Here is a 57,671-nt window from a genome sequence, read left to right on the forward strand (position 1 = left end):
GCCTGCGCCACCAGGGGATCGCGCGAATAAATCGTCGCGACCGCGGCCGCAGCCGCATTGCCCATATCGTTTTCCCGGAAATCATCCGTGATCACGAAACGGCTGCCGTCATGCACGGTCAGATAACGTCCGAGCTTTGTGCAGACCATGAAATGATCCGCCAGATCAAGGTGCGCAGGTCCGTGTGTGGCTTCGGCTTGCAAAATGCACGTCTCCAATATTCGCAAAAATCATAACCGAGCCCCCCGGGGGAAGCGAGTCTTCAGGTGAAACCGCCAGCCAGCCTGATAAAAAGCGGTATTTGAAGGCCATAGGCATGCGCATAAGTGAACAACCGCGATTCTCCCGCCATCACGGCAAATGCGCTCACCAAACCGTGTACGGGCGTGATTCGTCATCAGACGGGGACCGGCGCATATTGAATTCAAGCGATGGATATCCTCGCGACCGGGTCCCCCTCCCGGTCTCGCGCTCGAACAGGGCGCGATCTCACCCCTGGTTACGGGGCACGGCTCAAACAGCTGTGCCCCGTTTCTTTTGCGGTTCAGGCCGAGCGTTTGAGTATTTTAAAGGGATTGGGCAATCGTCCGAGACCTTTCGTGAGACGTGCCTGATAGCCCGGAATTTTCATCACATCGTCGATACGACGCTCAAGATATCCCCATGTATCGGCACCGTCCTTCGACGAATCCGCATGCCAGTAAAGCATCGTCGTGGTGTAGACCGGGAACAAAAGGCCGCGTTTGGTGTAATAGTTGAAATCCGTGGCATCGTCACCGGCGGCATACCAGATTCGGTTACAGGTCTCCCATGCCAGCCGCGCCGCCAACGCCTTGTGGGTCGGCAACGCCAGGTAAGCCAGCAGACGCCGATGCGCTTCCTTGTAGGGCATGCATGCTTCAACGCGCGCACGAACACCTGCCGCGACCCGTTCGCGGATTTTCATGGACGAAAGATCAAGAGCGGCGAGTTTCTCCAGCATGCGGCGATCGAAATAGTCGGCGGCGTGTGCCGCCATATCCACCATACCGCCCGGGAAAGCACGGTACGCGGCCCCTTCGCCAAGGCCAGAGGCGTCTTCACCAGACAACAACGCACGCTCGGTCCAGCCATCGAAGGGAACATGGGGCAATGTCGCTTCAAGCATGCGATCGCGCAGTTCAAGGTTCGCCGCCTGGGCATCGTCGTAAACGTCGTGTTGTTTTTTGCCGGACATACTGCCTCCTGAACCAGATACGAAAGCCATTCTAGCTTATTCCGCCGGTTTCGTCATTTCCTCGACATAACCGAAACTGGCAAGATCCGTCATCCGCATCGGATACAGAATACCGTCCAGATGGTCGCATTCGTGCTGCACGACACGTGCGTGGAAGCCTTCGGCTTCGTAATCGAGCCTGTTGCCGTCCAGATCCAGTGCCTGGACACGGATATGCCGGGGACGGGCGACACGGCCCGACATCCCCGGCAGGGACAGGCAGCCCTCGACCCCGGATTCCGCCGTTTCATCCAGAACCGTGATTTCAGGATTGATGAGCACCGTCAATGGATGCCCCGCGTCGTCCTCTGTGCGGTCTTGCGGGACCATGTAGATGACAAGGCGGAGCGGCACATGCACCTGCGGCGCCGCAAGGCCGATTCCCGGCGCATCGTGCATGGTTTCGACCATATCGGCGACAAGACGCCTGATTTCCGCGGCGATTTCCGGGTCCTTCGGGTCGGGAATCTCTTTCGCCACCCCCATCAGCACCGGGTGTCCCATGCGCGCAATCTTCAAAACCGCCACTTTTCAACCCCTTACCGTTTTCAGAACAATTTTCGCAGAACTAAAAAATAACGCAATTCGCCCTTCACAGGGCCCGAAACGTTTGATATAAGGCGCCTCACTCGCGGGGATGGCTCCGCGGACAAGGCTCTTGTGCCCTAACGTACAGATAGTTGGAAAGAGATAGACACCCGTGCAAGTCACCGTTCGTGATAACAATGTCGATCAGGCCCTCAAAGCGCTCAAGAAGAAAATGCAGCGTGAGGGTATCTTCCGTGAAATGAAACTGCGCCGTTCGTACGAAAAGCCGTCCGAACGCCGTGCGCGCGAAAAGGCTGAAGCCGTTCGCCGCGCCCGTAAGCTCGAGCGGAAACGCATCGAGCGCGAAGGTTTCTAACACCGCCTGACGACCTTCCCTTCTGGGTTGCCGGAATAGACGAACCGCCCGAGATGTCTCCCGGGCGGTTTTTCTCGCGTTTAGGGGACATGCATTCATCCTGGTGAATACCTAAATAGAATACACCGTCCTTCTCGCCTCTCACGCCGGCTTCGGAAAGACCAGCACATGAAACGCGAACATCCCCCTCTGGCGTTTCCCGAATTCGTTAGCCTCGTCGCGCTGATGATCTCCATGGTCGCAATGTCGACCGATATCATGCTGCCGGCACTTGGCATCATCGGCCAGGATCTGGGTGTCACGGACCCGAATGACACGCAGCTGATCGTCTCGTCCCTGTTTGGCGGGTTTTGTATCGGACAGCTGCTCGCCGGGCCAATCTCGGACAGTATCGGGCGCAAAAAGACGATTTATGCCGGATACACCATTTTCATCATCGGCTGTCTGCTATCACTTTCCGCACAATCGCTTGAGACTATGCTGATCGGCCGCGTGCTGCAGGGGCTCGGCGCCGCACCGTCACGCATCATCACCATCGCCATTGTCCGAGACAGCTATGAAGGCCGCCCCATGGCCAGGATCATGTCCATCGCCATGGCGATCTTCATCATCGTCCCCGCCATTGCGCCCAGTATTGGTCAGGGGTTGATCCTCGTCGCGAACTGGCAGGCAACTTATGTCTTCCTGTTGGTGATTGCACTGATCTGCTTCATCTGGCTCGCTCTGCGCCAGCCGGAAACCCTGCGCCCGGACACGCATCGGCCGTTTTCGCTCAAAAGTATTGCCAAGGGCATCAGGGAAGCATGCAGCTACAGACCGACGGTCGGCTACACGCTCAGCGCCGGGATCGTATTCGGGGCATTCCTAGGGTATCTCAGCTCGGCGCAGCAGATATTCCAGACCACCTACGGGCTAGGCGAGTTATTCCCGTTATTTTTCGGCATGGCCGCCCTGGCTATCGGCTCGGCCTCGATCTGCAATTCCAGGCTGGTCATGCGGCACGGCATGCGTCTGCTCAGTCATCGCGCACTGATGACGCTCTGCGCGCTGTCGATCATGTTTCTGGCCCTCAATATCGCGATCTGGGACGGCGTACCGCCGCTTTGGCTGTTCATGGGCTGGCTGCTCGGTACGTTCTTCTGTGTCGGCATGCTGTTCGGCAATTTCAATGCGCTTGCGATGGAGCCCCTCGGCCACATGGCGGGCCTTGGCGCGGCTCTGGTCGGTTCCGTATCGACGTTCATCTCGCTGCCGCTCGGTTGGGGAATCGGTCATTCATATGACGGCAGCGTCTTGCCGTTGGTCGGGGGTTTCGCGCTGCTCGGCTGCCTGTCGCTGGCGATGATGACATGGACTGAGCGCTCGACGGAAAAAGCATAAAAAAGCCGCCCGGAATTGCGCCCGGGCGGCTTTTGCTGTCTTCGGTGACGGCTTATTCCAGGCCGCCGACGATATCTTCGGTCATTGCCTTCGCATCGCCGAACAACATCATCGTGTTGTCGGCATAGAACAACGGGTTATCGACACCCGCATAACCCGGGCTGAGCGAACGCTTCACGAACAGTACCGTACCGGCCTTTTCGACATCGAGGATCGGCATCCCGGCGATCGGCGATGTCGGGTCCGTCTTTGCGACCGGGTTGGTAACATCGTTGGCGCCGATCACGTATGCGACATCGGCGGTGGCGAACTCGTGGTTGATCTCTTCCAGTTCGAACACCTCGTCATACGGCACGTTGGCTTCGGCCAGCAAAACGTTCATGTGCCCCGGCATACGGCCGGCGACCGGATGGATAGCGTATTTGACCTCGACCCCTTCGGCTTTCAGCTTATCGGCCATTTCACGCACGGCGTGCTGTGCCTGCGCCACCGCCATGCCGTACCCCGGCACGATGATGACCTTGGATGCGTTGCCCATGATGAACGCCGCATCCGCTGCCGCACCGGCTTTTGCCTGACGGTCGGGATCGCTGGTTGCGCCCGGACCGGCGGCACTGTCGCCGCCGAAACCGCCCAGAAGCACATTGATGATCGAGCGGTTCATGCCTTTGCACATGATGTAGCTGAGGATCGCGCCCGAGGAGCCGACCAGCGCCCCGGTGATGATCAGCGCCGGGTTAGCAAGCGTGAAGCCGATACCGGCAGCCGCCCAGCCAGAGTACGAGTTCAGCATCGAGACGACGACCGGCATGTCGGCGCCGCCGATCGGCACGATGATCAGGAAGCCGATGACGAACGACAGGATCAGCAGCAGCCAGAACGCCCCATAGCTCTCGGTACGGCAGAAATAGACCAGCAGCGCCAGCATCGACAGCGCAATAATCAGATTCAGCAGGTGCTGGCCCTTAAAGGTGATCGGGTTGCCCGACATGATACCGCGCAACTTGGCGAAGGCGATGACCGACCCCGAGAAGGTAATGGCACCGATGGTCATGCCGAGGCCCATTTCGATCAGCGAGCCCGCAGGCAGCGACCCCTTGGAGCCGATTTCATAGGCTTCGGGGTGGTACAACGCCGCCAACGCCACGAATACGGCCGCCAGACCGACCAGCGAGTGGAAGGCTGCGACCAGTTCCGGCAAGGCCGTCATTTCAATCTTCTTGGCAACGACCGTCCCGATGCCGCCACCGATGAGGACGGCGACCGCGATCCAGCCATACGACACAACGTCCGGATGGGCGATCGTCGTGACGATGGCGATAGCCATCCCAATGATACCGAACGTATTGCCGCGGCGCGCGGTCTCAGGACTGGAAAGCCCCTTCAGCGCAAGGATGAAGAGGACGGCAGAGATAAGGTAAAAATATCCAACGAGTGTTCCGCTCATGATCCGGCTCCCTTATTTCTGCTTCTTTTTGAACATGGCGAGCATGCGTTGCGTCACGATGAAACCGCCGAAGATATTGATCGACGCCAGCAGCACCGCAAAGAAACCCATGACCTTGGAAAAGTCCATCAGCGCGGGACCGACAGCCAGCAGGCCGCCGACGATAATCACCGATGAAATGGCGTTGGTTACACCCATCAGCGGCGAATGCAGCGCCGGGGTCACGTTCCAGACAACGTGATAACCGACGAAACAGGCCATGACGAAAATCGTGAACATGGACAGGAAATCGGCACCGCCGTGGGTCAACGCGACGTCACCAGTGGCAACCACGACCTGGGTCGCCGAATGCGCCAGATCGCCCGCCTGCTGGGACAGTTTTTCGAGGCCGGTTGCAAGTTCGGCCGCTTTATCCGCAAGGGTCGCTTTATCCATGATCAGGCCCCTTTCTCATCTTCGGTTTTGGTTTCATCCTTCTTCGCCGGGGCCTTCCTGGCCGGTGGCTTTTTAGCCCCGCCCTTGGCGCTCAGCACATCGCTGACACGCTCGGAAACGATCTTGCCGTCCTTGCAGACCATCGTGCCTTCGACAGTGGCATCTTCCGCGTCGAATTTAAATGCGCCCTTTTCCTTGTCGAAATGCGGCGAAACGAAGTTGAACAGATTCTTGGCGAACAGCGCCGATGCCGTTTCGGCCAGGCGGCTCGGCAGGTTCAAGCGCCCATCGATGATGACGCCGTTCTTCGTCGTCGTGACCTCGCCCGGCTTGGTCAATTCGCAGTTGCCGCCCGCTTCCGCCGCCATATCGACGATCACGGCGCCGGATTTCATGCTTTCGACCATGTCCTTGGTGATCAGCTTCGGCGCCGGGCGACCCGGGATCAGCGCCGTGGTCACGACGATGTCCTGTTTCGGCAGGTGTTCGCGCACCTTCTGTTTCTGCTTTTCGAAATACTCCGGCGGCATTTCCTTGGCGTACCCGCCTTCGGTTTCCGCCTCTTTTTCCATTTCCGGATCGACTTCAAGGAACTTACCGCCCAGTGAAGCAACTTGTTCCTTGGTGGCAGGACGGACGTCGGTCGCGCTGACCGCCGCGCCCAGACGTTTTGCCGTGGCAATCGCCTGCAGGCCGGCGACACCAACGCCCATGATAAAGGCACGAGCCGGCGGTACGGTACCAGCGGCCGTCATCATCATCGGCATCGCCCGGCCGTAAAGTTCGGTCGCGTTCAGGACAGCCTTGTAACCGGCAAGGTTCGCTTGCGACGATAGGATGTCCATGGATTGCGCCCGCGAGATGCGCGGCATCAGTTCCATTGCGAAACCGGTCGCGCCGGATTTTGCCAGCGTTTCGATCCCCTCTGGTTCCGTGAGCGCTGCAAGATGCGCGCACACGACCTGCCCCTTGGAAAGTTTCGAGCTCTCGGTCTTGGTCGGCGCCGAGATCTTCCAGACCATGCCCGCATCCTTGACCGTCGCGGCAAAGTCCTTGGCGATCGATGCACCGGCAGCCTTGAAAGTCTCATCCGAGATCGATGCGCCGTCACCGGCGCCCTGTTCGACGACGACGTCGCACCCGAGACCGGTCAGTTTTCCGATGACCTCGACGGACGCAGCAACGCGGTCTTCGCCCGGCGCACGTTCCTTGGGTATCGCAATTTTCATGACATCCTCACTCAAAACAATTCGTTCTTATTCATTCAACAAAAGATACCAGTGCCCATCGGCAACGGTGACTGGTTGTTATGCCGTTTGTCGGATACATGCGCAAGTGGCACTCACCCCCCTGACTTTCAAGTCGCGCCCGTTATTATTAAGCGCTCCCAACTATTATATTCAAAAAAACGCATATGTATACCCATCTGGTATACCAGATTAGGTATACCAGTTTTCATTTCTCCAATTCAATGACCTTCCATCGATTTCAGAAGCATTGCCAGCGCACCGTCTCGTCCATAAAAATACAGGATCACTAGGAGACTCACATGGACGGATTAAAGAACATCATCACCATTCGTAACGGTGAACAAGCCGAACACACGTTTCCGCCCGAAGAGTTCGAGCGCAGGCTGGCCCTGCTCCGCGCCCATATGGCCGCCGAAAACATCGAGACGGCGCTGTTCACCTCCTACCAGAACATCAATTATTACGCCGATTTTCTGTTTTGTCATTTCGGCAGGTTCTACGCGTTGGTGGTCGATCACGAGAATCAGACAACCTTGAGCGCCAATATCGACGGCGGACAGCCATGGCGACGGACACACGGCGACAACCTGATTTATACCGACTGGGCGCGGGACAACTACTTCAGGGGATTGCAACAGCTGGTCGGTAAAAGCCGTCGCGTCGGGATCGAGTTCGATCACATGACGCTGCAGAACATGGAAAAGTTGAAAGCCGCCTTCCCGGGTACGGAATTCGTCGATATCGCGAACGCCTGCATGTACATGCGGATGATCAAATCGGATGTCGAGATTGCCCTGATCAAACATGGCGCAAATGTCGCAGACATCGGCGGCGCCGCCTGCGTCAGTGCCATTGCACCCGGCGTTGCCGAGCATGAGGTCGCCATTGCGTCGACCGAGGCCATGGTCCGCGAGATCGCCAGACGTTTTCCGCATTCGGAATTGCGCGACACCTGGACCTGGTTCCAGAGCGGCATTAACACTGACGGTGCACACAATCCGGTCACCACACGCAAGATTGAACGCGGCGATATCCTGTCGCTCAACTGTTTCCCGATGATCGCCGGTTATTACACTGCGCTGGAACGCACGCTCTTCTGCGGGGACGTTGCCGACGCCCACCTGAAGTACTGGCAGATCAACGTCGATGTGCACGAACGTGGTCTGGAACTGATCAAACCCGGCGCCAGGTGCTGCGACATCGCTAACGAACTGAACGAAATTTACCGCGCGCATGGGTGCCTGGAGCGGCGCACCTTCGGCTATGGGCATTCATTCGGCGTGCTGTCGCACTATTACGGGCGCGAGGCGGGCCTGGAACTGCGCGAGGATATCGATACCGTGCTGGAGCCGAACATGGTCGTTTCCATGGAACCGATGATCATGATCCCGGAAGGCGAACCCGGCGCTGGTGGCTACCGTGAGCACGATATCCTTGTCGTCACCGAAACGGGCGCCGAGAACATCACCGGCTTTCCGTACGGGCCGGAACACAACGTGGTGGGAGGATAGTCGCTCATCCCGGCCGTTTGGCGACCATATCAATCTCGACCAACGCGCCCTTGGCCAGCCCGGTAACACCGACACAGGTGCGCGCCGGTAGCCGATCGGGCGGGAAATAACTTTTGTAGGCATTGTTCATTTCCTCGTAATCACGCTCGAACTCGGTAATGAACACCCGCGCCGACAAGACATGCTCAAGCCCAAGGCCGAGCCCTTCCAGAACGATGATCAGATTATCCATGACACGCCGGGTCTGCGCGGCGACGCCGTCCGCAAGCGGGGCCGTGTCGTCATCGGGGTCGGTCGGCATCTGGCCGGTAAGCTGAATCCAGCCGTCGCATTCGACGGCGTGTGAAAACGGCGCGACGTGAGTCGGCGCGGCTGAAAAGTTGTGAAAAATAGGTCCCGACATGCGTTTTCCCCGGTTCTGTTCTCTGTCATGGTAACAGCGGTTCTATAAACCCATTAGACGAGGCAGGCCGCAACCTGTCCAGCCGGAGAAACATCGATGAGCGACGCCGTCCGCACAATGGGTCAGCGCGAAGGTATGATGCTGGCGTTCATTGCCGCCACATCGCTGGCTTTTGTTACGACCTGCGCACGGTTGATGTATGCCGCCGGCTCGACCCCGTTGACGCTGATAACCCTCAGAGGCGGCCTGGGCGTCCTCGTGCTTTTTGTGATCGCCTATTTGATAACCAAGCGCATCGCCCTGCCCCGCGCGGCATGGCGGGACACGGCAGTGGCCGGGATCGGCCTGACGATGATCACGTTCGGCTATATGAGCAGCGTCGCCTATATCCCGGTCGGGCTGGCGGCACTGATATTCTATACCTTCCCGCTGGTCGTGCTGGTCTATGAAGCGATCCGCGCGCGGCGCCTGCCCGGTCCGCGCAGGCTGGCCACATTCGCCGCCGCCTTCGCCGGGCTCGGTCTCGCCATCGGCCCCAGTTTCGATACCCTCAATCCCATTGGCATGGTGCTCGCGTTCATCGGCGGCCTGGGCACGGTGGTGCTGTTTCTGTCCGGTGCCAGGGCATCGCAACACACCGAACCATTGCTGGTCGCCAGCTATGCCAATCTGTTCCTGTTTCCGGTTGCGCTTGTCTGCATGTTCGTGCTGGATGCCTACGCACCGCCTGAAACCGATATCGGCTGGCTGGCGCTGGCCGGAGCAGGCCTTGCTTATCTGATCGGCGTCACGGCGCAGATCATGGCCGTCAAGCTGGCCAATGCAGGCGATGTCTCGCTGGTTCACAATATCGAACCGGTGGTTTCGATCGCCGTTGCCTGGATCGTGCTGAACGAGACCCTGAGCGGCATTCAGTTAACGGGGGTGGCGCTGGTGATCGCCGCCATTTTCGCCGGCACCCGGCTTTCAAAAGAGATTTGAAACGCTCGGTTCTATTTCTCGCGTACGACATCCGTGTCGCGCAGGACGTTGTTACGCTTGTCAGGATGTGATTTGAAATCTTCTCGAAGTTCCTCGATCAGTTTGTCGATCTGTTCCAGCTTGGCGAGGCCCGCCTGATTGATCTCGTTTTCATCAAGGCGCGTCAGATACAATCTGAAGCCCTGAATATGAAACTGGATCGCGTTCATGTAATCGGTCAGCGAGCGGGCACGTCGCATATAAGCCTGATGCACGCTGCGCAGACTGTTGACGAGGATTTTTATAATCGCCTTCAGGAACGGATCGGATTTTGCGATCCGGGCTTCCAGTGCGGCCGCCGGAATCTCGATGACCACTGTTTCTTCCTTGGCAACGGCGTGCGCCATGCGCTTGGAACCGTCGATAATCGCCATTTCGCCGAACAACTCACCGGGGTTCAGCGTTGCCAGTTCGACTTCCTCGCCCTCGACGAGCTTGTAGATGCCGATCAGGCCGCTATCGACGATAAATGCGGAATCCCCAGGGTCGCCGTCACGAAAAAGCGTTTCCCCAATTTGCAGGAATTTTTTCTTGGTACCGCCACCCTCGATGAACATGACCTATCCTTGTGCTCTGTAATCGGGCAAGTCTAATCACACACACAGGGGCCAACAAGCGCCCCGGATCAGTTCGGATTGTCGAGGGCGACACCCTTCAGGGCCGATGCCTGTCGCTTGGCAAGCGCACCGACATCAAAGCCTTCGATCAATTCATGAAACATCCTGTGCCAGTTGATCTCGGCGCCCAGATGCGTGAACACACTGCCAAGACCGATGGCGGCACGGTCCATCAGAACGAACTCGCGCGGCGGCGTGACACCGCCTACTTCCTTTAGCTGCGCATGAACCTTGGCGGCTACACCCGCCCCGTACTGCACGCCGCTTTTTTCCTGGATCGTCTGCACCTTGTCTTCAAGCAGCGGCGCATACAGGAAGTGCGCCCACTGGTTCAGGATGGCGATGACCTTCTTGTCGAGATTTTTAAAACCCCATGTTTCATAGGCTTTAACAGCCAAATCCTCATCGTGGTGCAGCAGCGCGAAATAGAGATCGATCACCGCACCGACAAAGCTTGCCGGGAAAATCCGGATGCACCCGTAATCGAGCAGGTTGATCGCACCATCGGCGCACGTGCTGTAATTGCCGAGATGCGGGTCGCCATGGATGACACCGTACTTGTAAAACGGCACGTACCATGCCCGGAACATGCTGAGCGCCAGTTTGTTGCGCATTTCGATGGGGGCGTCACGGCTATCCAGAAGCGGCTTGCCGTCCAGCCAGGTCATCGACAGTAAGCGTTTCGTCGATACGTCGCTGAGCGGTTCGGGCACATGCACGCAGTCCTCACCCGACAGCATGTGCCTATACAGCAGCATGTTCTGCGCTTCACGTTCGTAATCCAGTTCTTCACGGAGCCGTTCCGAAAGTTCCAGATGAATTTCACTGGGATCGATGGAATTGTCATAGCGGCGGTAAATGGAAAAAACGAACTTGAGCTGCTTCAAGTCCGCTTCAACCGCCGAGGCCATATCCGGATACTGGATCTTGCAGGCAAGTTCGCGGCCGTCGAGCGACCTGGCCCTGTGCACCTGTCCCAGCGACGCCGCCTTGCAGGCTTCATGCTCGAACGTCTCGAAACGTTTTTGCCAGCCTGCGCCCAACTCCGCCGTCATGCGCCGCTTGACGAACGCCCATCCCATTGGCGGTGCGTTGGTCTGCAGCTTGATCAGTTCCTTGGTGTATTCCTCGGGCAGAACATCGGGAATGGTCGAGAGTATCTGTGCGACCTTCATCAGCGGCCCCTTGAGGCCGCCCAGCGCCAACTGGATTTCCCGCGCATGTTCGGCCTTGTCGAGCTTGATACCGAATACCCGACCGCCGACCGCCTTGACGGCAACACCGCTGACGGCGCCACCAACCTTGGCATAGCGCCGCACCCGGCCGCCGAAACTGTTATTCTCGCTCATTGGCTGTCGTGCACTCCATCAACAGAAGGTCTGCAAGGTACGCCGGATTAGCCAAAGCCCTGATCGGACAACCACTTGGCGATGTCTTCCGCGACACGCCGCCAGCCGGTTTCCAGCATCATGCCATGTCCCATGCCCTGATAGATATGGGCACTGCGGCCGCAAATGGAACCCGTCCAATGCACGTGCGCCGGCGGTATCAATGGATCGCTGCCCGCACCCAGAACCATGATCGGCGTTCCCAATACGGCCATGACGTTCGGCATTTGCGGCGTGTAAAGACCGCTGACGGCCAACCTGCTCTCGCTCTGAAATCGGTTGATATAGCGTTCCGCAATTTCGACCGGCACGGCGTCGGAAAACAACGTCGCATGCAATGTGTCGATACTGGCCATTTCCCCGGCATGGACCGCCGCCACATCCATGGCCAGCGACGGGTTCGACATCAGAAGCTGCATCGCTGGTGCGCCAAGTCCAGTCGGCGGCACCGGTGCCATCATCACCAGCGCGGAAATATTTTTCGCCTCGGCCGCCCGCCATGCCAGATATCCGCCCATGGAATGTCCGACAAGGACCGGCGGTGTATCGAAGGCATCGACCGTCGCAAATACCGCATCTTCGTAATCACTGAGCGTGAATTCCTGCAGTTGCGCATAGTCCGGCCGCCCGCGCCGACCTGGCAGATCGATAGCCGATACGTCATATCCGGCATCGCAGAACCAGGGCATGAAGAATTCGTCCCAACACCACGCACCGGCGAACGCACCGTGAATGAACAGAATTGGCGGAGCGCCGTTTGGATTACTCGGTTTTCTCGAGACGATGTGAACGTCCATTTCGCGGCCGCTCACGCGGGCAGGTCCTGTTCGAGCTCGTCGATAAACCCGGAGATCACATTCAAGCCCAGATTCCAGAACGCCGGGTCGGACGCATCCAGACCGAACGGCGCCAGCAGTTCCCTGTGCCTGAGCGTGCCGCCTGCCTGCAGCATCTCGAAATATTTTTCCTGAAAGCGCGGATGACCGTCCTGATAGAGACCGTACAGCGCATTCACCAAGCTATCGCCGAAGGCGTAGGCATAGACATAAAACGGCGTGTGCACGAAATGCGGTATATAGGCCCACAGGGTGCGGTAATCATCGTCCAGCCGAATGGCCTTGCCGAGGCTTTCCGCCTGCGTTTCCATCCATATCTCGCCGAGCCGTGCCGCCGTCAGCTCGCCGGAGCGGCGTTCGTCGTGAACCCGCGTTTCGAAACAGTGGAAAGCAATCTGGCGCACGACCGTATTCAACATATCCTCGACCTTGCCGGCCAGCAGCACGCGGCGCTTTGCGGCATCTTTCTCGGCATCGAGGATAGCGCGGAACGTCAGCATCTCGCCGAACACGGAAGCCGTCTCGGCAAGCGTTAATGGTGTGTTCGACAGCAGCATGCCCTGTGGCGCGGCCAGCACCTGATGCACACCATGGCCCAACTCGTGTGCCAGCGTCATGACATCGCGCGGCTTGCCGTAAAAATTCATTAGAACATACGGATGTGCGGACGGCACCACCGGGTGCGCGAATGCGCCCGAGTTCTTACCTGCCCGCGGCTCGGCATCGATCCAGCCCTTGTTGAAGAACATCGATGCCGTTTCCGCCATTTCCGGGGCGAACCCCGCATAGGCACCAAGCACGGTATCCTTTGCCTGATCCCAGCTGAAAGACCGCTCCTCGGTTTTTGGAAACGGCGCATTGCGGTCCCACCAGTTCAATTGTTCGACACCGAACCAACGTGCCTTGAGGGCATAATAGCGATGGCTCAGGCGGTCGTAATTCGACGTCACGGCCCCGTCCAGTGCGTCTACCACCTCGTCCTCAACCTGGTTGGCGAGATTGCGGCTGCTCATGGGTTTCGGGAAATCGCGCTTGGTATCCTCGATTTCCTTGTCCTTGGCGATGGTATTGGTGACCAGTGAAAACAAACGGATTCGCGAGGCAAGTCCCGCCGACAGGCTGTGAGCTGCACTTTTACGGATCGCCGGGTCGCTATCTGTGAGGCGGTTAAGGACTTCCCCGAGGGTCAGTTGTTCAGCATCGAAATCGAAGCGTAGTTCGGCCATGGTTTCGTCAAAAAGACGGGCCCAGGCCGAGCGCCCGGTGACGGATTTGTCGTGCAGAAGCTGTTCGAGATCGTCCGCCAGCTGATAGGGCCGCATCAGGCGTTCCGCCTCGGCCCAAGGGCGAAAGCGCCCCAGCACGGGATCCTTGAAGCGATCTTCCATATCCGCATCGTCGATGCGGTTCAGTTCCAGCGTGAAAAACAGCATCGCGCCGGTGATGTTGTTAACCCGCTCCTGACAGGATTGATAAAATCGCGCAATATCCTGGTCCGCCGTATCGGCGGCATGCAGTAGCTGCGCATAACTGATGACCTTGAAAGCGCGCTCAAGAATAGCCTCGTATTGCTCAACCGCAGCGCCGAGTTTTGCGCCGTCGAGCGACGACAACTTTCCCGCGAAGGTGTTCTGGAATGCATGCGCTTCGGCCTCGGAAGCTGCCAGATCAGCCTCAATATTCGGGTCATCGGGGCCTTGAAACAGGTCATCCAGGCGCCATGTCGGGGTTTGGGCCGAGGATTTAGAGGGTGTTCCGGCAGCGGTCGCTTGTGTCATCGTGTTTGGATACCTGTCTCAAAGAATTTATAAAGTCTTGCGGGTACGTTCCGTCAACGTCACGAAACACGTAAGTCGGCTCGACCGCAAGGGAGGACAAGTAAAAAATGAATATCGACCAGTGGCCGAATCTGGCAACCATGTTTTTCGAACAGGTCGCAACGTATCGCGAACAGCCTTTCCTTTGGAAAAAGCGTGATGGCATCTACGAAAGCCTGACATGGTCGGATGCCAACGCCCGCGTCATTGCCCTGGCACGAGGACTTGTTTCGCTTGGCGTCGAAGCCGGCGACAGGATCGTTCTGGTTTCGGAAAATCGGCCGGCGTGGCCGATTGCGGATATCGCCATCATGGCGACCGGGGCGATCACGACACCCGCTTATACGACCAACACGGCCAACGATCACCGGCATATCCTGAGCGACAGCGAGGCCAAGGGGGCTATCGTCTCAACCGCGAAACTGGCCGAAAAGGTTCTGGCCGGCGCCAGAGGCCTTGAGCATGTCGAGTTCGTCATCGTTATGGAAGACATGGCATCCCCTGCCGGCGGCCCTCAGGTCCTGCAAATGTCCGACGTGCTGGAAACCGGACAGGCACGCAACGAAAACATCACCAAAATGGCGGAGAAGCTCGGCCGTGAGGATACCGCCTGCATCATCTACACATCCGGCACCGGCGGCACGCCGAAAGGCGTGATGCTGCATCACGGTGCGATCCTACATAACTGCATGGGTGCGTATGATGCCCTGCTGGACATGGGACTGGAGCGTGAGGTTTTCCTGTCCTTCCTGCCGCTCAGCCATTCCTATGAACATACCGCAGGGCAATTCTTCCCGATCGCCATCGGCGCCGAGATCTATTATGCGGAAGGCGTCGAAAGCCTTTCCGCCAACATGGCCGAAGTGCATCCGACGATCATGACAGCCGTGCCCAGACTTTATGAAGTCCTGCACCAGAAGATAACGACCGGCGTTACCAAGGCGGGCGGGCTGAAACAGGCGATGTTTGAAAATACACTGGCGCTTGGCCGCAAGCGCTACGAACAAGGCCGCCTCGGTCCGATAGACTGTCTGCTCGACCGTATCCTCGACAAACTTGTCCGCAACAAGGTCCGCGAGCGGTTCGGCGGCCGCCTGAAAGCGCTGGTTTCGGGCGGTGCACCGCTTAACCCTGAAATCGGCATCTTCTTCACAGCGCTTGGACTGCGCATCCTGCAAGGTTACGGCCAGACCGAATCCGCACCGGTAATTTCCGTCAACCGTGCGCCCGATACCCGGCTGCATACCGTCGGCCGCCCGGTTTTTGAGACCGAGGTAAAGATCGCCGATGACGGTGAAATTCTGGTGCGCGGCGAACTCGTCATGCAGGGCTACTGGAAAAACGAGGAAGCCACGCGCGATACAATCCGCGATGGCTGGTTGCATACCGGCGATATCGGCATGTTCGATGAAAACGGCCACCTGATGATTACCGACCGCAAGAAAGACATCATCGTCAATTCCGGTGGCGACAACATTGCGCCGCAGCGGGTCGAAGGCATCCTGATCGCCGAACCGGAATTTACGCAAGTCATGGTATTCGGCGACAAGCGGCCGCACCTTGTCGCCGTCGTCGTTCCCGATGCCGACTGGCTGACGGAATGGAAACGCGCCAACAATAAACACGGCGAACTTGCCCAACTCGCCGACGACAAGGACCTGCATACGGCGTTGGCGCCAGCTTTTGGACGCGTCAACAAAACGCTCAGCAATATTGAAAAAGTACGGCGCTTCATCATTGCCACGGAACCCTTCACCGTCGACAACGAACAAATGACACCGACCATGAAGGTGCGGCGCCACATCGTCCGCGACGTTTATGGCAAACAACTGGAAGCACTCTACGTGTGATGATCATTTCCGGGGAAACGCCGCATGGATGATATGCCGTCCATTCTGCTGATGGGGCTGGTCGGCAGCTTCCTGGCAGGCCTCTGCACGTCGATCGGGGCAATTCCTGCTTTGGTGTACGGACGCCCGGGCGAGCGCACCGAAACCCTGATGCTGGGTTTCGCCGCAGGCGTGATGCTGGCGGCGAGTGTATTTTCGCTGATTTTGCCAGGCCTCGACGCCGCAACCGCCGTGTTTGAGACCGAAAACGCCAGGGCGCTTCTGGCCGTCTGCGGCATTCTGATGGGCGGCGGCGCACTATGGATGATACACCGCTTTTCCCCGCACGAACATTTCATCAGCGGCCCGGAAGGCGCTGATCCAAAAGACCTCGCCCGGATATGGCTGTTTGTCATCGCTATCACGCTGCACAACTTTCCCGAAGGCATGGCCGTCGGTGTCGGCTTCGGCGGCGGCGACATGGACAACGGCCGGGCGCTCGCCATCGGCATCGGTATTCAGAACATACCAGAAGGTCTCGCCGTGGCCGCCGCGCTGCTGACACAGGGATATAGCCGTGTTCGGGCGTTCATGGTTGCATCCCTGACCGGTCTGGTCGAGCCAATCGGCGGTGTTATCGGTGCCGGTGTCGTCAGTTTCTCGGAATATCTGCTGCCATGGGGACTGACATTCGCCGCCGGTGCCATGATCTGGGTGATATCGGATGAAATCATTCCGGAAACCCACCGCCGCGGCGTCGCCACCTATGGAACGGTCGGTATCATGATCGGCTTCGTGGCCATGATGTTTCTCGACATCACCCTCGGCTGACGGTTATGGCGCAGCGGCGGCACGAAGCGCCTGCTTGCGTTTGCGTTCTCGAACCGAGATGTAGACCCCCATCAGGATGATCACGGCAATCCCGGCCCATGTCAGCGTGTCCGGCAAGTCGCCGAACCACAGATATCCAAGTGTCACAGTTGCAATCATTTCAAAATATCCGAACGGCGCCAGAAGCGATGCCGGCGCACGTTCATATGCCTTGACCAGAAGCCAGTGGCCGACAATCGCGGCAAAGATCATGATCCCCATCAGTTTCATCGCCGCCACATCGGGTGTCTGCCAATGCGTGATCATGAACGGGGTCAGGACGACCGCGCCGACGATGGACTGATAGAAGACCGTCAGCCAGGGATCAACTTGGCCCGTCAGCCGCCGTGTCAGAAGATTGAACAGGGCAAAACACACGCTCGCGCCGAGGACGTAATAAACACCGACCGGGACTTCCTGAAACCCCGGGCGGACGATCAGCAACGAGCCTGAAAAACCGATCAGCACGGCAAACAGGCGCCGCAGCCCGACGGTTTCGCCCAGCACGAACGGCGCCAGCAACGTGATCAGAAACGGATAAACGAAATACACCGCCAGCGCATCGGCCATCGGCATGGTGACGAGCGCCGAGAAAAACAGCACCGTCGCCATGGCCAGCATGACGGCACGAATAACCTGCATACCCGCACCGGGGCCAGCCATCTGCTTCAACCTGCCCCGCTTCAGCAGCACCGGCGCCAGCACAACCGCCGACAGGGTGAACCGTCCCCAGGCGGTAAAGACCGGTGCATATCCCTGCCCGCCCAGATCCTTCGCCACGGCATCCATCAACGGAATGATCATAAATCCCGCGATCAGAAATGCCGCGCCACGCAGCAGATCGGAATCCGTTTCCTGCGAAGACACCTAGCCGTTTCCGTTCAGAAATTTATTGGCCCAGCGGATGACATCTTGCGGTGCCTCCTCGGGAATGAAATGACCGCTGTCGGCAAGCCCCTCGCCACTGACATCGCCAATGCCCCATTTGCGCCAGATATCCAACGGACTTTTTGACTTCGGCCCGCCCTTGGCCCGCGCTTCTCCCCACAGGCAAACAATCGGACATTGCAGCTTGCGCCCGGCATTGAAGTCCAGAGCATCGTCTTCATCGTCGCATGTCGCCCCGGCGCGATAATCCTCGCAGGTACCGCGAATGACATCCGGATTGCGATAGGCGCGCTTGTATTCGGCCATGGCATCTGCATCGAAGACAAAACCGGGCGCCGCCCATGACACACACAGCCACTCAAGCCAAGCATCCGGGTCATGCGCGATCATCGCCTCGGGCCTGGGCGCAGGCTGCGCCAGAAACTGCCAGTGAAAGCCGCCCAGAGCGCTGTCCTTGTTGATCGCCATCCACATCTCGTGGGTCGGCACCACATCCAGCGACATGTAATGGGTTACCCGGTCCGGATGATCGAGCGCCAGCCGTGATCCGACCCGCGCGCCCCGGTCGTGGCTGATAACGGCAAACTGATCGTGGCCCAGGGCATGCATCAGTGCGACCACATCGTTTGCCATCGTCCGTTTCGCATAGTTCCGGTGTTCCGGGTCTGATGGCGGACAATCGCTGTCGCCATAGCCGCGCATATCCGGCACTACGACAGTCCGGTATTCGGCAAGTGCGGGCGCAATGTCTCGCCAGATGATATGCGTTTGCGGATAGCCGTGCAGCAGCACCACGGCCGGGCCTGAACCGCCATACCGTAAATTCAGGCCAACACCGTCGACACTGATGCGGCTTTGTGTAAATCCTTCGAACATCTTGCCCTCCCCCTTCGACGCCAGCCCAGACCGGGAAGCATTCATAACCGAGATTCCCCCCTGATGTCAGGGCAATTTCAGGAAATCCTGGCTTATCCGCGCTGACGGCGATTGGCGATAAAAATGCCCAGCAAGATCAATCCAAGCGCCATGATGGCCTGCAGACTGACTTCCTCGCCCAGCAAAAGCGCACCCCAGAAAACACCGAACACCGGCACCAGATAATTCTGAAAGGCCACGAATGAGGCTTCCCTTTCGCTCAGCAGCTTGAACAGGATCAGCGTCGCCAATGCGGTTGAAAACAGACCCAGATAGAGCGGCGGCCAAAGACTGTTAAACGTAAGGGCGGGCATTTGCCAACCGGAGAGCCAGAACGCCACTGGCGCGGTTTGCAGCGCGGCAAAGACAAGCGTTAGTGCGGCACGCCCCATCATCGGCGCCGGTGGCATACGCTGCACGATGATAACCGAAATCGCATAACAGATCGCCCCCGAAGCCGTCGCCAACTGGTGCAGAATACTTCCGCCCAACCCCATGACGGCCGCCGGGCCGACGAGAACGACAATCCCGGCAAAACCGAGCGTGACACCGAAGAGCTTATGACTGCGCAGTCTGTCGCCTTCTGAAAAGAAATGCGCCAGCACCATCGTCGCCAGCGGCATCACCGCCATCAGGATCGCGGCTCGTCCGCTGGCAATGCCGCCGACACCCCAACTGATCAGAAAGAACGGCAGACTGTTGCCGAAGAATGCCAATGTGAAGCAGAAGGCCCATGCCAGCCATCCTCGCGGATAGCGTTTGTGCAGGAACATGGCCGCCATCACCATGACGATCGCCGCCACAATCAGGCGAACCGCGGTCAGCGGCAAGGCAGGCATATGCTGCACGCCGATTTTCATGACCAAAAACGATGTGCCCCAGATCATCGCCAGCGAAATCAGAAGGAATATATGGCGTGGCAGAACAGGGCCAAATGGAACTCTTGTGGTTTTGCTGTCCACAGAATTAGCCGCTGCGGTTTCCGTGATATTGGCGGTACCAGTCCACGAAACTGGGAATTCCTTCACTGATCGCCGTCTTCGGTTCAAACCCGAGATCGCGCCGGCTGGCTTCGATATCGGCGAAGGTCTCCTTGACGTCGCCAAGTTGCATCGGCTTCAGAATGACCTCGGCCTTCTTGCCGAGTGCATCTTCCAGTAAGGAAATGAAATCGGTCAGTTTCTCCGAGCGATGGTTGCCGAGGTTATAGACCCGCTCAGGCACGTCGGCATCGGGGATATGATCGAGCACCGCCATCACCCCCTGAATAATGTCGTCGATATAGGTAAAATCACGGCGCATATCACCATGGTTGAATACCTCAATCGGTTCACCGGCAAGAATCTTGCTGGCGAAAATCCACGCCGCCATATCCGGTCGGCCCCAGGGGCCATAGACGGTGAAAAACCGAAGCCCTGTGGCCGGTATGCCGTACAGTCTGGCATAGCAGTGCGACATCAGCTCACCCGCGCGTTTGGTCGCGGCATAAAGCGATACAGGCTGATCGACTCGTTCTTCGACTGAAAACGGCAGTTCCTTGTTGGCGCCATAAACCGATGACGAAGACGCATAGACGAAATGCCGGAAATTCTTGAGGTTTCGCGCCATTTCCAGCATCACCAGATGCCCTTCGACATTGGAACGGGTATAGGCGAACGGGTTAATCAGCGAATAGCGCACCCCTGCCTGCGCAGCGAGATTGATGATATGCGAGATGTCTGGGTGTGCGGCAGCAACGGCCTGCATCGCTTCCAGATCCGCAATGTCCGCTTCGACAAAGGTAATGCCGTCTAGTTTCTGCAACTCGGACAGACGCGCCCGTTTCAAAAGCGGATCGTAATAATCGTTGAGATTGTCAACGGCGATGATCCGTTTGCCGCGAGACGCCAGGGCCCTGCAGGTGTGAAAACCGATAAATCCGGCGGCACCGGTAACAAGCACTGTCATGAATCGTAATCTCTTATTCCGTCAGGTTGGCACCGGTATAGCCTTTGGCGGCCATGAAATCACCCGGAATTATGTTCCGTAAACAATTCCTTCGCGTGAAAGTTTTGCGGCAATTCCCTGTGGACGGCAGCACGAATATTTCTTTTTTAGGTCAGCAACAATGACCTATTGTCCCGGACGCGCAGGCGCACTACCTTCAGAACATCGGGAGGATGGGTAAAGACATGTCACTGATACGTGCGACCCTGGACGACAAATACACACTGGAAACCGGGCGCGTCTATTTGACCGGCACGCAGGCACTGGTCCGCCTGACGCTCATGCAGAAGGCACTCGACAGGGCACATGGCCGCAACACGGCCGGTTATGTGACCGGGTATCGCGGATCGCCATTGGGTGCGCTCGATCAGGAATTCGGCCAGGCCCGTCATCTGCTCGAAGCCGGTGACATCAAGTTCCAGCCCGCCGTGAACGAAGACCTTGCTGCGACCGCGCTTTGGGGAACGCAACAGGTCAATATGTTCGAAGGCGCCAAATTCGACGGTGTGTTCGGCATCTGGTACGGCAAGGGGCCCGGCGTCGATCGCACGGGGGATGTCTTCCGCCACGCCAACATGGCCGGCACGGCGCCCCTGGGGGGCGTTCTGGCTCTCGCCGGTGACGATCCTGCCTGCAAATCCTCAACCGTTCCCAGTCAGAGCGAGTACGCCTTCACGGATGTGATGATCCCGTTCCTGCATCCCGCAAATGTCGAGGAAATCCTGCAACTCGGTCTGATCGGCATTCAGATGTCGCGCTATTCAGGCCTTTGGGTCGGCCTCAAGTGTATCACCGATAATATTGATACCTCCGCATCCGTGGACATTGGGCCGCATCTGTACGATTTCGCCATGCCGGAAGATTTCCAGATGCCCGAGGACGGTTTGCATATCCGCTGGCCGGATCAGCCATTGGATCAGGAAAAACGCCTGCACCGCCACAAGATATACGCCGCCCTCGCCTTCGCCCGCGCCAACAAACTGAACCGTATCACCATCGACAACCCGAAGGCGCGGCTCGGCATCTGCGCCACGGGCAAGTCCTATATGGACGTGTTGCAGGCACTCGACGATCTCGGCATAGACGAAGAACACGCCGCCGAGATCGGCATCCGGCTTTTCAAGATCACCATGCCGTGGCCGCTGGAACGGGAATCGGCCCGCCATTTCGCCGAGGGCCTGGATGAGATCCTCGTTGTCGAAGAAAAGCGCGCCGTCATCGAAAACCAACTCAAGGAACAGCTCTATAACTGGCGCGAGGATGTTCGTCCCCGCGTCGTCGGCAAGTTCGATGAAAACGGAGAATGGATTCTGCCATCCGCCGGCGAACTGACCCCGGCGATGATCGCGCGGGCCATTGCCAAGCGTATCGAGCAATTCCATACCTCGGACCGAATCAAGGACCGGCTCGCGTTCCTGACGAAAAAAGAACAATCGCTCGCCACCGGTCAGCCGAACATGAAGCGCATCCCGTATTTCTGCGCCGGATGTCCGCACAACACGTCGACGAAAGTCCCCGAAGGATCGCGTGCCGCCGCCGGTATCGGCTGCCATTACATGGCGATCTGGATGGACCGCGAGACCGAGACCTTCACGCACATGGGCGGCGAAGGCGTCAACTGGGTCGGCCAGGCACCATTCACCGAAACCCGGCACATCTTCGCCAATATCGGCGACGGCACATATTTCCATTCCGGTTTGCTGGCGATCCGCGCCGCAGTTTCTTCCGGCGTCACCATGACCTACAAGATTCTCTATAACGACGCCGTCGCCATGACCGGCGGGCAAACCCATGACGGCACGCTCAATCCTGCCATCATTGCCCAGCAGATCCGCGCCGAAGGTGTCGAGCGGATCGTCGTTGTCTCTGATGAGCCCGACAAGTATCCGATCAATTACGGCTTCCCTGCAGGTGTCGATATCTATCACCGTGAGGAACTGGACCAGGTCCAACGCGACCTGCGCACTGTCTCCGGCGTTTCGGCGCTGATCTATGATCAGACCTGCGCCGCCGAGAAACGCCGTCGCCGCAAGCGCGGCCTGTTCCCCGACCCGGCCCGGCGTGTCTTCATCAACGAAGCCGTCTGCGAAGGCTGCGGCGATTGCGGTGTGGCATCGAACTGCGTCGCCATCACACCGAAAGATACCGAGCTTGGCCGCAAGCGGGCCATCGATCAATCCGCGTGCAACAAGGATTATTCCTGCCTCAACGGCTTCTGTCCGAGCTTTGTCACCGTCGAGGATACACAGGTCAAAAAACCGAAAGCCGTCGGCGATGCACCTTTTCCGGCGTTGCCCGAGCCCGCAACGGTCGACCTCAGCGATCCCTACAACGTTGTCGTTACAGGCATCGGCGGCACCGGCGTCGTCACCATCGGCGCCATTCTCGGCATGGCAGCGCATCTGGAAAGCCTGGGGGTTTCCGTTCTCGACGTTGCCGGCCTGGCACAGAAAAACGGCATGGTGTATTCGCATCTTCGCTTTGCCGCCGCGCCACACGACATTCACGCTGTCCGCATCTCGGCGGGCGGCGCCGATCTGCTGCTGGGCTGCGACATGGTCTCGAGCGGCGATCCGGAAACCCTGGCCAAGCTCCGCGCCGGCAACAGCAAGGCCGTGATCAACGAACACCAGACAATGACCGCCGACTTTACCCGCTATCCGGACATGATGTTCCCGGACGAAGGCTTCAAGCGGACCATTCGTGAAGAAACAGGTCCCGAAGCCGTCGATTTCATCGAAGCCACCGCGCTTGCCCGCAAACTGCTGGGCGACACCATTGCCGCCAACATGATGGTTGTGGGTTATGCCTATCAGAAGGGGTTGCTGCCGGTTTCCGCGGAAGCCATTGAGCGCGCCATCGAACTCAACGGCGTTGCTGTCGATTTCAACAAACAGGCTTTCCTGTGGGGCCGCCGCGCGGCGCACGATCTCGCAGCCGTCGAAGCTATTGTCGGGCGCTTTGACGACAAGCCGCAGCCGTTCGAACTGGAAGGCTTTGTCGACCGGCGCGTAAGCGATCTGATCGCTTTCCAGAACAAGGCCTATGCAGACAGGTATGCGGACCTGGTCAAAAAGATCCGTGCCGCCGAGGCATCGGCCTTGCCGGGCTCAACGGCGCTTAGCGAAGCCGTCGCGCGCGCGCTGTTTAAGCTGATGGCCTACAAGGATGAGTATGAAGTCGCACGGCTATATACCGATGGCCGCTTTGAGCAGGCGATCGCCGAAACGTTTGCCGCGGGCGGTCGGGTAAAGTTCCATCTGGCGCCACCGTTGTTTGCCGAGCGCGACCCCGCCAGCGGCCATCTCAAGAAAAAGGAATACGGCCCCTGGATCATGCCGGTTTTCCGTATGCTGGCAGGACTGAAGGGACTGCGTGGCACCATATTTGATCCGTTCGGTTATAGTGCCGAACGCAAAACGGAACGCCGTCTGATCAGCGAATACGAAACACAGCTTGAGGAAATCGCCACAGGCCTGAACGCAACTAATCATGGCGCGGCGGTGCAATTGGCAAGCTTGCCGATGCGGATGCGCGGCTTCGGTCACGTCAAGGAAGCGAACGTCCGTGCCGCCAAGGCCTGCGAAGGCGATCTGATCGCCACTTTCCGCGATCCGTCCCGCGCACCGCAAGCGGCGGAATAAATCGGCCTAGCCGTTCATAAGCACCCACAGCAGGGCCGGCATGGTCGCGAAGGATGCCAGTGTCGATATGATCACCGCACCGGCAACGGCGCGGCCATCTGCGCCGTAATTTTCCGCCAGCAAAAATGTAATGACGGCAACCGGCATCGAACACATCAGCACCAACGTGCCATGGGCAGCGCCGGTGAACCCGAACAACGCTGCCGAGGCGAAACCGACGGGGATGCCGACCCCGAGCCGGCAAAACGAAATAAACACGGCGCGCTTGATGTTGACGATCTGCAGTGTGGCCAGCGAAAAGCCCAGTGTGATCAGCATCAGCGGGATCGAAAAATTCCCAAGCAACTTGGTCGTCGACAGGATCGCATTCGGCACTTCGGCATCCGAAACCATAAAGTACGCCGCACCGGCGACGGCATACAGAAACGGCCGTTTCAACACATCCTTCAACCGGTATTCATTCGATGCCACGGCGATCCCGACGGTCAGCAACAGGACCACATTGACGACAAAATAAGCGATGCCCAGCGCGAGACCTTGCTCGCCAAAGGCCAGCAGACACAGCGGCAGTCCCATATTGCCCGTATTCGCGAAGGCGATCGGATTCAGATATGTCCGGATCGGCAGCCCGGTCATTTTCAGGATGACGTAACCGATGGCGAAAAAGAGCACACTGGTCAACAATGCCGCCGCCGCCATATCCATGAAAATACCGCTGTCGATCTCAACGGTGACCAGTGTCGCGAAGACCAGCGAGGGGACGCCGACGTTCGAGACCAGCCGCGTTACCATCTGGCTGTCGAACGGTTGCTTCATGCGTGCCCATCCAAAACCGATGGCGGCGCAGACCGCTACCGGTGTCACGACATCAAGCAGAATACGGGCGAGATCGGCAATCATGCCTGCTTCCTGTTCCGCCTGCGGAAGGTGTCGAAAGAATATATGGCAAGCGCTGTCCAGATCAGGGCGAAGGTCATCTTGTGAATATCGGTGAAAGCCTCTTCATACACCAGCACCGCGAGCAGAAACTGCAATGTCGGCGCGATGTACTGAAAAAAGCCGACGGTTGCGTAACGTAGCCGGCGGGCGGCAGCGGCGAACATGATCAGCGGCGCTGCCGTGACGAGCCCGGCAAAGAACAACAGGAAATCATAACCAACCGACACCGTACCGAACGCGCCCTCGTCATTCCATCCGAGATAAAGCAAATAGATTACAGCCGGGATCAGGACAACCAGCGTTTCCACGAAAAGTCCCGGCGCTGCACCGACCGGCAAGGTCTTTCGTACATAACCGTAAAACCCGAACAACAACGCCAGCGTGACGGCAATCCACGGGAAAGCACCCAGACCGACGGCCATCACGATCACACCGCAGAGCGAAAGCGCAACGGCGATCCACTGTGCCCGGCTCAAACGCTCGCCCAGCAACAGCACGCCCAGCACCACATTAACCAATGGGTTGATGTAATAACCAAGGCTTCCTTGCAGGATGAAGCCGTTTGTCACTGCCCAGATGTACAAGGTCCAGTTGCACGACAGCAGAAGCGACGAAACGCAAAGCCACAACATCAGCCGCTTGTTTTCGAGGATTGTCAGGACTTCACCCCAACGGCCGAGTATGCGCAACATGACGCCAACCAGCAGCACCGACCAAACGATACGGTGCGCCAGTATTTCGACTGCCGGCACGTCCTGCATGTATTTGAAGTAGACCGGCAGAAATCCCCATGTGCCGAAAGCCCCAAGGGCACACAGACCACCGATAAGACCCGCGCGATCCGGTGGCGGCGCCTTGGCAGCACCGCTATCGTCGCTCGGCTCGCCCACGATCAGGACCTATTCAACCCAGGCAATACGCAGGATGTTGGTCGCCCCCGGCGTACCGAATGGCACACCTGCAGTGATCACGATCGGATCGCCTGGCTCGGCAAAGCCTTCGGTCTTGACCGCATGAATGGCTTTGGTCACCATTTCCCGGAACGTATGGCAGTCCTGCATCTGTACGGAATGCACACCCCAGATCAGTGCACTTCGCCGGGCGGTATCGAGCCTCGGTGTCATACCCAGGATCGGCACCACAGGACGTTCGCGTGCGGCACGGATGGTTGTCGAGCCGGTCGTACTGAAAGTCACGATGGCGGCTGCTGAAATCGTATCGGCGACCTGACGCGCGGCGGCGGTAATGGCATCCGCGGCCGTTGCTTCCGGTGCGCGGCGTTCGGCTTCGCGCATTTCGCGGTAAAGCGGGTCATTTTCAACGCGGATGATGATCCGTTCCATCATCGCTACGCTTTCGCGGCTGTACTCCCCAACCGCCGTTTCCGCGGACAGCATCACCGCATCGGCCCCGTCATAGATCGCGGTCGCAACGTCGGATGCTTCAGCGCGGGTCGGGGTCGGCGCATGGATCATGCTGTCCAGCATCTGTGTCGCCACGATCACAGGTTTGCCTTCACGGCGGCAGGCCCGAAGGATGCGTTTCTGCAAGAGAGGCACGTCTTCGGGCGGCACTTCGACCCCAAGGTCGCCCCGGGCCACCATGATCGCGTCCGAAAGCTCAACGATCTCTTCGAGGCGATTCAAAGCCTGCGGCTTTTCCAGTTTCGAAATGATATGCGCCCGGCCGGCAATCAACTTCTTGGCTTCGGCGATGTCTTCCGGGCGCTGCACAAAACTCAGGCCGATGAAATCAACGCCGAGATCCAGTCCGAAGCGCATGTCTTCCATGTCTTTCGGCGTCAGCGGACTGACATCAAGGATCACACTCGGGACATTCAGGCCCTTATGGTTCGACAACTCGCCACCGATGACGACCTCGGTTTCCGCCCAGTCATGTCCGTGATCGACCACCTTGAGACGTAAACGCCCGTCATCCAGCAAAAGATCTGTCCCCGGCTCCAATGCATCGAAGACTTCCGGATGCGGCAGGCAGGCCCGCTCGGCATTACCGACGAACTCCGCCGCTTCGAGGCGGAATTTCTGGCCATTCTTAAGCTCGACACTGCCGCCTTCGAAATCGCCGACACGGAGTTTAGGCCCCTGCAAATCAAGCAGGATACCGACGGCACGGCCGTATTTCTGTTCCAAACTGCGGACGATATTGTAGCGTTCGCGGTGTCCTTCGTGCGCACCGTGCGAGAAATTCATACGGAACACATCGACACCCGCTTCGAATAAAGCGGAAATTTCTTGTTCGCTGCTGCTGGCGGGGCCTAGCGTCGCGACAATCTTTGCATCTCTATTTCTTCTCATAGTTCACACTTTAAGTTCCGGCACCCGGTCTTGGCCAGCGGAGATCAGCGTTTACAAGGAAAATTCACAGTCTTACCGTTACGGAAATGATTCGCGGACGCAAGCGCGTTCTTGGTCAGCGATCCCACGGTATCGAGGCACGGACAACATGGCCGGCAAATTCCTGAAGCGTGCATTGTTATCCATTTTCATCGACAAGAACGCGCGCGACAAACTGGATGCCATCGAAGCCGTCAAGCGCGGGGAGCCGGCACCGGCACCTAAACCCGCCAAAAAGGCCGTCGATGACGTCGACGATGACGATATCCTGCCGGAAACCCTTGTCCGCCAGGCTATTGAAAGCGCGTCCGCCGAGCTTGAGCGCAAAAAGAACCTGCCGCCGGGCCGCCAGGCGTTGATCGAACAGGCACTTTCCATCCACGACCAGCAATCGAAGATGCTCGACGACCTCCCCGACGAGCAGCGTGAGAAAATGATCGTTATGGCCATGCACGCTTTCGGCTCGTCATTTGATGAAAAGAATGCGGCCGAAACCAAACAGACCAAGAAAAAACGGAAGAAAACGTGAGCGATACGGATCAACTTGTCAGCGGCGTGCTTGAAGGCAACCGCCGCGCCCTCGCCCGCCTGATCACCCGGATCGAATCTACGCGCAAGGATCATCGCGCCGAAGCATCGGATGCCATCGCAACGCTGCTGCCGGAAAGCGGGAAGTCGATCCGCATCGGTATTTCCGGCGTTCCCGGGGTCGGCAAATCATCGTTTATCGAAACCTTTGGCCTGCATGTCGTCGAACAGGGCCACAAAGTCGCCGTACTTGCGGTCGATCCCTCAAGCCCCAAACATGGGGGTTCGATCCTCGGCGACAAGACGCGGATGGAGAAACTGGCGCGTCATCCCGCTGCCTACGTGCGCCCGTCCCCCTCCAGCGGATCGCTGGGCGGCGTTGCACGACGGACCCGCGAAACCATTCTCGCCGTCGAGGCGGCGGGGTTCGATGTGGTCCTGGTCGAAACAGTTGGTGTCGGGCAATCGGAATACGCCGTTGCCGATCTTGTCGACATGTTCGTTTTGCTGGTCGCACCCGGTGGCGGCGACGATCTGCAGGGCATCAAGAAAGGGATCGTCGAGATGGCAGATCTGCTCGTCGTCACAAAAAACGACGGCGATCTGCAAAAAGCCGCGAGCCGCGCCTTTCAGGATTATTCATCGGCGCTGCGGATGCTCAGGGGCGGGAACGACGTCTGGCAACCCGAAGTGCTGCGTTGTTCGGCGCATACCGGCGAAGGCATTCCCGAGGTATGGGCACGTATGGAGGCCTACAGGGATGCTGTGCGCTCGGCAGGCCTTGTCGATGAAAGACGCGCCGAGCAGGCGGCGAGTTGGATGTGGGACGAGGTGACCTCGACCCTTCTGTCAGAGGTTCGCAAGAAAGGCGGGCTTGGCGAAAAGCTGGAGGCCGATGTCCGTTCAGGCAAGCGCACCCCGGCGGACGCCGCCGGGGAAATCCTCAAACAGTTTGATCTGGGGGATTTTTAATTTGTCCATTCTTGGACCGTATCCTTTCCGGCCCTTGACGGCATCGGTCCTGTCGGGCAGAAAACGAGCAACGGATTACGCCGCATTCAGAGCTTGTACAGGAATTTAGGAGATTGAAATGCGCCGCTTTGTTGGCATTGCCGCACTCGCGCTCTTCACCATTTTTGCCATGACAGACATTACCAAAGCCGCCGACCCGGAAAACACCCTGTATCTTGAGCTCAAGACCGGTCGCGTGGTGATCGAGATGCGCCCTGACGTCGCGCCCAAGCACGTCAAGCGGATCAAGGAACTGGTGCGCGAGAAATTCTACGACGGATTGACCTTTCATCGCGTCATCGACGGTTTCATGGCCCAGACCGGCGATCCGAAAGGGAACGGCACCGGCGGATCGGGTCAGAACATTCCGGCCGAGTTTTCGGATCTTGAGCGTTTCTATCGCGGCACCGTCGGCATGGCCCGCTCGCAGAATCCGAACAGCGGCGACAGCCAGTTCTTCATCATGTTCGATAAAGCCCCGTTCCTCGATGGTCAGTATACCATCTGGGGCGAAGTGATCGACGGCATGGAATATGTCGACGCCATCAAAAAGGGTGATGACGCCCGCAACGGCACAGTCGAAGATCCCGACAAGATCATCTCCATGCGGGTCGCCGCCGACGTAAAGTAAGCTCGGAATTACGTCTGCCGCTTAGCGCGACAACTCCCGCATCGCCCCTTCGAGGCCATCCAACGACAGCGGGAACATGCGCTCTTCCAACAACTGACGCACCATGCCGACCGACTGTGTGTGTTCCCACCAGTCTCGCTTGATCGGGTTGAGCCACACCGTCTTCGGATACACCTGCAGCAGGCGCTGCAACCAAACCGCCCCAGCCTCTTCGTTCCAATGCTCGACGCTGCCGCCCGGCACGGCGATTTCGTAAGGGCTCATCGACGCATCGCCGACGATGATCACCTTGTAGTCGTGCGGATAGGTCCTGAGCACATCCCAGGTCGGAATGGTGTTTGAATGGCGGCGGCGGTTATCCCGCCAGACCCGTTCATACAGGAAGTTATGGAAGTAGAAATACTCCATGTGCTTGAACTCACCGCGCGCCGCCGAGAATAGCTCCTCCATCACTTTCACATGCGGATTCATCGATCCGCCGACATCGAAGAACAGCAGGACCTTCACCGCATTGTGACGTTCAGGGCGCATCTGCAAATCGAGATATCCCTTGCGCGCCGTACCGGCGATCGTCCCGTCGAGATCAAGCTCGCTCGGAGCGCCCTCGCGGGCAAAACGACGCAGGCGGCGTAGCGCCACCTTGATGTTACGGGTGCCGAGCGCCAGCGTATCGTCGAGGTTCTTGAATTCCCGCTTGTCCCAAACCTTGACGGCTGAAAAATTGCGGTTGCCGTCTTGGCCGATCCGCACACCTTCGGGGTTATAGCCGTAAGCACCGAACGGCGACGTGCCGGCAGTACCGATCCATTTCGAGCCGCCCTGATGGCGTTTCTTCTGTTCCTCAAGGCGTTTCTTCAATGTTTCCATGAGCTTGTCCCAGCCGCCCATGGCTTCGATCTGCTTCTTTTCCTCATCGGTAAGGATTTTTTCGGCCAGCTTACGCAGCCATTCCTCGGGGATGTCATGACCTGCCCCGGTCCCGTCCGCGGGCGCCTCAAGCCCCTTGAAGACCTCGGCGAAGACACGGTCGAACTTGTCCAGATGGCGCTCGTCCTTGACCATCGCCGAACGGCTTAAATAGTAAAATCCGTCGATATCGAACTCGGCATATCCGCCATCCACGGCTTCGATCAGGGTCAGGTATTCCCTGAGCGAGCACGGCACGCCAATATCGCGAAGCTTGAGAAAGAAATCGATGAACATCAGGCCTCCGGATCGGCTTTCTTACCGTCCGCAAGACGGACATCCAGCGGCACGGAGGACTTGATGTGCAGATCGCGCTGCGCGAACGGAAATTCAACACCATGCTCGTGATACAATTTCCAGACGGTAAGCAGGATGTCCGACTGCACATTGGCGACGCCCTTTTTCGGGTCGGCAATCCATACGCGCAATTCCAGCTCGACGGAATCGCTGCCGAAGTTCATCAACCGGCAGACCGGAGCCGGGTTTTTCAGCGCACGTTCAACGTCCTTCGTTGCTTCGACGGCCAGTTCCATCGCCAGTTCGACATCGGAATCGTAGGAAACGCCAATCGGTAGTTTGAGTCGTATCAGGCTGTCTGAATACGACCAGTTTTCAACGCGCTGGCTGATCAGATCCTCGTTCGGGATCAGGTGTTCAGTACCATCACGGGTGATGACCGAGACGTATCGCGCGCTGAGCCTGTTGATCCAGCCGAAGGTGCCTTCGATGGCGATCACGTCACCGGGTTTCACCGATTTGTCCATCAGCAAGATCACGCCGCTGATCAGATTGGAGATGACTTTCTGCAGGCCAAAACCGATACCAAGGCCGATGGCCCCGCCGAAGACCGCGAGCGCCGTCAGGTCGATACCGATACTTTCAAGCGCCGCAAGGATGGCGATTGTGATCAGTAAAATCTTGATGAATTTGCCCAGCAGCACGCGCGCCGAAGGAGACAGCGCACTGGAATTCTCCAGACGGTGCTCGATCAAGCGGGAAACAGCACCGGCCAGCCACAACAGGACGGCCAGAACCAGTCCCGCTTTGATGATCCCCAGCATGGAAAGCCGGATATCGCCCAGTGACATGCCCATGTTGTCGAGCGTTCGGATCGTGGGGTCGAGCAAACCGACCAGGTTCAGCGCCGCCACCGACCATGCAACGATGGCCAGCGAACGGGACCAGCCGGGATCGCGGATGAAACTCGATGCGAAACGGATCACCACCCACGCAGTCAGCAGCGAAACGACGCTTTCCATCAACCGATGCGGCCATTCGGCCCCGATGGCGGCAAACACCGTGAACCACTGCACCACCAGCCAGACGAAGGCAAAACTGAGCGGTGCCTGAGCACGGACCTTCGGCGCCAGCCATACCGGGCAACGCGGGTGCTGGGCTGCGCGTTCGATCAAGGACGCCAGATGCGGCGCCAGCCCCCGGGCCAGCAGCAGCGCGGCAACGACGATGGCCGCCTGCACAGCCGTCGGCCAGATAAAGACATGCGCCGAAAGCCACTCCCACACGGACTGTGCGAAGCGCTCTATCTCAGCGGAATTGAGGTATTTTTCCATGTGGCCCTATGAAACCATGAATCGAGGCTTTCGTCACGACGGCCAACACTACGCGTACAACTGAAGATTCTACTTCCGTGAACATCAATAATGATATCATCACAATAAACCTATGGAGGAACTTGCAATGGAACATCAACTAACTTTGATTAGAATGGATATTGGTCATGTCCTAAACGAAGTGGAAAAGATCGCCACCCAACCAGAGCCGCTCGCTACTTGGTTCTCTGGTATTGTCGCGTTGGTGGCTGTCCTTGTCACTGGATACATTTCAAGACTTCAGATCAAACAAACACGGGAATTAAAACAATCCGAATTAAGGGCAAACGTAATCGCTGATGCACGAAAGACTTGGGCTAAAGATCTCAGAGATACCGTCGCAAAAATCCTTTCTTGCAACTCACTATTGCTTAATTCCTCAAAAAACGACAAACGCGACATAGTGGACCAATGCATCTCAGAAATACATCTACAATTCGCGTACCTAAAATTGCTACTGGACCCCTCAAAAAAAAACCACGAGGACCTAAATAATTCAGCACTTCTATATTATGGGAAGATTGTCGAAGTCATAAACAACCATCCATCACCAATTAAAATATCTATGTCAGATGAGGTTTCAAGCTTACTCGTGAACGGCGGAGATATGTACTCAGCACGAAACGCACTTTTGGTAAAGGTTCAAGATATTCTAGAAGAAAACTGGAGAAAGATTCGGCAAAATAGCTAGCGCCCCTCGCGGCGGTTGAGGAACGCCAGGCGCTCCAGCATATGCACATCCTGCTCGTTTTTCAGCAGCGCGCCGTGCAACGGTGGGATCAGGTCTTTCTGATCGCCCGAGCGAAGCGCTTCCGGCGGAATATCTTCGATCATCAGAAGCTTGATCCAGTCGAGTAGTTCCGATGTCGAGGGGCGTTTCTTCAGCCCCGGCACATCGCGCAGTTCGTAAAACACTTCCATCGCCTGTTTCACCAGCCGATTCTGCACATCCGGGAAGTGCACATCGATGATGGCACGCATCGTGTCTTCGTCGGGAAACTTGATGTAGTGGAAGAAACAGCGGCGCAGGAAGGCGTCGGGCAGGTCTTTTTCATTATTCGACGTGATGACGACGATGGGCCGGTTGGCGGCCCGGACCGTCTGCTTGGTCTCGTAGACATGAAACTCCATGCGATCGAGTTCGAGCAACAGATCGTTGGGAAATTCGATATCCGCCTTGTCGATCTCGTCGATCAGCAGAACCGGGCGTTCGGGACTCTCGAAAGCCTCCCACAGCTTGCCCTGCACGATGTAGTTGGAAATATCGTGGACCCGCTCATCGCCGAGCTGGCTGTCGCGCAGTCTGGCCACCGCATCGTACTCATACAGCCCCTGCTGCGCCTTGGTCGTCGATTTGATGTGCCACGGGATCAGGGGCGCACCGAGCGCGGCGGCGATTTCCTCGGCCAGCACGGTCTTGCCGGTCCCGGGCTCGCCCTTGACCAGCAACGGTCGTTGCAGACCAACCGCGGCGTTGACTGCTATTTTCAGATCATCTGTGGCTACGTAGGTTTTGGTGCCTTCAAATCGCTTCGTCATAAGTCTTCCATTATTGCAGTGGCGTCATTCCGCCGGTTGCGGTTTGGCGACAATGCGGAAGATCAGCGACTCGTTGCCCGGTTCAGGATGCCTGGGCACCATCAGGGCCAATACGAGCGAGATAACCGCCATCGCCGTTCCCGCTAGGAAAACATACGTGGGCGAGGTAAGCCAGAGTATCCCGAAACCCGCCGGAATAACGATGGCGACGATATGCGAGATGGTGAAGGAAACGCCGGTCGATGCCGCGATATCGGCAGGATCGGCGATCTTCTGGAAATAGGTCTTGATGGCGATCGCCATGGCAAAAAACACATGGTCGGTGATGTACAGTGCAATCCCCATCCATGCCTCTGTGGCAAAGGCGTAACCGGTAAACACAAGTACCAGCCCGGAGTATTCGACGATCAGCATGCGGCGTTCGCCGAGCCGCCCGATCAGGCGGCCGATTTTCGGCGCCAGATAAATCGTCATCGCCATATTGGCGAGGAACATCAGACTCATCTGTCCGGCCGTGAAGCCGAACTTCTGCACCATCAGAAAACCCGCGAAGACGACGAAAATCTGCCGGCGCGCACCTGACATGAAGACCAGCGCGTACCACAACCAGTAACGTTTGCGGATCACAATCTGCTTCGATTGTTCGACCGCCGCCTTGAACTCGGGAAACCCGAGCCAGCAATACAATCCGATGGCAACCGATACACCGCCACCGATCAGATAGACCCATTTAAGGTCCATCCCGGCGGTGTCGAGCATCAGATAAATCAGCCCGAAGGACACCAGTGCCGCGATGGATCGCGCACTGACGATCTTGCCCATGACTTCCGGCGCCGTTTTCTTGTCGATCCATTGCAGCGTCAGGGACTGATGCAGACTTTCGAAATAATGAAAGCCGACCGACATGACGAAGGTCGTCATCATCAATCCCCAGAACGACGGGTAAAACCCGGTGATCATGGTGCCGATCCCAAGCAGCACGAGGGACGCCAGCGCAAACCGTTGCTCACGGAAAAACACCAACAGCATGATCACGGTGAAGCTCAGAAAGCCGGGCACCTCGCGAAACGACTGAATAAACCCGACACCATCGCCTTCAAGACCCGCCACATCATGCGCGAAGTTATTGAACAGCGCCTGCCAGGTGGAAAAAGAAATCGGCATGGCGATGGCCGTCAGCACCAGGAAAACCTCACGGCTTTTCCAGCCATCCTTGAATAAACCGCCCGGCGCCATTGGAAACTTCCTCGTCTGTGTCATGTAAATGTGGCGATAAAGGGGGACTTTACCAGCGAAGAATTACGGCTAATATGGGCTATTATGACATTAAATATTGAGAAACAGACAAGTGAGCGCTCCGCACCGGCATCGGCCAGTGATCGTATCCTGCCGCACCTCAGCGGCCTCGACCAGGGTCCGGGCGCCGTCGTTGCCCGTGCCCGCGAATGCCCGGCAGATCACATTATTGACTGGCACACGCACGAACGCGCACAACTTTTGTATGCTGTGCGGGGTGTCATGCGGGTCACCACGGATAACGGTGTCTGGGTCGTACCGCCCCAGCGCGCAGTGTGGATCCCCCCCGGCATTTCCCATCACGTACAGGCGCAAGGAACGGCCTTGTCACTGCGCTCGCTCTATATCCGCAAGGATGCGCACGAAGGGCTGCCCGAGGTCTGCTGCGTTGTGACGGTCTCGCCATTGCTCAGGGAACTGATCTTGGAAGCCATGCGCCTCAGCGATGACCCGGGGCCGGATAGCGCCGAAGCCCGGCTGATCGGTGTGCTTCTCGACCGTGTCGAAGGATTGCCGGTCGCGCCCCTGCACCTGCCCATGACCACCGACAAACGCGCGCGCAAAATAACCGATACGCTCATGGATGACCCGTCGGACATGCGCACCCTGCAGGACTGGTCGCAAGAGCTTGGCGCCAGCGAGCGGACCTTGGCGCGCATCTTCAGCCGTGAAACCGGAATGACGTTCGGACAGTGGCGCCAGCAGGTAAAACTTCTGGCGGCGCTGGCGCGGCTGGCGCGCGGCGACAGTGTCACCGACGTTGCATTTGATCTCGGTTACGCATCGCAAAGTGCGTTTATCGCCATGTTCCGCCGTGCGCTCGGCAAGACACCGGGACGCTATTTTACGGAATAATCCTTGTTGGATTAAAGGCTATACAGCCGCTTTGATTGCCGCCATGGCATCGGCTGCCTTCGATGCATCCGGACCGCCGGCCTGTGCCATATCGGCTCGCCCGCCGCCGCCTTTACCACCGACGGCTGCGGACCCGGCCTGCACCAGATCGACGGCGCTGTGACTGGCCGTCAGATCATCGCTCACACCGACCACTAGCGAGGCCTTGCCGTCGATATTGGAAATCACCGCAACGATACCCGAACCGATCTGTTTCTTGATCTCATCGACAAGGCCTTTGAGTTCCTTCGCCGGCACGCCGTCGAGGATGCGGCCCGAGAACTTGACGCCATTGATTTCCTCAACATCGCTGCTGGCATCCCCGGATGAAGCACCGCCGCCCATGGCGAGCTTCTTGCGCGCTTCAGCCAGCTCGCGTTCCATTCTGCGGCGATCTTCCAGCAACGCCTTGACCCGTGCCGGTACATCGGCGGGCTGCGACTTGAGTTCCTTCGCAGCTTCCTGCAAAGCCTTTTCGGTTTCCGCAAAGTAAGCACGCGCCCCGGCACCCGTCAGCGCTTCGATACGGCGAACGCCGGAGCCAACAGCGGCTTCCGACAGAATCTTGAAAACACCGATATCGCCGGTGCGCTTGACGTGCGTCCCGCCGCACAATTCGGTCGAGAAGAAATCCCTGTCCGGATCCGCCCCCATCGACACAACACGCACCTCATCGCCGTATTTCTCGCCGAACAGCGCCATGGCCCCCGCTTCAACAGCGGATTCCGGATCCATCAGGCGTGTCGTCACATCTGAATTGATGGCAATCAGCGCATTCACATCGGCTTCAACGTCGGCCAACTCGTCATAGTTGACGGCTTTCGGATGCGAAACATCAAAGCGCAAGCGATCCGGTGCCACCAGCGAGCCTTTCTGCGTCACATGATCGCCAAGATGCCGGCGCAGCGCTTCGTGCAGCAAGTGCGTCGCCGAGTGATTCGCGCGCAGACGCGAGCGGCGATCGTGATCGACGACGAGACGTGCCTCGTCACCGACTTTCACTGCACCGCTTTCAACGCGGCCTATGTGAACATGTACGTCATCGACCCGCTTTTGCGTATCATGAACGGTGATGACGGCATCTTCGGTTGTGATCGTGCCGCTGTCGCCCATCTGGCCGCCGCTTTCGCCATAGAACGGCGTCTGGTTGAGAACCACGGCAACTTCCGTACCGGCCGCGGCGCTTTCGACCGTCTTGCCATCAACGACAAGGGCCGAAATGCGGCCTTCGGCACTTTCCGTATCGTAGCCCAGAAAATCGGTTGCGCCGACGGTATCGCGGACGCCGAACCACACGGCATCGGTCGCGGCGTCGCCGGATCCGGCCCAGGCCTTACGGGCTTCTTCCTTCTGGCGCTGCATGGCGGCTGAGAAGCCTTCCTCGTCGACCTTGATGTCGCGAGCCTTCAGGGCATCCTGCGTCAGATCGAGGGGGAAGCCATAGGTATCATAGAGCTTGAACGCGGTTTCACCGTTGAGCGTAGCGCCATCGGCCATGCCGTCGGTTGCTTCGTCGAGCAGCTTGAGACCACGGTCCAGCAATTGCTTGAACCGGGTTTCCTCGAGTTTCAGAGTTTCCATGACCAACGGTTCGGAACGTTTGAGGTCCGGGAAGGCATCGCCCATTTCGCGAACCAGTGTCGGCACAAGCCGGAACAACAGCGGGTCGGTACAGCCCAGCATGTGCGCATGGCGCATGGCGCGGCGCATGATCCGGCGCAGCACGTAGCCACGCCCTTCGTTCGACGGCAAAACACCGTCGGTGATCAAAAACGTACTGGCGCGCAGATGATCGGCGATGACCCTGTGGGATACACTCGTGGGATCGGTTTTCGATGCTTCGGCGGAGGCCCGGATCAACGTCTTGAACAGATCGGTCTCGTAGTTGTCGTGCGTGCCCTGCATGACGGCGGAAATACGTTCCAAGCCCATGCCGGTATCGATCGATGGCTTCGGCAGCTCGACGCGCTCGTCCAGGGTCACCTGCTCGAACTGCATGAACACCAGGTTCCAGATTTCAATGAAACGATCACCGTCTTCATCCGCAGAGCCCGGCGGGCCGCCCGGAATATGGTCGCCGTGGTCAAAAAAGATTTCCGAACACGGGCCGCACGGACCGGTGTCGCCCATGGCCCAGAAGTTATCCGAGGTCGGAATGCGGATCACCTTGCTGTCGGGTATACCGGCGATCTTCTTCCACAGTTCCGCCGCATCCTCGTCGGACGAATGCACCGTCACCAAGAGCTTATCCTTGGCCAGACCGAATTCCCGGGTAACGAGGTTCCACGCCAACTCAATGGCCTGGTCCTTGAAATAGTCGCCGAATGAGAAATTGCCGAGCATCTCGAAGAACGTATGGTGGCGCGCCGTGTGGCCGACGTTTTCAAGATCGTTGTGCTTGCCGCCGGCGCGCACGCATTTCTGCGACGTCACAGCGCGCGAATAGGGCCGGGTTTCGTTGCCGGTAAAAACGTTCTTGAACTGCACCATGCCGGCATTGGTGAACATCAAGGTCGGGTCGTTGCGCGGCACAAGCGGCGACGACGACACGATCTCGTGACCATTGGCGGCGAAGTAGTCCAAGAAAGCGCGGCGAATGTCATTTACTGTCTGCATGCGGCTCAACCCAGTTCCGAACGTCGAAATTGTTACCCAAGAAATGGTAATTTCCCGGGCGGACGCAAGGTTTTAGCGGCTTGACGGGGCTGTGTCGAGGGATCGTCGCATATTCAAAAACCCTCACCGGGCGCTCCGCCCCACCCTCTCCCGAAGGAGAGGATGGTTTTGCGTGAGCCCCTTCTCCCCTGGGAGAAGATCAAGATGAGGGGGAAACCGGAACGGTCCCGGTTTAATCGAGTGCCGCTTCCTCACCGCCTTCTTCGGCGGCCTTGGCTTCGTCGGGATTCTCCGGTCCGGTCATCATTTCTTCGGCGATCAGGCCGGCATTCTGGCGGATCATTGTTTCGATCTTCTGAGCAACTTCCGAGTTTTCGCGCAGGAACGTTTTCGAGTTTTCACGTCCCTGTCCGAGCCGCTCACTTTCGAACGAGAACCAGGCACCGGATTTTTCGACAATACCGGCAGTGACGCCGAGATCGAGCAGTTCGCCCATCTTGGAAATCCCTTCGCCGTACATGATATCGAATTCGACCTGCTTGAAGGGCGGCGCGACCTTGTTCTTGACCACTTTGACGCGGGTCTGGTTACCGACCACTTCGTCGCGGTCCTTGATGGCGCCGATGCGGCGGATATCCAGGCGCACCGATGCGTAGAACTTGAGCGCGTTGCCGCCGGTCGTGGTTTCCGGGCTGCCGAACATGACGCCGATCTTCATGCGGATCTGGTTGATGAAGATGATCAGCGTGTTGGAACGGGCGACCGAGGCGGTCAGCTTGCGCAATGCCTGGCTCATCAGGCGCGCCTGCAAACCGACATGGGTATCGCCCATCTCGCCTTCCAGTTCGGCGCGCGGCACCAGGGCCGCGACACTGTCGACGACAAGCACGTCGATGGCACCGGAGCGCACCAGCGTGTCGGCGATTTCAAGCGCCTGCTCACCTGCATCGGGCTGCGAGATCAGCAGTTCCTCGACATTGACGCCAAGCTTCTTGGCATAGGCCGGGTCGAGGGCGTGTTCGGCGTCGATGAAGGCGCATGTGCCGCCGGTCTTCTGTGCCTCGGAGACGATATGCAGTGCCAGCGTGGTCTTGCCCGAGCTTTCCGGGCCGTAGACTTCGATGATGCGGCCCTTCGGCACACCGCCGATGCCAAGCGCGATATCGAGGCCGATGGAGCCTGTCGAGATGCTGGCGACATTCATCACCTCGCGTTGACCGAGGCGCATGATCGAGCCCTTGCCGAAGGCCCGCTCGATCTGGCCGAGTGCGGCGTCGAGCGCTTTGTTTTTATCCACGTCGTTTTCCTTGTCGACAACTCGTAAGGCAGGGCTGCTCATGTTTCATCTCCGTTCTTTGCATACACACAGGGGCGAATCAATTGACTCATTTGTACCATTTTTGTTCTCTTTGTCCATAATATTTTTAACTAATTGATTTAATTAATTTATTATAATTTTGTTCCAGACTTGTTCACATAAAATACAGGCAATTCATAACGGATTCGCAATGTTCTTTTCCAGCGCCGCCGACCCATCCGGGCGGAGAGTCGGGCACGCCGCTCACACACAGACGCTAGAACACATACGTGACAGAAACGGTCACATTTAAAGTGCATCATCATTTTTTCAGTAACTGTCTATGAAAGGGCCGGCGGGGGTTTTTTGTATCATCCGAAAAAAAATATCCGCCCCGCTTGGCTCAGGGTCTGTATCTGCACAAAAACGGTCTGACGGTATTCTATGGAGCCTGAAGCAACTTCAGGAAAACGGGGGAGCGCGCGAACCTTACCCCTCGAGCACGTCCTTGACCTTGGCAGCCAGACCTTTGAGCGTGAACGGCTTGCCCAGGAAAGCGATATCCGGATCCATGTCGGGGCCGTTGCGGAACACGTCCTCGGAGTATCCCGACATCAGGATCGTCTTGACGCCATCCAGTTCCTGGCGCGCCAGATTGACAAGCGTGTGTCCGTCCATGCCCGGCATCACGACATCCGAGATAATCAGGTCGATCTTCTTGTCGGTGGTGGCAATCACGTCGAGTGCGGTTTCGCCGTCGGTCGCTTCCAGCACTTCGTAGCCCTTGTTCCTGAGGGCGCGCGCGCCGAAGAGGCGAACCGCGTCCTCATCCTCGACCAGCAGGATAACGCCTTGCCCGGTCAGATCCCCTTCCAACTCGGTTTTCGTTGTCTGCACCGGTTTGGCCTTCGCTTCCCCGGCCTTCTTGTGGACCGGCAGATAAATCGTGAAAGCGGTGCCTTTGCCGATGGCGCTGTCGACGAAGATGAACCCCTCTGCCTGGTGCACGATCCCGTAGACGGTGGAAAGACCAAGCCCGGTTCCAGCCCCCACATCCTTGGTCGAAAAGAACGGCTCGAAGATGCGTTCCAGGTTTTCCTTGGCGATACCGGTGCCGCTGTCTGAGACGGTAATCGTCACATAATCGCCAGCGGGCAATATTTCGTGGCCCTTGGGGGTCGGCTGATCCAGGTTTTCCGCCTTGGTCGAAATCGTGATGGCGCCGCCGCCCGGCATGGCATCGCGGGCATTCACGCACAGATTGATGATCACCTGATCGAACTGTCCCTTGTCGAACAGCACCGGGCCAAGATTGCGCCCGTGATTCATGTTGAGATCGACGCGCTCGCCGATCAGCCGTCCCAACAGGTTCGACAGATCGCCCAATTGCTCGGTCACATCCATGACTTCGGGTTCGAGTTTCTGTTTCCTCGAGAACGCCAGCAATTGCCGCACCAGATTGGTCGCGCGATTGGCGTTCTGCTTGATTTGCATGATGTCGGCGAAGTCCGGATCGTCGGGGCCGTGCCGGGTCAGCAGCAGGTCCGAAAACCCGATCATCGCCGTCAGCAGGTTATTGAAGTCATGCGCAACGCCACCCGCAAGCTGACCCACGGCCTGCATTTTCTGCGACTGGGTAAATTGCACTTCAAGATTACGGTGTTCCGTGGTGTCGATGAAATGCAGAACAAGGCCGACGGTTTCACCTGCGGCATCGCTGACCCGGGCGACGGACAGGCTGACCGAGAGATCCTTGCCGTCGGCACGGTCCAGACGAACCTCCATATGCGCCCCCTGACCGACGCCCATGACGACCTTGGACAGGGCGCCCTGTACATCGTCGCGGTCTTCGCGGGCGATCAGATCGGCAAACGGCCGCTCGATGCTTTCATCGCCGGCAAAACCGAGCAATCGGCGGAACGCCGCATTGCAGCCGCTCAGGGTGCCATCCATATCGACAAACGCGATCCCGACCGGTGCATCGTGATAAAGCCAGCGCAGGCGTTCGGTCAGCATCCCGGTCTCGTCGGCGGAGGTCTCGACGCTTCCTGCCTGACGGCTCTCGGACTCCACATCATCGGTTGTGCTTTCGGCCGCCGAAAGATCAAGCGCCACGTCACGTACCAGCAACGAGCGCGTATAGAGCGGCCGGGTGCCGTCCTTGCTCAATTTCGCGGTCTGCATCAACGTTGCGATAAACGGCTCCCCCTCACCGGCGGGTTCAAGTGTGACGACTCCCATGCTGACCCCGCCAAGTTCACCGGAATCCTGCGCATCGGTAAGGAATTCGCCGAGCGAGCGGCCAATCAACGCCGCCGGGGTCTCGCCCAGCCATCCGGCCAGGGTCACGTTGCATCGATCAATCAGACCCTCACCGTCGGCCGACAGGAAACCGAGCGGCATCAGGTCGAAAATATCCTGCAACACTGTAACTTCGCGTTGCAGTTCGGCATGTCCCTTGATGATTTCCGTAACGTCATCCAATTGCCAGACACGTCCCGGCATCGGTGCGAGCTTTCGTGTCCGCCAGCGCAGGACCTTGCCTGACAGTCTGGCAAAGCCCGCATCCTGCTCAGGGTTGGCGGAAAGCCCGAGGGCATCCAAGACCCGCCCGGCGCCGAGCCCGATATTCAAATCCTTGAATACCTGGGCGGCGGAACGGTTCATGTTCGTGACCCGTCCTTCATCATCCGTCATCAGGATTGCCGCCGAGGATTGTTCGAAGCCCCAGGCGCGCGGGTCGGCACGTTCACTCAGCGCACTTCGGCGCCCGAAGCACCAAGCCGCAACCAGCGCAAACAATCCGGCAGCTGCAGCCAGCGCCGGGCTTGCCAATTCGCGGTAAGCCGGTTCCTCGAACCAGAGATAGGCCGCGCAGGCCGCCGCGGCCGCGGCAAGCACAACGAACAGCATGCCAGGCGGCGTGCCGCCGGCACCCGTCGAGCCGGTAAAATCTGTACTTGAACCGCCGTCCTTAGCCGTCAACGTTTCCCGCCATTAATGTACTGTTTTCCCCTTAAGACGCATAACGTAACCGATAACTTCGGCTACGGCGACAAAGTGTTCAGGCGGAATTTCCTCGTCCAGTTCGACGCTGGCATGCAGTGCCCGCGCCAGTGGCGGGTTTTCAACGATGGGGATGTCATGCTCCTCCGCTACTTCCCGGATGCGAAGCGCCAGCGAATCCACCCCTTTGGCCACCAATCTCGGTGCTGACATCTCATCAATCTCGTATTGCAGCGCGACGGCGTAGTGAGTCGGGTTTGTGATAACCACATCGGCGTCGGGAACATTCGCCATCATACGCTCACGTGCCCGCTGCTGGCGCAAGGCGCGTATGCGCCCCTTGACCTGCGGATCGCCTTCGGACTGTTTGTGCTCGTCCTTGATTTCCTGCTTCGACATCTTCATCGACTGTGTGAACTGGTACTTCTGATAGGCAAAATCGAGCACGGCGATTGCCGTCATCACGGCAATCGTACCGGCGGAAATGAGGATCGCGACATTCTGGATCCGGTCCAGAATCGCGGCCATCGAAAATGCCGGGAACAGGGTCATGTCGCCGAGTAACGGTACGGTCATACCGATCGACACGAAAGCAACGATGACCAGTTTCAAAATACCCTTGAGAAAATCGACGAGCGCACGTGACGAAAACAGCCGTTTAAATCCTTTGAGTGGCGAGATTTTCGAATAATCGGGTTTGATTTTTTCGGGCGCAAACAACAACCCGAACTGCAAGACATTGCCGGCAAAGGCAAAGATCACGACAAGCAGGAGAAACGGCGACAACGCGAGGCCCACTTCAAGGAACGATCCGGCCAGATACGACCGCATTCCTTCAAAGTCCGCGGGGATGGCGTGGACGTTTTCCAGGTATGGCAGGCTGATCTCGCGGATTCGTCTGCTTATGAAAGGCGCCATGAAGATGATACCCGCCGTACCGGCCAGCAAAACGAGCCAGCTTTTAACTTCCATTGAGGACGCAACCTGACCTTTTGAGCGCGCCTGCGTCAGCTTTTTGTCTGTCGGGTCTTCAGTTTTTTGTGCGTCGTCTTCTTCAGCCATGTCGTTCTTTTCCTATGACGCATTCATGCCGTTCACGGTGCCAGAAACGGCATATAGGCCTCACTGTAGGCCCGCAGAAACACGATCATCATGCCCGAAAAACAAACCATCAACACCCAAATCTGCAGGCTGACCTGTATCGGCAAACCGAAGAAAAATACCTGCAGTGCCGGCATCAGTCGGCCAAGGATCCCCAGCGCCAGATAATACACCAACGCCACCAACAGCATCGGGGAAGAAAGCTTCAACCCCAGTGTAAACGCCTTGACCAGCGTCAGCGTCAGCGTTTCCGACATATCGCCGAATTCAATCGGCATACCCGGTTTGAATAATGAAAAGCTGTCAACCATTGCCCGCAGAACCACATGATGAAGGTCCGATGCAAACACCGCGACCAGTGCCGAAGTGCTGAGAAACCCGGAAATAATCGAGCTTTGCTGGTTCGAGATCGGGTCCTGGATCATCGCGTTGGCCATCGAAGCGAAATACGAGATGAAAGTCCCCGCTGCCTGCAACGCGGAAATAACGAAGAAACCGATGCTGGCCATGAACGCGCCGATGATTACCTCGCCGGTGAGGATCAAAAACAGTGCAAGAACACTCTCGGGCATAGGGGGGATATAGGCCTGAAGCGAAGGCAGCAGCAGAAATGTAATCGCCAACGCGATTCCAAGGCGGTAACGCGGCAGCACATATCCGGCGCCGAAACCCGGCACGAGTGCCAGCATTGTGCCGATCCGCGCCATCACTACGGTCAGCATCCAGATATTGACCTCAAGGAACTGTTCCAGCATGGCCCGCCCCTAGCTAACACCCAACGAGATCATCCGGTCGAACAGCGTTCTCGCGAATTCCACGACTTCGGTCATCATGAACGGCAAAAACACCATAATCGCCAGAAAGATCACGATGATCTTCGGCACGAACGTCAGCGTCATTTCCTGAATAGTGGTCAACGCCTGAAACAATGCGATGACAAGACCTATCAAAAGCCCCGCCATCATAATCGGGCCGGCGGTATAGAGGACGACCATCAGCGCCTCTCGCCCGATTTCCATGACTGCGGTTTCGTTCATGTGTGATCCCTGCCGGCTGGCCGTGTGCGCATGCCAAGGTCCGCACGCACACCCCTGAGATCAGTTAGCGAATGCGTCAGATCGGCATACGCAATATTTCTTTGTATGCATCGATCACCTTGTCGCGAACCGATACCACAGTCTGCAACGTGACTTCGGCTTCCGCAACTGCAGTCACGACCTGGCTGAGGTCAGCGCGGTCATTGACACCCTGTATCGACAATTGCTCGCTTTTTTCGCCGATCTTGATGGCTTCATCGATGGCACTGCGGACCAGGGAAGCGAACTCATCCCCCCCCGAGGCCGGTGCCGCTTTCGGACCACGACCGCCGAACGCATCACCACTGGCGACGTCGGAGTACGCCTTGATTGCATTCGCAAAACCGATAGCTGGATTAGACATTTTTTCGTTCCCGTTCCAGGTTCACCTGGCAGCTTCTCGGCCGGTGCCTATATTTTGAGCCGCCTTCTCGGCGCCCGGTTTTCTTGGCCTGCGCGCGTTTTCCTAGCGCAGGATGTCGATCGTGCTCATCAGCATCGACCGTGATGATTTGATAACGTTAAGGTTCGCCTCGTATGAACGCTGTGCTTCACGCATATCCGTCATTTCAACAAGCCGGTTAACATTCGGTGTCAGCACATACCCGTCGGCGTCTGCCGCCGGGTGGCTCGGCTCGTACCTTCTGCCGAACTCGGACATGTCGGGGCGGACCTTGTTGGTGCGGACCGTATCAAGTCCGATGGCCCTGTCGAGTTCGTTTCTGAAAGTCACGATCTGACGTCGGTAAGGTTTTCCGTTCGGATCCTGTGCCAGCGAATCGGCATTGGCGATGTTCTGCGAGATGACCCGCAGGCGCTCCCCCTGGACCCGCATGCCGGCGCTTGAAATCGAGAAAGTCTTGAATAGATCGTCCATATGTAACCCTTATGACCGCTGAACCGGCCGTAAATTATCTTGCCCTGACCGCTTGCGAGAGCATGGCCAGATGCTTTTTGTAAAGCTGCGTAACGAGACGGTGCTTGGCGTTGGTCTCGTTCATCTTTGCCATCTGCTCTTCAAGTATGACGGAGTTGCCGCTAGGTGACGTTTCAAACGGATGACGAACGGATTGCTCCGCGAAGTCGCGGATACGCTTACGCCGTCCCGGCTGGTGCGCGGCGCTGGTCACATCCATATTGAGCTGAATTTTTTCCTGACGCAGGATTTCCCGAAATTCGAAAGGTTTCAGGTCGGTCGCTCTGAAACGCGGGGTATCCGAGTTGGCGATATTCTGCGCTAGCACTTCCTGACGCTGGGTCAGCCAGTTCAACTTGCTTTTAACTGCCGCAAACAGGGAGGTTTTATCTAAATCCATACCCTTGTCCCCTTACCCGCGTCACGATCCTGACCACCGGCGAACATATCCGCCGTTTTCCAGGTATTTCCCCCGGGGAATTCCCTTGGAAAATTTCCTGACGATTTCCTGATAGGCATTATCTGCCGGTCTTTATTAACAAGTGGTGAATCTTTGTTAACGATGTCTGTGATTCTTGCCGGTCACAGGTCATCCCCAAGGTTGGGTCACCGACATGATATGATTTATGGTTTGTTAAACCGCATCGCAGAGAGTTAGCCTTCAGCATGGTTCCGGCTATAAAATATGCACGGGGAGGCACTTTTGGGGCGCACGGAAGACCTGACGCAAACCAATATGAAACCGCCGCCACCCAAGGAACGTGCGGTATCGGTCGCCTTGAAGGAGCAGCAGGACGGCCACGCGCCTAAGGTCATCGCCGCTGGACGCGGCACGGTTGCCGAGCAGATTCTCGCCCTGGCATTCGCCCATGGCATAAAGGTTCGTGAAGATGCCGATTTGGCGGAATTGCTGTCGGCGATCGACATAGATAGCGAAATTCCGGTCGAAGCCTTCACCGCAGTCGCTGAAATATTAAGGTACGTGTACCTTGCTAATGCAGATGCCGACAGCAAGGATGCGCCGTCAGCCGAGGACTGGGTCCGAGGTAAGAACTGACAACGACGAGGAGCAGCAGCATGAATGAAACGCCGGAAAGCAGTGACGGCCCCGATTATCTTCAGGAAATCGAGGATCTGACGACACTCGTCGAGCGCGGCCACGATCTTGTCAAAGACGGGAACCAGGTCGATTTGACCAACCTTGAAGAACCGATTGCAGATTTGTGCCGCAGGCTTTCCGAAATTCCCCCGAGTGACCCCGAAGCCGTTACCGTTGCAATACAGCATCTGGTCGGCCGGCTCGGCGCACTCAGCGATGCCCTGCAAGCACAAACAAAACTATAGGCGCGGGTTAACTTATTAAATGGGAATGGACGGGTATCTCCGGTTTGCTCTGGCGCTGATCTTCGTGATCGCGCTGATCGGTGTGCTCGCCGTCCTGGTCCGGCGCCTGGGCTTCGGCTTTCCTGCCGGCACTACCAAAAATGCGGGAAACCGCCGTATCGAAGTGGTCGAAATTACGTCTCTCGATGTACGCCGGAAACTGATTCTGGTGCGGCGCGACGATGTCGAGCATCTGCTTGTCGTCAGCCCGACATCCGAACTGGTTATCGAAACCGGCATCCGCGCGGACGTTAATCAGAAGACTGGGTTCCGCGATGCTCTGGATGCCGCGACGCGTGCATCCGAGGACCGGGATACCAAACCCGGGGAAACACCGGAATGAAGCTGAAAACCTTCATTATAAGTTACGCCGCGACCGGTATCGCCCTGTCGCTGGCCTTGTTATTCGGTGCCGGTGATGCACTGGCACAGACTTTCAGCCTTGATCTTGGGCAGGGTGGCGGCGAGGCAACTGCCCGCATCGTTCAACTGGTCGCCCTGATCACGGTTCTTTCGCTGGCGCCTTCGATCCTGATCATGGTTACGTCGTTTGTCCGCGTTGTCGTCGTGCTTTCGTTTCTCAGAACGGCGATGGGGACGCAGCAAACGCCGCCTAACCAGGTCATCGTCAGCCTCGCCATGTTCGTCACGGCATTCATCATGATGCCGACCTTCGAGCAGGCCTATGACAACGGCATCCAGCCCCTGATTGCCGGACAAATCGATGAATTCGACGCCTTTGAGCGCTCGGTACAACCGTTTCGCGTTTTCATGTTGCGTCAGGTACGCGAACAGGACCTTGAATTGTTCGTCGATATCAGTGGCACCGAAGTCGAAGAGGCACGCGAGCAGATGCCGATGCGCGTTCTGATCCCCGCGTTCATGATTTCCGAACTGCGCAGGGCTTTTGAGATCGGCTTCCTTATTTTCGTGCCGTTCCTGATTATCGATATGGTGGTGGCCTCTGTCCTGATGGCCATGGGGATGATGATGCTGCCGCCGGTGATCATCGCCCTGCCGTTCAAGATCATCTTTTTTGTGCTGGTCGACGGCTGGTACATCATCGTCGGCTCCCTGGTCAGGAGCTTCGGCGGTTAGCCGGGCAGAACTTCAAACTCAGTTAAGAGATGAGAGCGGCTCACCGCTCTTGAGCTTGTCACGGTAGGCCGTCAGGAATGTCTCGACTTCCTGGACCTTCGCCGTCACACGGCCGGGGTCAAGTGTGCCAATCGTTGCCGGCGCTGTTACCAACTCGAAGGCTTCGGCAAACTTGGTCCCTGCCATCGCCGGACCGTATTCACGCTTGATCTGGCTGACGGCGCGCTCACCACCGGAATTGGTCAGGGCAATGGCATAATTTATCAATCGCGTCGCCTGTACTTCGTTGACCGGTAAGTCCGGTTTGGCACCGGATAGCTTGACCAAGAGCCGGAGCGATTTCGCAACTTCGCGCCAGTCGGCACTTTTCCAGAAAATCTCCATACGAAGCAGTTCAGCCTCTTCACTCAGGTCCGTTTCAAGCAGCGCCAGGGCATCTCCCGACCTGCCAAGCCCCATCAGGAGTTGCGCGCGCAAATGGCGGCGGAGCGTGACCAGTTCGCCTGGCAAACTTGCCTCATTGGTACCCTGTAGCACCTCAAGACCGAGTTGGAATTCTTCGGCAAGCGAATAGATCAGCGCAAGCCTTGCGCCAACGCGGGCTTTTTGCTCGCCAACAAGGCGGAACTGCACTTGCGCCTTCAGTATGTCGGCGGCTCTGTCGAGAAGATCCACCTCGACCAGCTTATCGGCGAGATTGCGAATCATTTCATCGCCGCGTGCCCCGGCAGGCGTCAGCTCCTTGAACTCATTATAGATGGCAATCGCTTTTACAGGATCGATCGCATCAGCCTGATTTCCGAGGAACAGCGTATTGAAGGTTTCGCTCATCTGCTTCGTGATCTCGGGGGCTTCGGCGAAATCGCGGAAATTGGTCGCCGCTTCCTTCAGGGTCGACAGACCTTCACGGTAAAAACCTTCATCCAGATACAGCGAACCAAGACGCCGGAGGTTGCTGAATTCCATCCTGTCGCCGCGCCACGCAAATCGGAGCTTCTCGTATTCTTCGATCGCCTGACGGAAATCGATCCGGCGCAGCTTCAAAAGCATTTCCGTCCGTGCGACCCGGGCACGGGCGCGCGAGGGACGGTGGTCGCTTTCCAATACTTCTTCCCAAAGCGATATGGCACCGTCAAAATCGCCATCCAGTTCCTTGAGCTTACCCTCGGCATATTTCAGCATCGCCTGCTCACTCGGAGTCGGATTCTCCAGATTAAGCGCATCCAGGAACAGCCGTGCCCCCTGTCCATCACCGGTTTCGGCAGCAACCTCGGCGATCAGAATGCCGAGCGGCATTTTCAACGCCCGCGGATAATCGCGTGCGATGGAGCCGGTGAAACGCAGATCCCTTGCCGAGCCGATACGATCACCCATCATGGCATGCGCAGCGGCAGCCCAAAGCCTGCCCTCGTCATTTTCGGCGAGGCTCTCATGGTTCAAATCCTCAAGCGCCATTTCATATCGACCGAGCAGGAAATTTGCGCCCCCTCGCAGAATGCGGACCGAAGGATCGTTCTCGAGCAGAGGGATGTCGTCAATTGCAACACGGATCACGCCCAGCGTTTCCGGCGCAAAGGCGTTGGCGAAAAAGAACTTTGCGAGTTCAAGCCTGGCGGCGGACTTGCCCCGCTTCGGCGCATCGGCAACCTCGGCCTCATAGCGGCGGCGGTAAACGCGGAGCTGCTCGGTCGTAGCAAAATATTTCTCTAGTTCCTGAAGTGCGACAACCATCGCCCGCGATGCTGCGAGTTGCGCATGCGCAGCGGCATCATCAGAAACATTGGTGATTGCAAGACGAACGCCGGAGCTGCCGATTTCCGCCCCCTGGCGCAGCGAACGCACCCTGAGATCGTCGATCACCGGATTGATCACGATGCCCTGCGCCGCCGGCTGAATACTGAACTGAGGAAAGGTGAATTTACGTCCGACAGCCTGTCCCAGTGGAATCACAGGCACGACGACAAAATTATCGCCGATATTCGGATCGGATATCGCAATCGGACGGCCGGGTTCGGGCACTGCGACGAAAACCCGCGCACCGACAGGTGAGTCCGGCTGTGCGGTTACTTCAAGCGCCGCCTGAGGGGCCATCGGACGGGGTGCGAAGTCGATCACCCAGGCAAGTCCATCGCGGGCCACCGCGGGATTGTAGCGTTGCGACGTGCGGATACGCAGTACCGTCGCGCTGTCATTGGGTATCTGCAGAATTTCAAAAGCCGCTTCGCCGGCCTGGAGTTGCAGCGCCGCCGCATCCACGGTCATCGGCTTGTCGAATACGATCCAGATCGCACCGCCCCGGCGGAACGTCGCCGCCGCTACCGGCTCGTCGAAATCAAACCGGAATGCCAGTTGGTCCTGTCCCGGAGTTGCCGTCACACGGGCAGCCGTTGCCGGTGTGCCACCAACCGGTTCCTGGGCACGGGGTGAAAGCTCTTCTGAAATCGGCTCACTGGCAGCCGTAGCCGCCGTCGTTGGTGCCGCAGGCTGCGGCGCACCGCTCGGTGTCAGTGCGCGCGGCTGGGTGCTTTCGGCGGCATCTTGCGTCCGCTCAGCCGTCAAGCTGACCGGCGCGCCTTCTCCTCCGGCAGGGGCTGGAGGAACTTCGGGGGCGGCGGGGGGCGTCTCGACGGTTTCAACCGGAGCAACGGGCTGGGCCGGCGGCGCTGCTTCGTTCGTAGCGGCAGGCGATGGGGTCGCAGGTGCTTCAGGCGCCGCCGCTGCGACCGTTTCTGCAGGCAAGGCGACAGGATCCAGACTGCCGGATGGTTCACGGACATCGACAACCACTTTCGCGCCGGACAGGAAATCACGGATATTCGATGTCGACGGCACGGCCAGGGTTACGGTCGTCGTATTCCCGTTAACCGATGTCCGGGCGCCGCCTATCAAACGCGCGCCGCCATCGGCAAGCGCACCAAGTTCAATCCGGGCAGGACGCTGAAAACTGATCGTCACAACACCGTTATCGCTACTGGCCTGATAAGGGGTTGCATCTGCAAAATCAAAAACGATTCGTGTGTAATCCGGATGCTCGCCGGTTCGGACCCTGACTTCCGGGGCATCGGCAGGTGCCGCGCCTGTATTGGTTTGTTGGGCACTGGCCAGCGCACGGCTCTCGCGGACCGGTGCCACGGCGACATCAATAGTCCCCGTTTCATTCGCTGTAACGGGTGCAGGCGGCGGCGCTTTGTCAGCGACACTCTCGTCTTCAAGCAGTTCGATCGTAACCGCCGTCCCGGTATAGAAAGCGAAAACCTTAACCGGCTTTTCCAGACGGAAACTGACGGAACGGCCGTCCGCGCCTGCCTGGGGGTCGGCGACGATGCCTTTCAGGCCGTCCGCAATGGACGCAAAGTTACCTTGAACAGGGCGCGAAAACCGGACGTTCAACCGCCCGTTTTCAACGCTGTGCTTATAGGCAACAGGCACCTGCCAGGCAAAAGTGATCAGCGAGGATTTGCCCGATTGTTCGGTCCGCACTGGAATACGTTCAGCTTGGGCATGCGTCACGGCCATGCCGGATAACGCCAGCAGCACCGACATAAAGGCAATGGATTGGATCACCGGGCGCATCATCAGAACGTCCTCGATGTCGGCATGATTATGATATCGACTCTGCGGGCCAGCTTGCGTTTCTCGGCATCGCTGAGCGACGGCAGACGGTTATACTGCGTCGCGGCATAACCCAGTGCGACGATCTTTTCTTCGTATCCACCTCGCCTGATGGCATTGGCGACGGCCGCCGCCCGGGCGATTGAGAGTTCCCAGTTGGAGGTATAGGCACTGCCGCCGGGCGGCGCGGGGTCGGTGTGGCCTGTGACGGCGATGCCATTGCCGACATTGTCGAACATGGCACCAAGCGTGTGCATTGCCCCCTGGGCGCGTTCCGTGATCACGGCGGCGCCGGGCTCGAACAAAAGATCGCCCGGCAATGCGAGCATCAGCCGATCCTCGAGCCTGACGATCAGAACGTCACGTAACAACGGATCGTTCGACAGGTTTTCCTCGATCACCCCAGCCAGATAATCCAGATTGACGGCACGGCGCTGAAACAACGTACCGATGTTCAGTTGCGCCGATGGTTTGCTGACGGTTTCTTCAATCGCCGGGTTCAAGGTCTGCGACAGTGAATCGATAATCTTGTCCCATTCGTCGATCTTGACGTTCGACATCGCGAACAACAGGACAAAAAAGGTCAAAAGCAGGGACACCAGATCGGTAAATGTGAGCATCCACATCTTAGTGTTGTGATGCTCAGGTTCTTCGACATGATCAAGGGTCAGCAGCACGTCGCGTCTCATGGCTCGCCCCCAGCCTGTCCCGGTGTCTGTCCCGCTGCTTGGCCTGCAGGCTGTTCAACAGTATCTGCCGGCAACGTCCGTTTGCGCATTTCCTCAAGCGCCTCTTCGAAACGGGTTTCGGTTTCCTCTATACCACGCACCCAGAACCACATGGAGACGTTGCCCTGATCTCCACTCTTGATGCCGACGGAAACACTGTCTGGCGGTGCACCGCGGCCAACCATTGTGCGCGCCAGTTCTCCGACACGGGCCATATCAAGACCCTGTTGCAAGGGCAGATAAAAATTCCCTGTCAGCGGCGTACCGATAATGACTTCCATATCCTGGCGCAGGCCCGGTGCCCGGTTCGACAGCGAGGCCACGACACGATCCAGCAACGGCAGCATATCCTCGCGCACGGAGATCTCATCGGCCTTGAAAAGCGCACTGGTCGGCATCCTCAGTCGCATCAGCCGGCCCGGCTGCACAACTTCGATCTTTTCAATCTGCACGGCCGTCGAAAAGGTCGACGTAATTTGTTCCTGGAATGCCTCGCCGGCAATAATGTCGCCGTCCTTGGCATTAAATTCTGTCGCGTCGGAGGTCGGCGGCAAGACCGTGGTAAAAGTGGACGATAAACTATCCATCACCGCTGTCGATTTGACCGTCTCGAAGGTCGAAATCGACACCAGCATGATAAAGAACGCCAGAACCAGAAGGAACAGACCCAAAAAGATCGGCACGATATCCGGCATTTGTACCGGCTCATCGGCGGGAAGTTCCAATTCCAGGTCTTTCAGCATATCCCCGGCCTCACGTTCAAAAGTCGCCCAAAACGCTGACAAGCTTGGTCTTCAGCGTCTCGGCCGTGAACGGTTTGATGATATAGTTCGATACACCGGCCTGCTTTGCAGCAATGACGTTCTCGGTCCGGCTTTCCGCAGTCACCAGAATGAACGGCAAATCCTTTAAAACCGCATCTGCGCGGACTTCCTTTAGCAGCTCGAAGCCACTCATCGGCTCCATGTTCCAGTCTGAAATGACCATCCCGTAATTGCCTTCGCGCAACTTGCCGAGGGCATCGCCACCGTTCGTTGCTTCGTCGACATTGGTAAATTTCAATTGTCTGAGCAGACTCTTCAGAACCTTGAGCATGGTCTGGTAGTCGTCCACGATCAGGACTTTCATGCCCAAGTCTACGGCCATTTCCGCTCCCAAATACCCGGCCAGTCTGCTTCAGGCTCTCCTGAAAATGCATCATCACCGGTGTCCCAATCAGATTTTCTTATGAAAATCCGATAATTTCAGGCAACACCCCTGCTGCCTGACTTATTCTGGCCCGTACCCTACAGGCCACCGACGGAGCGCGGCAGTTCCCGCAGCGCCCGCAATTCAACGGTTACCTCACGTGCGCGATCCGGATTCATCTGCGCCATCACAGGCGCCAGTTTGCGTTCCTTCATCCGCTCCGCAACCTCAAGCAAGGTACCCATTTCCAGATCTTCGAAAATGCGCGCAGCATCCTTCGGTTTCATGTTCTCGTAAATCTTGACCAGGCTGCCGAGTTTCTTTTCCTGCTGTTCATCGAACACCTTGATCCGGTCCTCGATAACCACGCGCAGGTCTTCAAGCTCTGCAACACGGCGCTCGATCCTGATCTCGGCAGCGCGCAATAATCCTTCGCGGGCTTCAAGCTCGCGCGACTTCGCCGCCAGCTCATCCCGGCGCTCGGCCAACCGCATCAGGATTTCGATCTCCGCCGGCGTCAGCAGCGTCGGGTCATCGGTAATCAGCTTGCTTGGATCCTGCCGCACCGTCGTTGCGCCTTCAGCCGGCTCACTCGGCAATGGCTCGACGGCAGGCACTGCAGCCGCCTCCTGCGGTGCTGCGCCATCCGCCGGCTGAGCATTCGGATCGGTTTGCGCACGCGCTTCGGAAACATTGATCGTGCCGTCGAGAAGGTTGTCGATACCTTCCCAGATATCCCCGACCCTTACTGTCAGCATGAGCGTGGCAGCAAAGATCGTCAGCGGCAGGAAGCGGATCTTCGAAATGAGTTTTTTCATACCTGTTCTCGGCTCCCGTGCTTAACCGGCATCGCGTAAGGCGCGAAGCAATTCACGCTCGGCCTCGGAGCGTGGTTCGATCCCGGTGCTGCTGCCCCGGCCGGTTTGCGGTGCCTCGGCCTCACGGGGCTCGACCTCCGGTGCTTTTCTAGGTTGCGCCCCATTTACGCTAGTCGATGGAGGCTTCGGCACGACACCAAGGCCGTCACGGGCCTCGCGCACCAGATCTTCAAGCCGGTCCGCTGTCGAACCGCCGCGATCGGCAAGAAAAGAAATATCGTCACGCAGGGTTTGCGCGCGCTGCATCTGGATATCCAGTGCCTGGGCGACGGTCCGCAACTGGTTCAGGTTTTCTTCGGCGCGCTGTGTCGATTCACCGAAAGTTCTGGCAAGGCTTTCCAGATCCTTCTTGTCTTTACGCAATCTGTTCAGTCGTTTGTTCAGAACCATCGCATAACCGATGGTCACCACCAGAAGTACGGCGACGGCGATATCAATAATCAGGGTATAAGGCATCGCTCAGTATCCTTCGTCCGTTTTCCGTATCTCAACCGTTGCGGGGCGCTTTGACGATCCGATCGCCGATCCGGACCGCAATCCGGCTCCCCTTGCGGCCCATGCGACCGGTGTACATCGGCACATCGCCGCACACCAGTTGCACCGGTGAATCCTGCGTCGCACTCAGCATGATCCTGGAGCCGACCTTGAGATCGAAGACATCGCGGAGCTTCATGATCTGCGTGTCGATAACCGCTTCGAGATCGACATCGGTAACCCATAACTCTTCGGCGAGGTGCGTCTCCCAGATGGTATCGCGGCCGAACTTCTCCCCCATGAACATCTGCAGAAGAAGTTCCCGCACAGGCTCGAGCGTGGCGTAAGGCAGAAGCAATTCAAGCCTGCCACCACGGTCTTCCATGTCAATCCGGAGCCGGGCCACGATCGCCGCGTTGGAAGGCCTGGAAATCGTCGCAAAGCGCGGGTTGGTTTCAAGGCGGTCAAAACGGAAAGTCACCGGGCTCAGCGGCTCGAACGCCGCGGACAGATCGCCCAGCATGACATGAACCATCCGTTCAACCAGCGATCGTTCAATAGTCGTATAGGGCCTGCCCTCGATCCGCATTGCCGCGGTCCCCCGGCGCCCACCCAGCAAAACGTCGACAATCGAATAAATCAGAGAACTGTCGACCGTGATCAGGCCGTAGTTGTCCCATTCTTCCGCCTTGAAAACGCTCAGCATCGCCGGCAGGGGAATGGAGTTCAGATAATCGCCGAAACGGATCGAGGCGATGTTGTCGAGCGAAACCTCGACGTTGTCGGAAGTAAAATTACGCAGCGATGTCGACATCAACCGCACCAGACGGTCAAAGACGACTTCCAGCATCGGCAGACGTTCATAGGAAACAAGAGCCGAGGACAGAATGGCCTGGATACCGGCACGTTCACCGGCCTCATCGCCCTCTTCGTCGAAACCCAGCAGTGAGTCGATTTCATCCTGGTTGAGGACACGGGTAGCCTCACGCGGCGGGGCGCCGGAATCATCGTCATCGCCGCCATCATCGTCGCTGGTCATCATGGCTTCCCATTCAGCGGCAAGTTCGTCTTCGCCGCCTTCTCCGCCCTCGCCTTCGCCCTCTTCGAGAGCAGCGTCCCACTCAGCCGCTAATGCGTCGTCATCACCAGGCGCCATTCGAAGTCGCCTCCTTCCGCCAAGACCGTGTCGTTAACGGCCTCATTGAATCAACATTTCCTTGAACAGGATGTCCCTGACCTTAACCGGCGCGACGGCGGCGCGAATCCGGGTCAGAAGTTCCTCGCGAAGCCTGTACATTCCGGCGGAACCGTCCAGGTCCTCGACCCTTAATTCACGCAGATAAACGTTGAAGTTATCCATCACCCGCGCGATTACCGCTTCGACTTTCGGTTTGTCCTCTTCAAGTTCCAACTCCAGGCTGACCTGGATTTTGATGAATCTCGCTTTTCGTCCTGCGGTATTCAGATTCACCGTCAATGACGGCAACTCGTAAAACACCGATGGACCTTTTTCGCCTTCGACGGTCTCCGACGTATGATCCGGTTCGCCGACAATCATCTTGATGACCGGGTCGAGCAATCCGGTGAAATACGCGCCGGCCAGACCACCCAGTACCAGAAGAATGACGACAATGATGATGATCAGTAGTTTCTTCTTACCGCCTGACCCTGAAGGCGCGGCTTCCTCGCCTCCGCCATCCGCAGATACTTCGTCGTCTTCGTCTTCCTCGGCCATGAGCCCTCTTCTCCGGAACAGGACCGGCAAAGCCGAACCGTCCCAATCGGTCTATGAACTATAGTCCGCGTTTGGTTAACAAGTTATTGCCAACGGCGGTTCCGGCCTCTCCGAACTTATTCCCCGCATTTTCGTCAAAGTTTTGCTGAGCAAGGCGTTGCAGCGAATCACAAGATACCAAATAGGGCGTTCAAGGGGCAACAACACTACGACATCTTGCCAATTTAACTCAAATCCGCTCACACGGCATTTCCTGCCCGGTAAAGGATGCACGCCGAACCTGAATTTACCATGCCTCGCCCTCCCCAAGTTAATGCTAATCCATTGATAATATTACCATTATTAATTTGGCACGGGTGATGCATATGTACCGGCAAAGGCACACCGGCTGCTTGCCGGA

The 57,671-nt window shown here is 57.8% G+C and carries 55 protein-coding genes (1 of these 55 only partly in view); 16 read left to right on the forward strand and 39 right to left on the reverse strand.

What is annotated here, in order from left to right; translation table 11 throughout:
- The 3 genes from L2D14_14255 to def all read right to left on the reverse strand — a co-directional run.
- Positions 1-203: the beginning of a hypothetical protein gene (locus L2D14_14255; protein ID WNJ99023.1), read on the reverse strand. It extends 619 nt beyond the left edge of the window; 203 of the gene's 822 nt are visible here — the first part of the coding sequence; its start codon is at positions 201-203; the stop codon falls past the left edge of the window.
- Between the two features lie 341 nt (positions 204-544).
- Entirely contained in the window at positions 545-1,216 is a 672-nt protein-coding gene (locus L2D14_14260) for a COQ9 family protein (protein WNJ99024.1), read from the reverse strand.
- A 36-nt stretch (positions 1,217-1,252) separates the two neighbouring features.
- Positions 1,253-1,783 (reverse strand): peptide deformylase, encoded by a 531-nt coding sequence (def, locus tag L2D14_14265; GenBank protein ID WNJ99025.1) that lies wholly within the window; start codon positions 1,781-1,783, stop codon positions 1,253-1,255.
- A 172-nt stretch (positions 1,784-1,955) separates the two neighbouring features.
- Between def and rpsU the strand changes: the two genes are divergently transcribed.
- Positions 1,956-2,159 (forward strand): 30S ribosomal protein S21, encoded by a 204-nt coding sequence (gene rpsU / locus L2D14_14270; GenBank protein ID WNJ99026.1) that lies wholly within the window; start codon positions 1,956-1,958, stop codon positions 2,157-2,159.
- Positions 2,160-2,327: 168 nt separating this feature from the next.
- Entirely contained in the window at positions 2,328-3,539 is a 1,212-nt protein-coding gene (locus L2D14_14275; GenBank protein ID WNJ99027.1) for a multidrug effflux MFS transporter, read from the forward strand.
- Positions 3,540-3,591: 52 nt separating this feature from the next.
- On the opposite strand, the gene L2D14_14280 is transcribed toward L2D14_14275, so the two are convergent.
- From L2D14_14280 to L2D14_14290, 3 genes are read right to left on the reverse strand one after another with little or no spacing between them, the layout of a single operon-like run.
- A complete protein-coding gene (locus L2D14_14280; protein ID WNJ99028.1) occupies positions 3,592-4,986 on the reverse strand; it encodes an NAD(P)(+) transhydrogenase (Re/Si-specific) subunit beta in 1,395 nt (464 codons plus the stop codon).
- 12 nt (positions 4,987-4,998) lie between these two features.
- Positions 4,999-5,421, reverse strand: coding sequence for an NAD(P) transhydrogenase subunit alpha (locus L2D14_14285; GenBank protein ID WNJ99029.1), 423 nt, complete (start codon positions 5,419-5,421; stop codon positions 4,999-5,001).
- Positions 5,422-5,423: 2 nt separating this feature from the next.
- Positions 5,424-6,650 (reverse strand): Re/Si-specific NAD(P)(+) transhydrogenase subunit alpha, encoded by a 1,227-nt coding sequence (locus L2D14_14290; protein WNJ99030.1) that lies wholly within the window; start codon positions 6,648-6,650, stop codon positions 5,424-5,426.
- Positions 6,651-6,970: 320 nt separating this feature from the next.
- On the opposite strand from L2D14_14290, the gene L2D14_14295 reads away from it, so the two are divergent.
- Positions 6,971-8,182: a M24 family metallopeptidase gene (locus L2D14_14295; protein ID WNJ99031.1), complete on the forward strand. Its 1,212-nt coding sequence runs from the start codon at positions 6,971-6,973 to the stop codon at positions 8,180-8,182.
- 4 nt (positions 8,183-8,186) lie between these two features.
- Here L2D14_14295 and L2D14_14300 read toward each other — a convergent pair whose 3' ends face one another.
- Positions 8,187-8,585, reverse strand: coding sequence for a RidA family protein (locus L2D14_14300; protein ID WNJ99032.1), 399 nt, complete (start codon positions 8,583-8,585; stop codon positions 8,187-8,189).
- A 96-nt stretch (positions 8,586-8,681) separates the two neighbouring features.
- Between L2D14_14300 and L2D14_14305 the strand changes: the two genes are divergently transcribed.
- Positions 8,682-9,566 carry an EamA family transporter gene (locus L2D14_14305; protein ID WNJ99033.1) on the forward strand — a complete coding sequence of 295 codons (885 nt, stop codon included), beginning with the start codon at positions 8,682-8,684 and terminating at the stop codon, positions 9,564-9,566.
- 11 nt (positions 9,567-9,577) lie between these two features.
- On the opposite strand, the gene L2D14_14310 is transcribed toward L2D14_14305, so the two are convergent.
- The 4 genes from L2D14_14310 to L2D14_14325 form a co-directional block, all read right to left on the reverse strand.
- Positions 9,578-10,162 carry a cyclic nucleotide-binding domain-containing protein gene (locus tag L2D14_14310; protein ID WNJ99034.1) on the reverse strand — a complete coding sequence of 195 codons (585 nt, stop codon included), beginning with the start codon at positions 10,160-10,162 and terminating at the stop codon, positions 9,578-9,580.
- A 68-nt stretch (positions 10,163-10,230) separates the two neighbouring features.
- Entirely contained in the window at positions 10,231-11,571 is a 1,341-nt protein-coding gene (locus tag L2D14_14315; GenBank protein WNJ99035.1) for an AarF/UbiB family protein, read from the reverse strand.
- 47 nt (positions 11,572-11,618) lie between these two features.
- On the reverse strand, positions 11,619-12,422 hold the full coding sequence (locus L2D14_14320; GenBank protein ID WNJ99036.1) for an alpha/beta hydrolase: 804 nt from the start codon (positions 12,420-12,422) through the stop codon (positions 11,619-11,621).
- The gene (locus L2D14_14325) at positions 12,419-14,224 is read right to left on the reverse strand and encodes a M3 family oligoendopeptidase (protein WNJ99037.1); all 1,806 of its coding nucleotides are present in this window, start codon (positions 14,222-14,224) and stop codon (positions 12,419-12,421) included. The genes L2D14_14320 and L2D14_14325 overlap by 4 nt, the downstream gene beginning before the upstream one ends.
- 107 nt (positions 14,225-14,331) lie before the next feature.
- Here L2D14_14325 and L2D14_14330 point away from each other — a divergent pair, with 107 nt between their 5' ends.
- Positions 14,332-16,113, forward strand: a complete 1,782-nt coding sequence (locus L2D14_14330) for a long-chain fatty acid--CoA ligase (GenBank protein WNJ99038.1) — start codon at positions 14,332-14,334, stop codon at positions 16,111-16,113.
- 24 nt (positions 16,114-16,137) lie between these two features.
- Positions 16,138-16,923, forward strand: a complete 786-nt coding sequence (locus L2D14_14335; GenBank protein ID WNJ99039.1) for a ZIP family metal transporter — start codon at positions 16,138-16,140, stop codon at positions 16,921-16,923.
- A 3-nt stretch (positions 16,924-16,926) separates the two neighbouring features.
- Here L2D14_14335 and L2D14_14340 read toward each other — a convergent pair whose 3' ends face one another.
- From L2D14_14340 to L2D14_14355, 4 genes are all read right to left on the reverse strand, one after another.
- Positions 16,927-17,829, reverse strand: a complete 903-nt coding sequence (locus L2D14_14340; protein WNJ99040.1) for a DMT family transporter — start codon at positions 17,827-17,829, stop codon at positions 16,927-16,929.
- On the reverse strand, positions 17,830-18,726 hold the full coding sequence (locus L2D14_14345) for an alpha/beta hydrolase (protein WNJ99041.1): 897 nt from the start codon (positions 18,724-18,726) through the stop codon (positions 17,830-17,832).
- A 92-nt stretch (positions 18,727-18,818) separates the two neighbouring features.
- Positions 18,819-19,793 carry a DMT family transporter gene (locus tag L2D14_14350; protein ID WNJ99042.1) on the reverse strand — a complete coding sequence of 325 codons (975 nt, stop codon included), beginning with the start codon at positions 19,791-19,793 and terminating at the stop codon, positions 18,819-18,821.
- Positions 19,732-20,712 (reverse strand): SDR family NAD(P)-dependent oxidoreductase, encoded by a 981-nt coding sequence (locus L2D14_14355; protein WNJ99043.1) that lies wholly within the window; start codon positions 20,710-20,712, stop codon positions 19,732-19,734. Before L2D14_14355 ends, L2D14_14350 begins: the two co-directional genes overlap by 62 nt.
- 224 nt (positions 20,713-20,936) lie before the next feature.
- On the opposite strand from L2D14_14355, the gene L2D14_14360 reads away from it, so the two are divergent.
- Positions 20,937-24,395, forward strand: coding sequence for an indolepyruvate ferredoxin oxidoreductase family protein (locus tag L2D14_14360; protein WNJ99044.1), 3,459 nt, complete (start codon positions 20,937-20,939; stop codon positions 24,393-24,395).
- Between the two features lie 6 nt (positions 24,396-24,401).
- Here L2D14_14360 and L2D14_14365 read toward each other — a convergent pair whose 3' ends face one another.
- The 3 genes from L2D14_14365 to pyk are packed head-to-tail and all read right to left on the reverse strand — an operon-like array spanning position 24,402 to position 27,649.
- On the reverse strand, positions 24,402-25,295 hold the full coding sequence (locus tag L2D14_14365) for an AEC family transporter (GenBank protein ID WNJ99045.1): 894 nt from the start codon (positions 25,293-25,295) through the stop codon (positions 24,402-24,404).
- Positions 25,292-26,224, reverse strand: a complete 933-nt coding sequence (gene rarD / locus L2D14_14370) for an EamA family transporter RarD (GenBank protein ID WNJ99046.1) — start codon at positions 26,222-26,224, stop codon at positions 25,292-25,294. The genes L2D14_14365 and rarD overlap by 4 nt, the downstream gene beginning before the upstream one ends.
- Positions 26,225-26,233: 9 nt before the next feature.
- Complete coding sequence (gene pyk, locus L2D14_14375) at positions 26,234-27,649, reverse strand: pyruvate kinase (protein WNJ99047.1); 1,416 nt, start codon at positions 27,647-27,649, stop codon at positions 26,234-26,236.
- Positions 27,650-27,797: 148 nt separating this feature from the next.
- Between pyk and L2D14_14380 the strand changes: the two genes are divergently transcribed.
- From L2D14_14380 to L2D14_14390, 3 genes are all read left to right on the forward strand, one after another.
- A complete protein-coding gene (locus L2D14_14380) occupies positions 27,798-28,217 on the forward strand; it encodes a hypothetical protein (protein WNJ99048.1) in 420 nt (139 codons plus the stop codon).
- A complete protein-coding gene (gene meaB, locus L2D14_14385) occupies positions 28,214-29,188 on the forward strand; it encodes a methylmalonyl Co-A mutase-associated GTPase MeaB (protein ID WNJ99049.1) in 975 nt (324 codons plus the stop codon). Before L2D14_14380 ends, meaB begins: the two co-directional genes overlap by 4 nt.
- Before the next feature lie 169 nt (positions 29,189-29,357).
- Positions 29,358-29,858, forward strand: coding sequence for a peptidylprolyl isomerase (locus L2D14_14390; protein WNK01689.1), 501 nt, complete (start codon positions 29,358-29,360; stop codon positions 29,856-29,858).
- A 21-nt stretch (positions 29,859-29,879) separates the two neighbouring features.
- Here L2D14_14390 and L2D14_14395 read toward each other — a convergent pair whose 3' ends face one another.
- Together L2D14_14395 and L2D14_14400 are read right to left on the reverse strand one after the other, a co-directional pair.
- The gene (locus L2D14_14395; GenBank protein WNJ99050.1) at positions 29,880-31,061 is read right to left on the reverse strand and encodes a VWA domain-containing protein; all 1,182 of its coding nucleotides are present in this window, start codon (positions 31,059-31,061) and stop codon (positions 29,880-29,882) included.
- Positions 31,061-32,395 (reverse strand): mechanosensitive ion channel, encoded by a 1,335-nt coding sequence (locus tag L2D14_14400; protein WNJ99051.1) that lies wholly within the window; start codon positions 32,393-32,395, stop codon positions 31,061-31,063. Before L2D14_14400 ends, L2D14_14395 begins: the two co-directional genes overlap by 1 nt.
- Before the next feature lie 127 nt (positions 32,396-32,522).
- Between L2D14_14400 and L2D14_14405 the strand changes: the two genes are divergently transcribed.
- Positions 32,523-33,125, forward strand: coding sequence for a hypothetical protein (locus L2D14_14405; GenBank protein WNJ99052.1), 603 nt, complete (start codon positions 32,523-32,525; stop codon positions 33,123-33,125).
- On the opposite strand, the gene L2D14_14410 is transcribed toward L2D14_14405, so the two are convergent.
- Both L2D14_14410 and L2D14_14415 read right to left on the reverse strand, forming a co-directional pair.
- Positions 33,122-33,973, reverse strand: a complete 852-nt coding sequence (locus L2D14_14410; GenBank protein ID WNJ99053.1) for a MoxR family ATPase — start codon at positions 33,971-33,973, stop codon at positions 33,122-33,124. The two genes, L2D14_14405 and L2D14_14410, sit on opposite strands and share 4 nt — an antisense overlap.
- 24 nt (positions 33,974-33,997) lie before the next feature.
- Entirely contained in the window at positions 33,998-35,209 is a 1,212-nt protein-coding gene (locus tag L2D14_14415) for an MFS transporter (GenBank protein ID WNJ99054.1), read from the reverse strand.
- Positions 35,210-35,293: 84 nt separating this feature from the next.
- Between L2D14_14415 and L2D14_14420 the strand changes: the two genes are divergently transcribed.
- Positions 35,294-36,124: a helix-turn-helix transcriptional regulator gene (locus L2D14_14420; protein WNJ99055.1), complete on the forward strand. Its 831-nt coding sequence runs from the start codon at positions 35,294-35,296 to the stop codon at positions 36,122-36,124.
- Positions 36,125-36,142: 18 nt separating this feature from the next.
- On the opposite strand, the gene alaS is transcribed toward L2D14_14420, so the two are convergent.
- The 9 genes from alaS to L2D14_14465 form a co-directional block, all read right to left on the reverse strand.
- Positions 36,143-38,779, reverse strand: coding sequence for an alanine--tRNA ligase (alaS, locus tag L2D14_14425; GenBank protein WNJ99056.1), 2,637 nt, complete (start codon positions 38,777-38,779; stop codon positions 36,143-36,145).
- A 232-nt stretch (positions 38,780-39,011) separates the two neighbouring features.
- On the reverse strand, positions 39,012-40,118 hold the full coding sequence (recA, locus tag L2D14_14430; protein ID WNJ99057.1) for a recombinase RecA: 1,107 nt from the start codon (positions 40,116-40,118) through the stop codon (positions 39,012-39,014).
- A 447-nt stretch (positions 40,119-40,565) separates the two neighbouring features.
- Positions 40,566-43,061: a PAS domain S-box protein gene (locus L2D14_14435; protein ID WNJ99058.1), complete on the reverse strand. Its 2,496-nt coding sequence runs from the start codon at positions 43,059-43,061 to the stop codon at positions 40,566-40,568.
- 12 nt (positions 43,062-43,073) lie between these two features.
- Positions 43,074-44,144 carry a flagellar biosynthesis protein FlhB gene (gene flhB, locus L2D14_14440; protein ID WNJ99059.1) on the reverse strand — a complete coding sequence of 357 codons (1,071 nt, stop codon included), beginning with the start codon at positions 44,142-44,144 and terminating at the stop codon, positions 43,074-43,076.
- A gap of 32 nt (positions 44,145-44,176) precedes the next feature.
- Positions 44,177-44,938, reverse strand: a complete 762-nt coding sequence (locus L2D14_14445; protein WNJ99060.1) for a flagellar biosynthetic protein FliR — start codon at positions 44,936-44,938, stop codon at positions 44,177-44,179.
- A 9-nt stretch (positions 44,939-44,947) separates the two neighbouring features.
- Positions 44,948-45,220 carry a flagellar biosynthesis protein FliQ gene (fliQ, locus tag L2D14_14450; protein WNJ99061.1) on the reverse strand — a complete coding sequence of 91 codons (273 nt, stop codon included), beginning with the start codon at positions 45,218-45,220 and terminating at the stop codon, positions 44,948-44,950.
- 76 nt (positions 45,221-45,296) lie between these two features.
- Positions 45,297-45,623 carry a flagellar hook-basal body complex protein FliE gene (locus L2D14_14455; protein ID WNJ99062.1) on the reverse strand — a complete coding sequence of 109 codons (327 nt, stop codon included), beginning with the start codon at positions 45,621-45,623 and terminating at the stop codon, positions 45,297-45,299.
- 102 nt (positions 45,624-45,725) lie between these two features.
- Positions 45,726-46,136 (reverse strand): flagellar basal body rod protein FlgC, encoded by a 411-nt coding sequence (gene flgC / locus L2D14_14460; GenBank protein ID WNJ99063.1) that lies wholly within the window; start codon positions 46,134-46,136, stop codon positions 45,726-45,728.
- Positions 46,137-46,170: 34 nt separating this feature from the next.
- Positions 46,171-46,575, reverse strand: coding sequence for a flagellar basal body protein (locus L2D14_14465; GenBank protein ID WNJ99064.1), 405 nt, complete (start codon positions 46,573-46,575; stop codon positions 46,171-46,173).
- Between the two features lie 336 nt (positions 46,576-46,911).
- Here L2D14_14465 and L2D14_14470 point away from each other — a divergent pair, with 336 nt between their 5' ends.
- From L2D14_14470 to fliP, 4 genes are read left to right on the forward strand one after another with little or no spacing between them, the layout of a single operon-like run.
- On the forward strand, positions 46,912-47,232 hold the full coding sequence (locus L2D14_14470) for an EscU/YscU/HrcU family type III secretion system export apparatus switch protein (GenBank protein ID WNK01690.1): 321 nt from the start codon (positions 46,912-46,914) through the stop codon (positions 47,230-47,232).
- A gap of 20 nt (positions 47,233-47,252) precedes the next feature.
- Positions 47,253-47,519 (forward strand): hypothetical protein, encoded by a 267-nt coding sequence (locus tag L2D14_14475; GenBank protein WNJ99065.1) that lies wholly within the window; start codon positions 47,253-47,255, stop codon positions 47,517-47,519.
- A gap of 25 nt (positions 47,520-47,544) precedes the next feature.
- Positions 47,545-47,901 carry a flagellar biosynthetic protein FliO gene (locus L2D14_14480; GenBank protein WNJ99066.1) on the forward strand — a complete coding sequence of 119 codons (357 nt, stop codon included), beginning with the start codon at positions 47,545-47,547 and terminating at the stop codon, positions 47,899-47,901.
- On the forward strand, positions 47,898-48,656 hold the full coding sequence (gene fliP / locus L2D14_14485) for a flagellar type III secretion system pore protein FliP (GenBank protein WNJ99067.1): 759 nt from the start codon (positions 47,898-47,900) through the stop codon (positions 48,654-48,656). The genes L2D14_14480 and fliP overlap by 4 nt, the downstream gene beginning before the upstream one ends.
- A gap of 18 nt (positions 48,657-48,674) precedes the next feature.
- On the opposite strand, the gene L2D14_14490 is transcribed toward fliP, so the two are convergent.
- The 8 genes from L2D14_14490 to L2D14_14525 form a co-directional block, all read right to left on the reverse strand.
- Positions 48,675-52,232, reverse strand: coding sequence for a hypothetical protein (locus L2D14_14490; GenBank protein ID WNJ99068.1), 3,558 nt, complete (start codon positions 52,230-52,232; stop codon positions 48,675-48,677).
- The gene (locus L2D14_14495) at positions 52,232-52,957 is read right to left on the reverse strand and encodes a flagellar motor protein MotB (protein ID WNJ99069.1); all 726 of its coding nucleotides are present in this window, start codon (positions 52,955-52,957) and stop codon (positions 52,232-52,234) included. Before L2D14_14495 ends, L2D14_14490 begins: the two co-directional genes overlap by 1 nt.
- Positions 52,954-53,739 carry a flagellar motor protein MotB gene (locus L2D14_14500; protein ID WNJ99070.1) on the reverse strand — a complete coding sequence of 262 codons (786 nt, stop codon included), beginning with the start codon at positions 53,737-53,739 and terminating at the stop codon, positions 52,954-52,956. The genes L2D14_14495 and L2D14_14500 overlap by 4 nt, the downstream gene beginning before the upstream one ends.
- A gap of 16 nt (positions 53,740-53,755) precedes the next feature.
- Positions 53,756-54,142, reverse strand: a complete 387-nt coding sequence (locus L2D14_14505; protein ID WNJ99071.1) for a response regulator — start codon at positions 54,140-54,142, stop codon at positions 53,756-53,758.
- A gap of 140 nt (positions 54,143-54,282) precedes the next feature.
- Positions 54,283-55,002, reverse strand: a complete 720-nt coding sequence (locus tag L2D14_14510; GenBank protein WNJ99072.1) for a hypothetical protein — start codon at positions 55,000-55,002, stop codon at positions 54,283-54,285.
- 21 nt (positions 55,003-55,023) lie between these two features.
- Entirely contained in the window at positions 55,024-55,518 is a 495-nt protein-coding gene (locus tag L2D14_14515) for a DUF6468 domain-containing protein (protein ID WNJ99073.1), read from the reverse strand.
- Between the two features lie 31 nt (positions 55,519-55,549).
- Positions 55,550-56,692: a flagellar motor switch protein FliM gene (fliM, locus tag L2D14_14520; protein WNJ99074.1), complete on the reverse strand. Its 1,143-nt coding sequence runs from the start codon at positions 56,690-56,692 to the stop codon at positions 55,550-55,552.
- Between the two features lie 42 nt (positions 56,693-56,734).
- Positions 56,735-57,271: a flagellar basal body-associated FliL family protein gene (locus tag L2D14_14525; protein WNJ99075.1), complete on the reverse strand. Its 537-nt coding sequence runs from the start codon at positions 57,269-57,271 to the stop codon at positions 56,735-56,737.
- Positions 57,272-57,671: the final 400 nt, after the last annotated feature.

The organism is Thalassospiraceae bacterium LMO-JJ14, from assembly GCA_021555105.2.
In the GTDB taxonomy this organism is placed as follows: Bacteria; Pseudomonadota; Alphaproteobacteria; order Rhodospirillales; family Casp-alpha2; genus UBA4479.

Bases quoted from the DNA above. Each gene is read 5' to 3' on its own strand.
- L2D14_14260 (WNJ99024.1), bottom strand. From the start codon at position 1,216: ATGTCCGGCAAAAAACAACACGACGTTTACGACGATGCCCAGGCGGCG.
- L2D14_14275 (WNJ99027.1), top strand. From the start codon at position 2,328: ATGAAACGCGAACATCCCCCTCTGGCGTTTCCCGAATTCGTTAGCCTC.
- L2D14_14280 (WNJ99028.1), bottom strand. From the start codon at position 4,986: ATGAGCGGAACACTCGTTGGATATTTTTACCTTATCTCTGCCGTCCTC.
- L2D14_14285 (WNJ99029.1), bottom strand. From the start codon at position 5,421: ATGGATAAAGCGACCCTTGCGGATAAAGCGGCCGAACTTGCAACCGGC.
- L2D14_14290 (WNJ99030.1), bottom strand. From the start codon at position 6,650: ATGAAAATTGCGATACCCAAGGAACGTGCGCCGGGCGAAGACCGCGTT.
- L2D14_14295 (WNJ99031.1), top strand. From the start codon at position 6,971: ATGGACGGATTAAAGAACATCATCACCATTCGTAACGGTGAACAAGCC.
- L2D14_14300 (WNJ99032.1), bottom strand. From the start codon at position 8,585: ATGTCGGGACCTATTTTTCACAACTTTTCAGCCGCGCCGACTCACGTC.
- L2D14_14305 (WNJ99033.1), top strand. From the start codon at position 8,682: ATGAGCGACGCCGTCCGCACAATGGGTCAGCGCGAAGGTATGATGCTG.
- L2D14_14310 (WNJ99034.1), bottom strand. From the start codon at position 10,162: ATGTTCATCGAGGGTGGCGGTACCAAGAAAAAATTCCTGCAAATTGGG.
- L2D14_14315 (WNJ99035.1), bottom strand. From the start codon at position 11,571: ATGAGCGAGAATAACAGTTTCGGCGGCCGGGTGCGGCGCTATGCCAAG.
- L2D14_14325 (WNJ99037.1), bottom strand. From the start codon at position 14,224: ATGACACAAGCGACCGCTGCCGGAACACCCTCTAAATCCTCGGCCCAA.
- L2D14_14330 (WNJ99038.1), top strand. From the start codon at position 14,332: ATGAATATCGACCAGTGGCCGAATCTGGCAACCATGTTTTTCGAACAG.
- L2D14_14335 (WNJ99039.1), top strand. From the start codon at position 16,138: ATGGATGATATGCCGTCCATTCTGCTGATGGGGCTGGTCGGCAGCTTC.
- L2D14_14345 (WNJ99041.1), bottom strand. From the start codon at position 18,726: ATGTTCGAAGGATTTACACAAAGCCGCATCAGTGTCGACGGTGTTGGC.
- L2D14_14355 (WNJ99043.1), bottom strand. From the start codon at position 20,712: ATGACAGTGCTTGTTACCGGTGCCGCCGGATTTATCGGTTTTCACACC.
- L2D14_14360 (WNJ99044.1), top strand. From the start codon at position 20,937: ATGTCACTGATACGTGCGACCCTGGACGACAAATACACACTGGAAACC.
- L2D14_14365 (WNJ99045.1), bottom strand. From the start codon at position 25,295: ATGATTGCCGATCTCGCCCGTATTCTGCTTGATGTCGTGACACCGGTA.
- pyk (WNJ99047.1), bottom strand. From the start codon at position 27,649: ATGAGAAGAAATAGAGATGCAAAGATTGTCGCGACGCTAGGCCCCGCC.
- L2D14_14380 (WNJ99048.1), top strand. From the start codon at position 27,798: ATGGCCGGCAAATTCCTGAAGCGTGCATTGTTATCCATTTTCATCGAC.
- L2D14_14390 (WNK01689.1), top strand. From the start codon at position 29,358: ATGACAGACATTACCAAAGCCGCCGACCCGGAAAACACCCTGTATCTT.
- L2D14_14395 (WNJ99050.1), bottom strand. From the start codon at position 31,061: ATGTTCATCGATTTCTTTCTCAAGCTTCGCGATATTGGCGTGCCGTGC.
- L2D14_14400 (WNJ99051.1), bottom strand. From the start codon at position 32,395: ATGGAAAAATACCTCAATTCCGCTGAGATAGAGCGCTTCGCACAGTCC.
- L2D14_14405 (WNJ99052.1), top strand. From the start codon at position 32,523: ATGGAACATCAACTAACTTTGATTAGAATGGATATTGGTCATGTCCTA.
- L2D14_14410 (WNJ99053.1), bottom strand. From the start codon at position 33,973: ATGACGAAGCGATTTGAAGGCACCAAAACCTACGTAGCCACAGATGAT.
- L2D14_14415 (WNJ99054.1), bottom strand. From the start codon at position 35,209: ATGGCGCCGGGCGGTTTATTCAAGGATGGCTGGAAAAGCCGTGAGGTT.
- L2D14_14420 (WNJ99055.1), top strand. From the start codon at position 35,294: ATGACATTAAATATTGAGAAACAGACAAGTGAGCGCTCCGCACCGGCA.
- alaS (WNJ99056.1), bottom strand. From the start codon at position 38,779: ATGCAGACAGTAAATGACATTCGCCGCGCTTTCTTGGACTACTTCGCC.
- recA (WNJ99057.1), bottom strand. From the start codon at position 40,118: ATGAGCAGCCCTGCCTTACGAGTTGTCGACAAGGAAAACGACGTGGAT.
- flhB (WNJ99059.1), bottom strand. From the start codon at position 44,144: ATGGCTGAAGAAGACGACGCACAAAAAACTGAAGACCCGACAGACAAA.
- L2D14_14445 (WNJ99060.1), bottom strand. From the start codon at position 44,938: ATGCTGGAACAGTTCCTTGAGGTCAATATCTGGATGCTGACCGTAGTG.
- fliQ (WNJ99061.1), bottom strand. From the start codon at position 45,220: ATGAACGAAACCGCAGTCATGGAAATCGGGCGAGAGGCGCTGATGGTC.
- L2D14_14455 (WNJ99062.1), bottom strand. From the start codon at position 45,623: ATGTCTAATCCAGCTATCGGTTTTGCGAATGCAATCAAGGCGTACTCC.
- flgC (WNJ99063.1), bottom strand. From the start codon at position 46,136: ATGGACGATCTATTCAAGACTTTCTCGATTTCAAGCGCCGGCATGCGG.
- L2D14_14465 (WNJ99064.1), bottom strand. From the start codon at position 46,575: ATGGATTTAGATAAAACCTCCCTGTTTGCGGCAGTTAAAAGCAAGTTG.
- L2D14_14470 (WNK01690.1), top strand. From the start codon at position 46,912: ATGAAACCGCCGCCACCCAAGGAACGTGCGGTATCGGTCGCCTTGAAG.
- L2D14_14475 (WNJ99065.1), top strand. From the start codon at position 47,253: ATGAATGAAACGCCGGAAAGCAGTGACGGCCCCGATTATCTTCAGGAA.
- L2D14_14480 (WNJ99066.1), top strand. From the start codon at position 47,545: ATGGACGGGTATCTCCGGTTTGCTCTGGCGCTGATCTTCGTGATCGCG.
- fliP (WNJ99067.1), top strand. From the start codon at position 47,898: ATGAAGCTGAAAACCTTCATTATAAGTTACGCCGCGACCGGTATCGCC.
- L2D14_14490 (WNJ99068.1), bottom strand. From the start codon at position 52,232: ATGATGCGCCCGGTGATCCAATCCATTGCCTTTATGTCGGTGCTGCTG.
- L2D14_14495 (WNJ99069.1), bottom strand. From the start codon at position 52,957: ATGAGACGCGACGTGCTGCTGACCCTTGATCATGTCGAAGAACCTGAG.
- L2D14_14500 (WNJ99070.1), bottom strand. From the start codon at position 53,739: ATGCTGAAAGACCTGGAATTGGAACTTCCCGCCGATGAGCCGGTACAA.
- L2D14_14505 (WNJ99071.1), bottom strand. From the start codon at position 54,142: ATGGCCGTAGACTTGGGCATGAAAGTCCTGATCGTGGACGACTACCAG.
- L2D14_14510 (WNJ99072.1), bottom strand. From the start codon at position 55,002: ATGAAAAAACTCATTTCGAAGATCCGCTTCCTGCCGCTGACGATCTTT.
- L2D14_14515 (WNJ99073.1), bottom strand. From the start codon at position 55,518: ATGCCTTATACCCTGATTATTGATATCGCCGTCGCCGTACTTCTGGTG.
- fliM (WNJ99074.1), bottom strand. From the start codon at position 56,692: ATGGCGCCTGGTGATGACGACGCATTAGCGGCTGAGTGGGACGCTGCT.
- L2D14_14525 (WNJ99075.1), bottom strand. From the start codon at position 57,271: ATGGCCGAGGAAGACGAAGACGACGAAGTATCTGCGGATGGCGGAGGC.